Here is a 54244-nt window from a genome sequence, read left to right on the forward strand (position 1 = left end):
ATGCAGCAGATGATGGCCCGGGTGGAAACGGGGCTCCTGGGCCGGGTGGGCTACGAGCAATGGGCCAGCTACTGGCCCGGCGCGGCCGCTGACGCCGACTTCGGCGCGTTCATCAATCCGCTGCAGAAGTTCGTAGCCTCCCGGACGCTTTCGGGCGAGCTCGAGTGGCAGAATTCCCGGCTGATGGACGCCCCGCTGGAGGAGTTCGTCGCTGGCCTCAGGGAAGGCGACGGCGGCGAGATTGCCGTGTTCGCCAGCATCTCGCTGACCCGGCAGCTCCTGTTCGCCGGCCTCCTCGAATCGTTGATGCTCATGGTGCACCCGGTCATTGCCGGAAGCGGACGGAAGCTGTTCGAGGAGGGCGATCCGGTGACACGGCTGGAACTGCAGGATTCCGAACGCACCAGCAAGGGCAACATGATCCTCAGCTACGGTGTCCGGCCGGGCGCCTAGCTCGGATCCCGAGGCCCGCTGTTCTGCCGTCGGGCCGAGATTCGAACCAGCTGGTATACGCAGATGGCGGCGATGGATCCACCACCAATGACCCCCGGCACCGAGTCCGCGGCGGCGATCAGCGGGTAGGACGTGCACTCACCCGGGCGATCAACGTAGTCAATGCAGACCCCCACAGTGGTTGTCAGCAAAGGGAAGCTGAGGAACACCACCACAGCCAGGATGACAGCCCACGGCCAGCGCTTCGACCGCGGCCGTGAGTACCCGGAGTGGCTCACCGTCTCCCCTGCCATGACCTGACCATACTCCGGGACAAAACTTCGTCACAGCCACAGCCACTAAACTGTATGGGTGCAACCCTCCCTTTGGCTGGCCCTGGCCGGCGCCGGCGTCCTGATCAGCTTCACGCCCGGAGCGGGTGCCATCAACACCATGAGCAACTCGCTGAACTCGGGTTTCCGGCGATCCATCTGGGGAATCCTGGGCCAGCAGGCCGCGCTGGTGGTGCACGTACTGATCGTGGCCCTGGGCGTGGGCGTCCTGGTTGCCAGTTCACCCGTGGCGTTCAACGTGATCCGTTACGCCGGCGCCGCGTATCTGGTCTACCTCGGCATCCGCCAGTTCCTGCACAAGCCGGACCTGGATCAGGAGAAAGCGGCCGAACTGCGCAATGAGCCGGCCGCTTCCATGTTCCGCCGCGGCCTGTGGGTCAACTTGCTGAACCCCAAGGCCGTGGTCTTCTTCCTGGCGTTTATGCCCCAGTTCATCAGGCCGGAGCAGCCGTTGCTGCCCCAGTACCTGGTGCTGACTGCCACGGTGGTGGTCATCGACATCCTGGTCATGTGGTTCTTCTTTGCCGCCGCGGCCAAGTCCTTCCAGCGGTTCACGCACAACGCCCACGGGCAGAAGATCCTGAACCGGACGTTCGGGGTGCTCTTCGTGGCCGTGGGCGTCATGCTGGCGCTGATCCACTAGCGGGCGGCCGGCGAAACCCGGAGCCGCAACTGCCCGTTCGCGCTCAACTTAGGGCCGCAACTGCCCGTTCGCGCTCAGTAGCTGCCCGACCGCACCGAAAAGGCCTTGGCGGAGCCCGCAAGCTCCGGCGCTTCCCTGGCGACAGTCTCCTCCACGAAGCCCAGGGCGGCCTGCGCCAGCCCGTCATACAGGCGGACCATCAGGTCACGCGCTTCGGTCCGCGGCCAGGTCTCAGGCAAGAGTTCGGCGGGAAGGTCGGGATCGCTCCACGGGAACGCCCGCCAGGCATCCATGACCTCGGTTCTGACCCGCAGGGCGTCAGCAGGCGTCACGGTTCCGGCGTCGAGTCGTTCCAGCCACGGCCCGAACCTGTCTATGAACGGCTGGTACTGCTCCCTGAACTCCTGCTGCGACCAGGCGTCGATGAGCCGCTTGCCGCGGAGGCTGGAATCGGCTGTTCGAAAAACGACGTAGTCATCAACTCCGAAAGCGCTGCAGGTGCTTTCAAGCTCGGCGGCATGGTCCCGGGGCGAGACCCAGACGGCACCGAAAAGCGGCGCAAAACCCCGCCACCGCAGCCGCGACCGAAACAGCTCGCGCACGTCGCGGGATGTTTCCGGGATTGAAAAGGCGATGACGGTCCAGTTGCCGTCCCAGTGCCGGGACTGTTCCCCGAACGCCGAGACCTGCTCGAGGCCTCCGCGCAGGCGTTTACGCGCACCCTCCGTGATCCGGTAGCGGGAAGTCCTCCCCGCACTCGACTGCTCCAGCACTCCCCGGGTAGCCAGGCGGCTGAGTGCCGTGGCCGACGCCGACGCCGTAATGCCGAGGTCGGCGGCCAGTGCGGCAATGAACCGTGAAGGCAGCCAGACGTCGCAGTCGAACCAGTAGTCAACCAGCAAGGTCACTAGCTGGTGCTGGCTGGAGGGGCCTTTCAGCGGCCGGGGAAAATCGATGGCCATCACCGGATCCATGCCAGGTCCAGAGGCCAAGGGCTTGCTCATCACGCCTCCATCATGCCAGCAGGACCCGTCAATTAAGATTTGCACTTTTCTTGACGGGCGCTGAACTAAGTGCATACTATTTACCCGGGGCGTGACGGAGGCCACAGCCGACCCCGCCGCCCAGCTCAGCATGCGAGCCCCCAGAACTTTCCTCCCCTGTCCTCTTAGGAGATCCGCAATGACCGCTGGTCCCATTGTTCCGCCGACGCCGTTGACGCCGTCCGCGGAACAGGCCCGCCCCGATTCCCACCAGGGAACAAAGCACGCCCGCCGCGCCGCCACCGCAAGCTTCATTGGCAGCACCCTGGAGTACTACGACTTCTTCATCTATGGGTCGGCCTCCGCGCTGATCTTCAACAAGATCTTCTTTCCCGGGATCGACCCCGCCCTCGGAACCATCCTGTCCATGGCCACGATCGGTATCGGCTACGTTGTCCGCCCGCTGGCCGCAAGCGTGATCGGACATTACGGCGACCGGATCGGACGCCGCCAGATGCTGGTGCTGACGCTAGTGGTGATGGGCATAGCAACCTTCCTCATCGGCTGCCTGCCGCCGACAGCCGCCATCGGTGCGGCCGCCCCCATCCTCCTGGTTGTCCTCCGGGCACTCCAAGGAGCCTCCGCCGCGGGCGAATCGGTCGGTGCAGTGACCATGACCATGGAACACGCCCCCAGCAACAAGCGCGCCTTCTACAGCAGCTGGGTCAACACCGGCGCGGCTGCCGGCATCATGCTGGCGTCCCTGGCCTTCCTCGCCGTTTCCATGCTCCCCCAGGAGGACCTGCTCAGCTGGGGCTGGCGCCTGCCGTTCCTGGCCAGCATCCTGGTGGTCGGCGTCGGCCTTTACATCCGGGTCCGGCTGCCCGAATCCGAGGTGTTCGAAGCCGCGAAGGAAGCGGAAACCGAGAAGGAACTGCCCATCAAGGTGGTCCTACGCGATCATTGGCGGACCATCATCAAGGTCATCTTCTTCGGGCTCTGGAGTGTGGTTTCGTCCGTCTTCGCCGCCTTCGGCCTCGCCTACGCGACCAGCAAGTTCGGCGTCCCGGCACCGGCAATGCTGGGGGTCACCATCCTCACGGCGGGGCTAGCACTCGTCGCCCAGCCCTCCGCCGGCATCCTCGCCGACAGGATCGGCCGCAAGCCGGTCTTCATCGCGGGCAACCTCATCTGCGCCATAGCCGCCTTCGTCTTCTTCTGGTCCATCAGCACCACGTCGGTGCCACTGATCTACGCGAGCGGCATCCTGTTCATGACTGTGGGCTACGGGATGGTCAACCCGCTCGGCCCGGCCATGACCGCGGAAATGTTCCCGACGAAGATCCGCTACTCCGGCGCAGCCACGGCGTCGCAGCTGGGCCTCGTTGTCACCGGCTTCGCGCCAGCCATCGCCGCCGCCATCGTCCAGCCCGGCCCCACCGGATGGATTCCCGTGGCCGCCTTCACCGCCGCATGCTGCGTTGCCTCTGCAGCCGTCACCGCCATCTGGGTCAAGGAAACCTACAACGTCCCCACCGAGGCGCTGGGTACCAAAGATTCCGGTACCGAGGAATCCATCAACGCATAAATCCTGATCCCGGACCGGGAGGGGAGTAGCCGGGCACCTGCCCGGCCGCTCCCCTCCGCGCTGTCCTGAACAACCCAGTCTTGAACAAACTACCGCCGCTGAACAACCCAATGAGGAAACTCCCATGACACCGCGAACCGCGCTAAAACCCCTGCTCATTGAACAAGACGTTGAAACCCCGATGCCGGACGGCATCATCCTGAGGTCCACGGTGTACAGGCCTGCGGACGGGGAACCGTGCCCGGTCCTGCTGACCAGGACGCCCTATGGACGCGACCTCTCCGTCAACTCCGCCTACTTCAACCCCGTAACGGTCGCAGCCGCGGGCTATGTGGTGATCATGCAGGACTGCCGGGGTCGCTTCGGCTCGGACGGGGCCTTCGATCCGTCCGCCAATGAAGCGTCCGACGGCGCCGCAACCGTCGAGTGGGCGGCGCGGCTGCCGTACTCCAACGGTGCCGTAGGGATGTGGGGCCGCTCCTACTTCGCGGAGACGCAGTGGCGGGCAGCGTCCCTGGCCCCTGACGGGCTCGCTGCCCTTTCGCCCGGCATCTCGGCCGGTGGCAATGCGAACAACGGCTCGCTCTACCGCGGCGGAGCCTACGAGCTCGGCAGCCGGTTCAGCTGGGGCCATGCCTCCATCTCTGCCAACGAGCTCCTGCGCGAATATGCGGACGATCCCGAACTGCAAGGCAAGGAATTCCAGACGTGGCTGGACCTGGATCGCTCGTTTTCCGACGGTAGCGCGTTCGGCACGCTGCCCTTGCGGGAACTCTCCGCACGGCTTGGCACCTTCATGAACCGCCATGTCCTTCCTTCGGCCGGAGAATCGCCAGGGAACAGCTTCACCCGATTGTGGGACGAGGCGTCCATCAAGCCGGTGTCGTTGCCCACGCTGCACATCGGCGGGTGGTTCGATATCTTCTGTCCCAGCACCCTCTCGCAGTACGCGATGCAGCTGGAGCACAGCCGGACCGGCGCTGCCCCTGCGCCGCGGCTTATCGTAGGCCCCTGGGCCCACACGAACTTCTCCGGCAGCTACCCGGATGTGAGCTTCGGACTGAACGCGGCCGGAGGGATGATGAACGGCCTCGGTGACCTCTCCGGGCTCCACACCGCCTGGTTCGACGCTGTGCTCAAGGAGGAACCCGGGCGGCTCCGCGACGTCCCGGCCGTGCTGCTCTACTTCATGGGGGAGAACCAGTGGCGCGGTTTTGATGAGCTCCCGTTGCCGCACAGCCACCGCACCTGGTTCCTCGGCGCGGGCGGATCGCTGCGGGACACTCCGGGGTCCGGCGGCTCCGTGGAATACGAATACGACCCCCTTGATCCCGTCCCCACCGCGGGCGGCGCAACCATGATCCACGGGGTGTTTCCCGCGGGGCCAGCCATGCAGCAAGCTGTAGAGGCCCGCGGCGACGTCCTCACCTTTACGACTGAGGCCTTCGAGGAGCCAGTGACACTCTTCGGCGAGCTCAGCGCTACGTTCCATGCCGCCTCCACCGCCGTCGATACAGACTTCGTGGTGCGCCTGTGCCGGGTCGCTCCGGACGGAACGTCCCTGGGCATTGCCGACGGAATTGTCCGCGCCTCCTGGCGGGAAAGCCACGCCGCGACGGGGCTGTACCAGGAGGGCCACGCTCCCTCGCTGATCGAGCCCGGCAAGCCGTACGAATACACGGTGAGCCTTTGGCAGACCGCCTACACTTTCGCCGCTGGCGACAGGCTCCGCGTCCAGGTCACGTCAAGCTGCCACCCGCGCTGGGACCGGAACCTCAACACGGGCAAGCTGGCCTATGACTCGGCCGAAACCCTCGTGGCCCGGCAGACCATCCTTTTCGGCCCGGACTACCCCAGCCGGCTGAGGGCCGGAATTCTGTGACCGCGCCACCAGCCCCCGGAGCCCCCGAAGCTCCGGGGCTGACCTTCCTCACGGAACTCTCGGTCACTGTCGGCGAGCCGATCGACGTCGGGCCAACACCCGAGGGCCACCGGCGCGTCATCCCCATCACCGGCGGAACGGTCACCGGCCCGGTCCTGAACGGGCGCATCATCCCCGGAGGCGCCGATTACCAGCTCCTCCGGACCGCCACGCTAACTGAACTAGATGCCCGCTACGTCCTGGAGACCCCGGACGGCCACCGCATCTACGTCCACAACTCTGCACTGCGCCACGGGAAAGTTCAGGACATCGCCCGGCTCAACCGCGGCGAACGGGTCGATGCCAACAGCATCTATTTCCGCTGCTGGCCCCGGCTCACCACGGCATCGCCGGAATGGGACTGGCTCAACGGACGCCTTGCCGTGGGAACCGGTGAAAGGCATCCGGACCGGGTGCTGATCCGGATCTTCCTCATCGACTGAGCTGGCGGCGAAGCGGAGCGGCGGGGGCCGCAACTGCCCGTTCGCGCTCAACGACCCGACTGCCCGGGCCCGGATCCACCCTGGGATCCGGGCCCGGGCAGCTTTTGGCGGGGGCCTCAACTGTCCGTTCGCGCTACTGCAGCTGTCCGTTAGCCGGGGTGAGTTTCCGCAGGTCCGTCTTCCGGATCTTCCCGCTGGCAGTCCGGGGCATCTCGTCCACGAACACCACTGATTTGGGGATCTTGTAGCGGGCAAGCCTGCCGTCCAGGTGCGCGCGAAGCTGCTCTTCACTCAGCTGGGCACCCTCTCGAAGGGTTACCACCGCCCGGGGAACCTCGCCCCATTTCTCGTCCGGGACTCCGATCACCGCCACGCTGGCCACAGCGTCCAGTTCGGAGATGGCTGCCTCCACTTCCGCCGGATAGATGTTTTCGCCGCCGGAAATGATCATGTCCTTGATGCGGTCCGAGACAAACAGGAAGCCTTCCCCGTCCTGGAAACCCAGGTCGCCGGAGCGGAACCAGCTGGAATCCGCATAGCTTTCCGCGGTGGCATCGGGGCGGTTCCAATACTCCCTGATGACGTTGGGCCCGGAGATCTGGATCTCCCCCACTTCCCCCACCCCTGCCAATCCGCCCAGGGGATCGGCGATGCGGACGTCCGTAAAGAAGTGCGGCAGGCCCGCGGAGCCCGCCTTTTCCCTGGACCGCGCCACAGGCAGCATGGTGGCCCCGGGCGCGGTTTCGGTCATGCCGTAGCAGCTGGTGAAGCCGATGCCGCGGTCCTCGTAGGCGTCCAGCACCCGGCGTGGAATGGCCGACCCGCCGCAGGTGAGCTTGTCCAGTGAGCCGAGGTCCGCCGTCGGCCAATCCGGATGGTCGCAGAGCATCTGGAACGTGGTGGGAACGCCGTTCAGGGTGGTGACCCTGTGCTGACTGATCAGCCCAAGCACCCGGCCGGCATCGAACCGGGTTTCGAGCACCACCGTGGCACCCTTGAGAAGCATCGGCAACAGGCCCATATCCAGTGACGCCACATGGAACAGCGGCGAGATCATCAGCGCCACATCATTCCGGTTCAGGTCCATGTCAACCACGGTGTTGAAGCAGTTCCAGGTGATGTTGCCGTGCGTCAGCAGCGCACCTTTCGGCCTGCCGGTGGTGCCCGAGGTGTAGAGGATCATGGCGGCGTCGTCCAAGGTCACGGCCTCATCCCGCGGCGTCGCGGCTGCCGCGTGAAGCACCGCTTCATAGCGTTCGACGCCGGACGGCAGCTCCGCAACGGAACCTTCAGTGCCGCCGTCGGGCACCACAACAAAGCGATGCGTCACCGCGGTGCCGGCGGCGGACGCTGCCGCCAGGGGTTCGAGCGCGCCGGCGTTGACCAGCAGCCGCGCTCCGGAGTCCTGCAGCTGGAACTGCAGCTCGGGAGCTGCCAGCCGGGTGTTCAGCGGGACGAAGACGACGCCGAGCAGCCCGCACGCGAAGAAGGTTTCCACGAAGGACGGATCGTTCTCGCCGAGATAGGCCACCCGGTCGCCCTTGGCCACTCCCCTGCTGCCCAGGGCGTTGGCCAGCCGGTCCGTGCGCTCGGCGAGCTCCTCGTAGCTGACGGCACGGCCCGCCGAGACGAGGGCTGTCTTGGGTCCGGACTTCCGGCGGCGGCGGTGCAGCCAGGATCCAACTCCGTTGTTGTCCATGTTTGTGCTCCTAATCGACCGCAGTGAGGTCGTTGTTCTTAGACTCCCGCGTCAGCAGGATGAAGACAATGGAAACCGTTGCCATGACGGACAGGAAGATCACCACCGGGACGATGCTCTGCCCGGAATCCTTGTACAGGCCGGCAACGATGCCCGGTGTGAAGCCCGCGCCGATCAGGGTGGCCAGCTGGTAGCCCACCGCCGCGCCGGTGTAGCGGGAGGTGGTGCCGAACTGCTCCGACACAAACGCCGCCAGCGGTCCGTACAGGCTCGAATGCAGCACCAGGGCCACGGTAAAGGCCAGGAAGACCAGGCCGACGTTCCCGGAGCCCAGCATTCCGAACATCGGGAACAGGTAGACGGTGAACAGTGCCAGTCCGGCCACCATCACGGGCCGGCGTCCAAAGCGGTCGGACAGCCGTCCGCCGAGCAGGACGAACAGGATGGAGATGGCCGAGGCTCCGGCGAACGCGTACAGCACGCCCTGCTGCGGGGCCCCCTTGGACACCGCGTAGGTGATGGAGAACGTGGGCAGCACCACCTGCAGGCCGAAGCCCGCAGCACCGGCAAACATGATCATGATCAGCGCTTTGGGACGGCGGAGCACTTCGATCAGCGGGATCTTGCGTTTGGTGCCCTGCATGCTTTCCTTAGCCACTGCCTCGGCGAAGATGGGGCTCTCGGAAACCCGCAGCCGGACGAACATGCCCACGATCAGGAGCACGAAGGACAGCAGGAACGGCACGCGCCAGCCCCAGGCCAGGAAGGCCTCCTGCGGCAAGGCGGAGAAGAGCCCCATCACCACCGTGCCGAGCACGGCTCCGGTGGGGGCGCCGGCGTTGACGAAGGAGGCTGCAAAGCCGCGCCGTTTGGGATCAGAGTGTTCCAGGGCCATCAGCGCGGCACCGCCCCACTCGCCGCCAACGGCGATTCCCTGGCAGACCCGCAGGAACACGAGGATGACGGCGCCCCAGGGCCCGATCAAGCTGGCGCCGGGGATCAGGCCGATGAGCGTGGACGCAATTCCCATCACGGCCATGGAGACGATGAGCATGCCCTTGCGGCCCACGCGGTCACCGAAGTGGCCGAAGATGATGCCGCCGAGGGGCGGGCGACGTAGCCGGCGGCGAACGTGGCGTAGGCGGCGACGACGCCCACCCAGTCGTCCATGCCGGAGAAAAAGACCTTGGGGAAGGCCACGGCAGCGGCCGTGGCATACAGCAGGAAGTCGTAGAACTCGATGGTGCTGCCCAGATAGCTGGACATGATGACCGTGCGCGCTTCCTTGCGCTTCGCGGCCGTACCCGCTGGCGCGAGCGTGGTGTGTCCTGACATGGCTGTTCCTTGGGAAGGAGGGACGGGGGGTGGTGGTGTTGCTGGTAGTAGCGGCTTACTTGTAGAAGCGGGCCAGGAATTCGGCCACGACGGCGGGGCGTTCCTGGCCTTCGATCTCGATGGTGTTGGACACCTTGATCTGGGCGCCGCCCTTGACTTCGGTGACCTCGGCGATGGTGGCCTGCATGCGGATCCGCGAGCCCACCTTCACCGGTGAGGTGAAGCGGACCTTGTCCAGGCCGTAGTTCACCTTGGTGGTGACGCCGTCGACGTCGAACAGCTCGCCCCAGAACGGGATGATGAGCGAGAGCGTGAGGAAGCCGTGGGCGATCGGGGCGCCGAACGGGCCGTCCTTGGCGCGTTCCGGGTCCACGTGGATCCACTGGTCATCGCCGGTGGCGTCGGCGAATTTGTTGATCTGTTCCTGGGTGATTTCGCGGTATTCGGTCACGCCGAGGTCGGTTCCGGCGAGGGTGAGCAGTTTGTCGAAGTCGACGACGAGATTGGGCATGTGTGCCTCCTGGTGTGGTTCTTGGAGTTGCGGAAGTACGACGGCGGTGCGGTGCTTCCGCCGTCGGGTTTCAGTTGCTGTTTGGGTTTAGCGGGTGAAGGCGCTTTCGCCGGTGAGGGCGCGGCCCACGATGAGCGCGTTGATTTCGTGGGTTCCTTCGTAGGAGTAGACAGCTTCGGCGTCGGCGTGGAACCGGGCGACGTCGGTTTCGAGCGTGATGCCGTTGCCGCCCACCACTTCGCGGGCCAGGGCCACGGTTTCGCGCATCAGCAGGGACGTCTGCATCTTGGCCAGCGCGGAGTCCTGGTCCCGGTAGATGCCCCGGGACTGCTGTTCGGTCAGCCGGACCACCAGGGACAGGGACGATGTGACGTTGCCGAGCATCCTGGCCAGCTTTTCCTGGACCAGCTGGAAGGATCCCAGCTGGCGGCCGAACTGCCGGCGTTCGGTCACGTAGCGCAGGGCGGCTTCGAACGCACCGGCCTGGATGCCGGTGGCAATCCAGGCAACATCCGAACGCATGGCCCGGAGCATCGCGGCCACATCCTTGAAGGAGTCCACGTTGTGCAGCCGCATGGATTCCGGCACGCGGACGCCGTGGAGGCTGATGTGGGCGTTCTGCATCATCCGCAGCGCCGTCTTGCCGTGGATCTTCTCCAGCGTCACGCCGGCCGCCTCGCGGTCCACCAGGAAGGCCTTGACCTGGCCGTCGGCCGTGTCGCGGGCGAACACTGCCAGCACGTCAGCGCTGACCGCACCCCCGATCCAGCGTTTGGCACCGTCCAGGATCCAGGAGTCCCCTTCCCGGCGGGCTGTCGTGGACAGGCCGCCGGCGATGTCCGAACCGGAGTCGGGTTCGGTGAGCGAGAAGACGCCCTTGAGCGAGAAGTCGACCACCTTCGGCATCCACTCGGCCTGCTGTTCCGGCGAGGCACCCACCCGGATGGCCGTGCGGAAGAGTCCGGCCTGGGAGGTGTACCAGGTGGCCAGCGAGGCGTCGGTGCGGGCCAGTTCGAAGATCCGGAAACCCTGGTAGATGCCGCGGGCGGGATTGCTTATTGCGTCCGGGGCGCCCGTGAGTTCCGCGGGTTCCATCAGGTCCAGGTCGATCAGGGGCTGCGCGAGCTGGGCGGGGAACTCGCCCCGTTCCCAGTAATCGGCCAGCAGGGGCTGCGCTTCGCGGTCGAGGAAGCTGCGAAGCCTGCCCAGGACACGCCGCTCGGCCTCCGTGAGGAGGGACTCGGCGTCGTAGTAATCGCAGACGCCGTAAAGCCGGGCCTGGTCGGCAGGAGGGGCCTTTTCGGCTGCGGTGGCCTGCTCAGCGGTGGAGGCGCTCATCTCAGCCGTCCAGTCCGAGCAGGCGCACGGCGTTGTGCTTGAGGATCTTGGGCCGGACCTCGTCCTTGAGCGGGAGGTCCGCGAACGCGCCCAGCCACTTCTGCGGCGTGATGAGCGGGAAGTCGGTGCCGAACAGGACCTTGTCCTGCAGCACCGAGTTGGACATCCGCACCAGGGACTCCGGGAAGTACTTGGGCGACCAGCCGGAGAGGTCGATGAACACGTTGGCCTTGTGCGTGGCGATGGAGTTGGCCTCGTCCTGCCAGGGCACGGAGGGGTGGGCCATGATGATCTGCAGTTCCGGGAAGTCCGCGGCCACGGCATCCAGCAGCAGCGGGTTGGAGTAGGCCAGCTTGATGCCGTAGCCGCCGGGAAGGCCGGCGCCCATGCCGTTCTGGCCGGTGTGGAAGATGGCCGGCAGGCCCAGTTCCTGGAGGGTGCCCCAGAGGGGATAGAACTGCTCGTTGGAGGGGTCGAAGCCCTGCAGGCTGGGATGGAACTTGAAGCCGCGGGCGCCCAGGTCGATGGCCTGGCGCTTGGCGCCCTGGATGGCCTCGGCCCCGGTGCGCGGATCCACGCTGCCGAAGGGGATCAGCACGTCGTTGTTCCTGGCCGCTCCGGCGATCAGGTCCTCGATGCTGTTCGGTTCGTGCTTGAGCTGGGTGCGGGCGTCCACGGTGAACACGACGGCGGCCATGTTCAGTTCCCGGTACACCTCGGCTATGCGGTCCAGCGACGGCGTGCGGTCCTCGGACTTGAAGTATTTGGCCGAAGCCTCCGTCAGCTCGTGCGGGAGTGATTCGTGGCCGTGGCCGTCCACTTCGAGGTGGACGTGCATGTCGATCGCGTCGAGCCTCTCGGCGTCGATGCCGAGCTCGTAGCGGGTGGCAGCCATCGCTAGCCCACCTTCACGGGAGCTGCGGCGGGCTGTGCTTCCGGTTTCAGGTCCTCGGGCAGCGGCAGGAATTCCTCGCCCACGCTCTGCAGCTTGCCGCCGAAGAGCGGGCCGAAGTTCGCCACGAGGTCCTCGTAGCGCCAGCCGCCCTCGCGGTATTCGGTGGCCGCGGCCTCGGGGTGGGTCCAGAGCTGCAGCCGGTCGCCGCCGGCACCGATGGCCTGGCCGGTAATGCCGGCCGCCTCATCGGAGGCGAGGAACGCGACCAGTCCGGAGACGTCGTCGGCCGTTCCAAAACCGAGTTCGTGGCGGAAGAAGGCCGGCATGGCCTCGCCGCGCTCGTCCGCTTCGACTGCCTTCTGGAAGTAGGGGACGGTCTTGGTCATGGCCGTCGCCGCCACGGGGATGACGGCGTTGGCGGTGACGCCTGCCTTCTTCATTTCCAGGGCCCAGGTGCGGACCATGCCCACGATGCCGGCCTTGGCCGCGGCGTAGTTGGTCTGGCCGAAATTGCCGCGCTGCCCGGTGGGCGAGCCGATGGTGATGATCCGGCCGGCGATGCCGTTCTCCTTGAAGTAGGCGAACGCTTCCCGGGCGCAGGTGAAGGTACCGCGGAGGTGGACGTTGATGACGGCGTCGAAATCGTCGTCGGTCATCTTCAGCAGTGACTTGTCCCGCAGGATCCCGGCGTTGGTGACCAGGATGTCGAGCCGGCCGAAGTTTTCCACGGCTGCCTGCACCAGTTGCCGGGCCACGTCCGTGCTGCCGACGGGCGCGACGACGGCGGCGGCCTTCCCGCCGTCGGCCTCGATGAGCGCCACTGCCTCCCCGGCAACCGTTGCGTCGACGTCATTGATGACGACGGCGGCGCCCTGCCGTGCGAGTTCCCGGGCGTAGGACAGACCCAGGCCGCGGCCGCTTCCGGTGACGATTGCTACTTTGCCTGACAGGCTCATGGCTGCTCCTTTGCTAGCTGACCTTGTGCATCCCGGCTCTCGACGTGGGATGCTGTTCTGGTATCCATGAAATTATGGATAGTTGAAAATGTCAACGATTTATTTTGAGGATTATTGGAGTCGGCCATGACGATCGAGACACAGGGCGGTCAGCGGACCGAACAGGCCCACAAACTTGTGGCCGCTTCCATCAGCCAGGACCTGGGATTTCTCCTGGCCAAGCTGCACGCCGCGGGGTCCGTCCTGAACAACAGGGCACTGGCCGAATTCGACCTCAAGGAGCGTTCGTACTCGGTCCTGATTCTGGCAAACAGCGGGCTGGAACCGACGCAGCGCGAAATGGCGGACTTCCTCAGCCTGGATCCCAGCCAGATTGTGGCCCTGGTGGATGAGCTGGAGAAGCGGGGCCTCGTGGCGAGGGCTCCGGGAAAGCTGGACCGCCGGGCAAAGACCGTGACGGCCACCGCCAAGGGTGGAAAGCTGCTGCAGCGGGCCGGCGACGCTGCGCGGCGGGCTGAGGCGGAAGTGCTGGAAGGACTGCCGGCGGAAGAGTCGGCGCAGCTCAAGGCGCTGCTGCGCAAAGCGCTGTGGGGTGCCGGATTGCCTTAGTGGCCCGGATCGTCAGGGCGGGAGTGCCTCCGGTGTTCGGCACCGTTTCGGCGCGCCAGCTCGGCCAGGACCACCGGCCACACCAGCCCGGCATGGTTCGGGCCCGGCGTGTTGTCGCCGTTCCTCAGCAGGCAGGCCAGTGCCTCGAGCTCTCCGGTGGGAACTGACGACAAGGAGGCGTAGGACTTGAAGATGCGCCGCTCGGCAATGCCGGCGAGGCGGCCGCTGTTCGTGCTCATGCGGCGCCCGCAGGGGGATCCGTGGCAGCGGGTGCGAAGACGGCGCGGAGTTTTGGGCCCATGGGAAATCCTCAGCAAAGAATCCGGAGGCTGCCTGCATAACCCGAGGCCAGAATACCGCAGTCCGGCCCCCGGGAACACGGTCCATCAGCCCCAAAATTGCCCGCTGTCGCCGCGGCCGATCGCGGGTCAGCCTGGAGGGTTTAGTCCTGGAGGGGTTAGTCGTGGAGGGGTTCGCCCGTGGTCCGGTGGTCCGCGTGGTTAATGGTCTCCCGGATCAGCCGGACGAGGTGTCCGTCGTGCAGCGAGTAGATGACATGCCGGCCGTCCTTCCGCGCGTTCACCATCCCGCTGAGCCTCAGCTTGGCCAGGTGCTGGCTGACCACCGTCCGCGGAACAGCGGCCGCATCCGTGAGTTCGGTGACGCTCCGGGGGCCTTGCGCAAGCTGCCACAGCAGATGCAGGCGCGTGGGTTCGGCCAGCATCCGCAGCGTGGCGGCGGCATTTTCCAGCAGCTCCGTGCCGGGTGTCACGGGGTGGACGAGCGAGGGCCCATCAGTGCCGGCGCTGAACGGACTGCTCGGCTGGCTGCTCAATGGCCTGCTCCTCGGTAACGGCGTCGCCCGGCCCGGAAGCGGTCTTCCGGGGCCAGGACAGGAAGGCTCCTGCACTGCCAAGTATCGCAAGGATTGTCAGCGCCGCGGCAGCCCAGCCCAACCCGGCGGCAGCGCCGATCCAGCCCGCCACCGGATAGCTGAGGAGGTAGCAGGCATGGGAGAGCGAGAACTGGGCCGTGAAAACGTACGGGAGCGTGTTCTCCGTGGCAGCTTCCCGTAGCAAGCGGGAGGACGGCGTGGTGACGGCGGACGTGGCGGCTCCGAGCACAACCCACAGCCCCAGCAGCGGCCACCAGGCCGCGCCCTCCGATGCCAGGAACATCACCGCGGCGGCGCCGGCCAGCGCCGGCGGAATCAGGGCGGCGCCGGTCAGCATGACGGCACGATCGCCGAAGCGGTCCAGGATCCTCGGGACGGTCAGGGCGACAGCCATGGACCCGGCACCGAAGCAGGCAAGGGCGACGGCGAGATCGGATCCGGGACGGTGCAGGACGTCCCGCACGTAGACCACGGTATTGACCAGCACGAGGGCCGTCGGCGCGGCCACCGCCAGGTTCAGTGCCAGCAGGGACCTCAGCCTCCGATGGCGCCAAAAGATCCGCGTTCCCAGGGTGGTCCGGTGCCACAAGGACGGCCAGGCTTCACCGGGCGCGCCGGGCCGGGGTACGGCCGTAACGGCAACCAGGGTCGCGGAGATCAGGAACCCGGCCACAGTGCCGATGAACAGCTCGTGGTAACTCATCACGGTCAGCAGCATCGCGGCCGCGGCCGGGCTGACCAGGGCTTCCAAGTCGTAGGCGAGCCGGGACAGCGAAAGGGCGTAGGTGTAGTCCCGGGGATCCTTCAGGATGAGCGGGATCAACGACTGGAACGCCGGGGTGAATGTTGCGGACGCGGACTGAAGCAGGAAGATCACCGCATAGATCTGCCACGTTTCCGTGATGAACGGCAGGCACAGGGCCATGGCCGCCCGGACCAGGTCAGCCCCGATCAGCACCGGCTTCTTCGGCAGGCGGGCCACGAGGGCGGTGATCACCGGGGCGAGGCCAACATAGGCCAGCATTTTGATGGTGAGGGCAGTTCCCAGGACGGCCCCGGCGTGGCTTCCGGCAAGATCATAGGCGAGTAGCCCCAGGGCGATGGTCAGCAGGCCCGTCCCCGCCAGGGCTACGATCTGGGCGCCGAACATTCGCGCAAAGACTCTGTTCCGAAGGGCCGTCAGCATTTCACATTCCTCAAGTGCACACGTGCACCAGTGTGCACACTTGAAGTCTAGCCCTGCGGCCGCGGGAACACCCGCCTCAAGAACCGGCCTAGCGAGACACGGGCTTGTGATCGCCGCCGCGCATCCGGACAGCGACCACAATCCCGGACACCCCGGTCAGGACGGCGACGACGGCGACCGCCGCGGGAATGCCAAAGGCATCGGCGATGATGCCGGACAACAGGGCACCGACGGCGAAGCCGCCGTCGCGCCACAGCCGGTAGATCCCCACCGACCTGGCCCGCCATTCGGGGTGGGCAACGTCGCCGATTGCGGCCAGCAATGTTGGGTAGACCATGGCAGTGCCTGCGCCAAGCAACACTGCCGCGGCCAGCCAGGTTTCGAAGCCTGCACCGAAGGCCACCATGCCGAGGGCGATTGCCTGCACCAGCATGCCGCCGACGATCAGGGGCTTGCGTCCGATCCGGTCCGACAGCGCGCCAGTCACCAGCTGGCCGGCACCCCATACGGCCGGGTACACGGCCGCGAGGATGCCGATGCGTTCAATCGTCAATCCGGCGGCCGCAAAGAGGACGGGGAACAGGCCCCAGGCCAGGCCGTCATTGAGGTTGTTGACCATGCCCGCCTGGCTCACGGACGATAGCGACCTGTCGCGGAAGCTTGTCAGCGTGAACACTTCACGGTTGCCCAGCTGCGCGTGCGCCCCCTCATGGACTGCCACGTGGCCGACGGCCTCGGCCCTGGCGTGGTGATGGGTCTCCCGCACGGAGAACACGGAAAGGCCCAGGCCGACGGCGATGAACGCAGCGCCCAGCAGGAAGGGGCCCGGACGCAGCCCGTAGGTGGAGGCGATGTAGCCGGTGGCCAGTGCGGTCCCGGCGACGCCGAGGTAGCCGGCCGCCTCGTTGAGGCCCATCGCCAGGCCGCGGCGAGAGGGGCCCACGAGGTCCATCTTCATCATCACCGTGGTGGACCAGGTCAGTCCCTGGCTGATGCCGAGGACGACGTTGGCCGCCACGATCCACCCCCACGACGGCCCGAAGATCAGCATCAGCGGCACGGGCAGCGCGATCAGCCAGCCTGCCACGAGGACCGGCTTGCGGCCGTAACGGTCTGACAAGGTGCCGGCGAAGTAGTTGGTGGCGGCTTTGGCCACGCCGAACGCCAGGATGTAAGTCAAGGCACTGGTGTACAGGTCCTGCTTGAAGACTTCTCCTGCAAGCAGGGGCAGCACGGTCCTCTCCTGCCCCAGCGTTCCGCCAACCAGGGCATTGACTGCCACCAGCATCATGAACTGGGCAAGGTTCTGCCGCAGGCCCAGGGTTATCGCATCACTGGCGCGGGGGCGCCGCTGCGGGAAGGGACTTCCGGATGTCATGGTTTGGTTCCTGGGGATGGGGCAGCCCACTGACTGGGCGCGCAGCGGAGGTGGGCAGCGAAGGAGAATTGGCGCCGCGCGACCGCCGGGCATCCCGCCCCACAGCGTAATCACGCCGTTCGAAAGGGCCGACGGCGACTGGGGACAGCCCGGGTCTCAGCGGGCTTTTCGCCGCCGGCCCCATAACAATTTTAGGAGATTACACCCCGCCGCGTGCGAGTGGACGCTACCCGTTTTCCCTCGGTTCCGTCAGGCAGACTTGGTCCCGGCCACGCGGCCGGCTGCACGGGCGGAGCGGTTCCGCCACCAGCGGCGGACGAGGTCAACCATGGCCAGGAGTCCCGCGAGCGGCGACAGGACGGCGGCGGCGTAGACGAAGAGCAGCCACGTGAGTGTTGCAATGGGCGGCTGGTTCGTGCTGAGAAGTGACAGGCCGCCGAAGAAGGCGACCGTCCAGAAAAGCACTACACCAAAGAGCACCGCCGCAGCAGGGAAATACTCGTTTGTCACTACGGTCATCACAGTGTTCAATGCTCTTCCTCCTGACTCGTTTGGCGCCGGACATCACCGCGTCAATCTCAGTATGAAGGCAGCGAATGCAGGATCCCGGCAGGACGCAGAAAGCGTGACGAAAATAACCTCGGCCCACGCCCTGGCCCGCCTTGCCAGAGCCTTTTCGCCGCCGCCTACACTGCCCTTTGCGCCTCCAGGGCGGCCAGCGCGGCGCGCAGCCGGGCGTCGGCGTCGTTTGCCACGTCCTGCACCTCCGGACTGCCGCTGAGTTGCACCATGGTCTGCGGATCTATGGCCTGGATGGTGGTCACCTCGGCATCCTTGCCGCGGCGCACCACCACATTGCACGGCAGCAGCGCGCCAAGGTCCGGCTCGGCGGCAAGCGCACGGCTGGCCAGGGCAGGGTTGCAGGCACCCAGGATGACGTAGTCGCCAAGCGCGTCGGCGGCTTCGGCGCCGAGCTTGGCCTCGAAGGTCGCACGGACATTGATCTCGGACAGAATGCCGAAACCTTGTCCGGCGAGCGCTTCTCGCGTCCGTTCGACGGCGTCGCTCCAGGACAGCGGGACGGTGACAGTGTGGGTGTAGGTCATGGGGTCTCCTATTTTTTTGACGAATGGCTTTGCATCGGCGGTTGGCGGCTTGAATGCGGGTCAGGCCAGGGACAGGAAGAGCTTTTCCAGGTCCCTGGTGTTCATGCTTGCGTCCTTGCGGACGATGCATTGCTCAAGGCCGCTGGCAATGATGGCAAATCCCGCACGGTCCAGCGCCTTCGAGACGGCAGCGAGTTGAGTGACGATGTCCTTGCAGTCGCGCCCTTCTTCCAGCATTCGGGTCACCGCGGACAGCTGCCCCTGGGCTCGCTTGAGCCGGTTGATGACCGGGATGAGGTCGGTTGAATCGAGTTCCATGATGCCTCCGATAAGGGGTTGGTTGAGTCCAAGACTATACCCCCGGGGGTGTTTTTGACTACCCCTGGGGGTATCTGTAATACTCGGTGGGGTATCCAGCTTTCGGCTGATTCGCTTTGAAAGGACATCCATGACACGCCCCTCCGCCTCCGCTTCACCAGCCGCCCCCTCAGTCACCGCCCTGGACCCGCAAACGCTGCAGAGCTGGTTTCAGGAACACAAGGACCTCGTGGTGATCGACGTACGCTCGGCCGCAGAATTCGAGTCCCTGCACATCCGCGGTTCGTACAACGTTCCGCTTCCGTTGCTTTCCGAGCACACCGACGAACTTGCCGCCCGTCTCGGAAGCCGCGTTGTTCTCGTCTGCCAGTCCGGCGCACGGGCAGAGCAGGCACGGCAGCGACTCGGCGGAGCAGGCATCGCCACCGCCTATGTCCTGACCGGCGGCGTGCCGGGCTTCGCGGCCGCCGGCGGCGACGTTGTCCGCGGCAAGGCCCGCTGGGACCTGGAGCGCCAGGTCCGCCTCGCTGCCGGGTCCCTAGTGGTGCTGGGACTGGCCGGCGGGAAATTCGTCTCGCCCAAGATCCGACTGCTCGCGGGCGCCATCGGCACGGGCCTGACCTTCTCGGCCGCGACCAATACCTGCGCCATGGGCCAGGCGATCTCGGCTATGCCATGGAACAGGGCGGCGAAGGAGCCCACCCGCGAATCCGCCATCCTGCAGCTGCCCGCCGCGGTGGAGCAGACCGATCAGGGCCGGACACAGGCGGCATGATTCCAGCCTTGGCACTGGGGCTGCTCGTCGGGATTGTGCTCGGGGTGGTCGGGGGCGGCGGGTCCATCATCGCCGTCCCTGCCCTGGTCTACGGAGTGGGCCTGAGCCCCGCGGAGGCCATCCCTGCCTCCCTGCTGGTAGTCGGCCTCTCTTCGCTGGCGGCACTCCTGCCCCGGTTCCGCGAAGGCATCAACTGGCCCGTTGTCCTACTGGTCGGCGCCGCCGGCATTCCGGCGGCGTGGGGAGGCGCGGCCGTGGGTCGCCTCCTGGATCCGAACGTATTGATGCTCGCATTCGCGGGCATCATGGTGGTTGCCGGCATCCGCATGCTGATGCGCACCAGCGAAGTAGAGGGAACTTGCAGCACCGGACCCGCCCGGGCCTTCCGCTCCTGCGCCCCCAAGGCGGTCGGAGTCGGACTGCTGGTCGGCTTCCTCACCGGATTGTTGGGAGTCGGCGGCGGATTTCTCATCACGCCGGCCCTCACCCTCTTCCTGGGGCTGCGCATGAAGCAGGCCGTCGCATCGTCCCTGGCCATCATTGTCATCAACTCCGCGGCAGGCTTCGGGGCCCACGCCGCCGGCTTCACCATCGAGTGGTCAACGGTCCTGGCCTTCACGGTCCCCGCAATCCTGGGCTCACTCGCCGCAGCGCGTCTGGCCCGTTTCCTCAAGGACAGGCACGTCCGCGTCTCGTTTGCTGTTCTGATTTTCGCCGTCGCCGCCTGGGTTACGGCAAGCACCGTCACAGCCTGACCGGCATCCGCCGATCCGGCCCCCGTCCCGCAAAAGGAGTACCCGAATGGGCTTCATCAACTCGCTGAAGAAGGCTTTCAGCAAACCCTATAAAACCGTCTCAGTGGCCGAAGCCAAGGAGCTCCTCGCATCCCGGGCGGTACTGATTGACGTCCGTTCCGCGCAGGAATGGCGGAGCGGACACGCACTTCAGGCCAAGCACCTGCCCCTGGACAGACTGCAGACCGGCGCAGCCGGCTTGCAGAAGGGCCGGCCAGTCGTCGCGATGTGCCAGTCGGGAGTCCGTTCGGCGTCAGCCGCGCGGCTGCTCGCCAGCCAGGGCTACGAAGCGTATTCGCTCCGCGGCGGCATCGGGGCCTGGCGCCAGGCCGGCGAACCGGTCCGCTGAACACTCAACCCACACTCCGGAAAGGAACCCCGCCGTGGCAGAAATTACCGTCACCGAAACCGAGCTGCAGCGCGCCAGCGCCCAAATCCTCGACGTCCGCGAAGACTTCGAAGTCATCGAAGGCATGATCCCTGGCGCCCTGCACATCCCCATGGGGCAGCTGCAGGCCCGCCTGTCCGAGCTGGACCCCAATGTTCAGGTCATTGTGGTCTGCCGCAGCGGCAACCGCAGCGCCCGGGTGGCAGATGCCCTCAATGCCGCCGGATTCAGCGCGGACACGATGACCGGCGGCATGATCGCATGGAGCCGCGCAGGACTCCCCACCCGCTCCACCAGCCACAAGTAAGGAATTCAGCCATGGCAACCATCGACATCACGGAAGAATCGCTTGCCCGGACGCTTGAGGACAACGACATTGTCTTCATTGATTTCTGGGCCGCCTGGTGCGGCCCCTGCCGCATGTTCGCCCCCACCTACGATGCCGCCTCCCGGAAGCACCCGGACGTCACCTTTGCCAAGGTGGACACGGAAGCGCAGCAAGGCCTCGCGGCCGCTGCCGGCATCACGCCCATCCCCACGCTGATGGCTTTCCGGGACAGGACGCTGGTTTTCTCCCAGCCGGGCGCCCTCAACGCGGCAGGGCTGGAACAGGTGATCCAAGGCATCAAGAACCTGGACATGGCCGCAGTCCGTGCGCAGGCGGCGCAGCAGCAGTCCTGACGAATAGCCGTCAGCCGATGCGCAGTATTTCACGTACCCGCGCAACCCGCTGAGGGTCAAGGAACCACGGCGGCAGACCGTTTGCATATACCCCCAGGGGTATTATGATTTTGAGTAGACCAACGGGGAACCAGCCAGGAACCCCTCAAACTTTCACGAAGGAGAGCCCCATGCTTCTCGAGCGCATCTACGATGAAGACCTCGCCCAGGCCAGCTACCTCATCGGTTGCCAGCGGAAGGGTGAGGCAGTTGTTGTCGACGCCCGCCGCGACATCGACACCTACCGCTCCCTCGCCGCGGCCAACGGCATGAAGATTGTGGCTGTCACGGAAACCCACATCCACGCCGACTACCTCTCAGGCACCCGCGAACTGGCTGCCGCAACGGGCGCCAAAATTTACGTCTCCGGCGAAGGCGGCCCGGACTGGCAGTACGGATTCGACGGCGAGCGCCTGTTCGACGGGAGCAAGATCACCATCGGCAACATCACCGTCCAGGCGCTGCACACCCCGGGGCACACGCCGGAACACCTGTCTTTCCTGATCACGGACGGCGCGTTCAGCTCCGAACCCGGCTACCTGCTTTCCGGGGACTTCGTATTCTCCGGTGACCTTGGCCGTCCCGATCTCCTGGACGAGGCCGCAGGTGGCGTGGACACCCGCTTCGAAGGCGCCAGGCAGCTGTTTACCAGCCTGCGTGACAAGTTCCTCACGCTGCCGGACTTCGTCCAGGTCTACCCGGGGCACGGCGCCGGCAGCGCCTGCGGCAAGGCCCTCGGCGCCATCCCGTCGTCGACAGTCGGCTACGAGCGGCTGTACGCGTGGTGGGGCCCTTACCTGGCCGCCAACGACGAGCAGGGCTTCATCGACGAACTGCTCGACGGACAGCCCGACGCGCACGCCTACTTCGGCCGCATGAAGCGCCAAAACCGCCAGGGCCCTGCCGTCATGGGCGAACGCGCCCCGCTCACGGAACTGGACACGGCCGCCGTCGTCCGCGACCTGGCGGCGAACAAGGTGACCTTCGTGGACACCCGCCCCAACACCGAGGTGCACCAGGGCACCGTAGCGGGCGCCCTGAACATCCCCGCCGGCAAGTCCGTTGCGAGCTTCGGAGCATGGGCCTTTGACCCTGAACGGGACAGCCGCCCGCTGGTGCTGCTGGCGTCGGGACAAGAGCAGGCGCAGGCGATGTGGGACCACCTGGTCCGCGTCGGTATCGACAACGTGGGCGGCTACGTGACCAGCATCGACGGCCTGCCCGCAGCCACACCGCGCCTGATCCAGCCCGAGGAACTCGAAGGCTTCGACGCCGCGGTTGTCCTCGACGTCCGCAACCGCACCGAACACACGGCCGGGCACATCCCCGGATCCAAACAGCTCAGCGGGGGCCGGGTCCTGTGGAACCTGGACCAGCTCCCCACCGGCGGCACCGTCGTGACCTACTGCCAGAGCGGCGTCCGCAGCTCCGTGGCGGCCAGCACGCTGCGCCACGCCGGGTACGACGTCGTGGAGCTCGACGGCAGCTACGCCGCCTGGGCCGCCCGGGAAGCGTCGCTGCAGTCGGCTTCGGCCCGCTAAACCCGGCGCCCGGCCGGAACCGCCGAAGGCCCCCGCACGGATATTTTCCGTGCGGGGGCCTTTTCCGCGGGGACACCATCGCGTCTAGTGGAACCCGCCAGTAGCATGGGCGAATGAGCCAAGTCACATGCGATCTGACCATCTCCCTTGACGGCTTCCTCGCCGGACCGAACCAAAGCCTGGCGGAACCGCTCGGCGAGGGCGGAGAGGTCCTGCACAGGTGGCAGTTCGAAGAGGCCGAGTCCAACGCAGCGGCGCGCGAAGGCATCCTCGCCGCGGGCGCCTTCATCATGGGACGGAACATGTTCGCAGGCCCCGGGCCCGGGGCCTGGAGTGAGGACTGGCGCGGATGGTGGGGCGAGGAGCCGCCCTATCACGCACCGGTATTCGTACTCACGCATCATCCACGCGAACCCCTGGAAATGCAGGGCGGCACCACGTTCAACTTCGTGACCGACGGGATCGAATCGGCCCTGGACCAGGCGCGGCTTGCCGCCGGCGGCAAGGACATCGCCATTGCCGGCGGAGCACAGACCGCCCGCCAGTACCTTTCAGCGGGACTGATCGACGAGCTGCGGCTCCACATCGCGCCGATCATCCTGGGAGCAGGCGAGCGGCTGCTGGACGGCGTCGGGAACCTCAAGCTGGAGCCGACCGAAGTGGGCGGGACCAGCCTCGTCACCCACGTGCGTTACCGGGTAAGCCACTGAAGCGCTGGCCCGTAATCTCCGGACGCCAGTTAGCGGATGTTGCAATGCCCTTCGAATACGGTCTTGTGATGCCTCTCCTTATCGCTCCGGACGTCAGTTACCAATCCTCCTGGCTGGAAGGATCCGCAGACTTCGGCGGCGCCCGCCGGGACGGCGGCGGCGCGGAGGGCTGGCCCCTGGAAGAACTCAGGGAGGCCGGGGTGTTCCGCCGCTTTGTCGACGCGCTCGTCAAGGATGCATTGCCGGAGACTCCGCGGAAGACCGGGCACGTGCCCTGCACATACTTGTGGATCGTAGAGGGCGGCACATTCCTTGGCTCGCTCGCCATCAGGCACGAACTGAACGATTTCCTCCTCAACGAGGGCGGGCACATCGGCTACAGCGTACGGCCCTCCGCCAGGCGTCGCGGCCACGCAGCCAGTGCGCTGGCCGACGCCCTGCCGATCGCCCGGGAATTGGGAATCCCCCGGGTTCTCCTCACCTGCGATGTCAGTAACGCAGGTTCCCGGGCGACCATCGAAAAGAACGGCGGCGCCTACGAAGACACGCGTAACGGTAAGCGTCGCTACTGGATCGACACCGCCTAACCGGACGCACCTGGAGTGAACTGGAGGGGCCTGTGATCCAAGCAGGCTTCAGCTTCAACGTGTGGAACCACGTCGGAGGAACGGCACTTGGCGCAGAGTGCGGAAATATCCAATGTCAGGGCCAGGGTCTACACTGAATCTATCGAACATATATTCGAATAAAGGTGTGTTGTGGGCATAGTTATCGGTCCCCGTGTGATAGATGCGGGCACGTCCCTGCTGTCAGTGCTGATCTCTCCAGTGCCGGTCGCAGCGGGCTATCCCTCGCCGGCGCAGGACTACTTTGACGGCAGGATCGACCTCAATGAACACCTCATCAAGGACATCACCAGCACCTATATCGTTCGGGTGTCCGGGGATTCGATGGAAGGGGCCGGGATCAGCGACGGCGACGAACTGATCGTCAACCGCGCCCTCCGCCCCAAGGACGGTTCAGTGGTCATCGCCGTCCTGGACGGCGAGCTGACCATCAAACGGCTCAGGATCACAGCCTCCGGAGTGCTGCTTCAGGCGGACAACCCCCGCTATCCGGACCTCCGCGTTCCAGCGCTGTCTGACCTGGTCATCTGGGGCGTGGCCACGCGGTGCCTGCACCATGTCTAGTGCGCGGGACATTCCGGCAACGGACGCGATCAGGCAGATCGCCTTGGTGGACGTCAACTGCTTCTACGCATCGGCGGAACGGGCATTCGACCCGTCGTTGGAAGGCCGCCCGCTGGTTGTCCTGTCCAACAACGACGGCTGCGCGGTCACCCGGTCCCCGGAAGCCAAGGCACTTGGAATCAGCGTGGGGGAACCATGGTTCAAGATCGCTCCGCGTGCCAAGGAATGGGGGCTGGTGGCAAAATCCAGTAATTATGAGCTCTACGGGGACATCAGCGCCCGGGTCATGGAGCTTCTGGGCCGCTATTCGGCCTGGCTTGAGGTCTACAGCATCGATGAAGCCTTCCTGGGCGTCAAAGGCACTCCGGACGAACTCCTGCGGCTCGGCCAGACCATCAAGGCCGTTGTCCGGCGCAACGTGGGGGTCCCGGTCTGCGTGGGGATTGCCGGCACCAAAACCATCGCTAAGCTGGCCAACAAATGGGCCAAGAACAACCCCGGCCTCAGCGGCGTATGCCATTGGGACGCCATGCCGGCACCTGCCCGCGAAGCGCTGATGGCCCGGCTGTCCGTCATTGAGCTCTGGGGCGTGGCCGGCCGGCTCACCAAACGCCTGAACGGCATGGGCATCCATTCCATCCTGGACCTCGCCCGCGCCGATCCCGTAAAGATCCGGGACCGCTTCTCAGTGGTGCTGATGCGCACTGTCCTGGAACTGCAGGGCACCGCGTGCATCCCCTTGGAGGAAGAGCGGATCGGACGTGACCAGCTCATCTTCAGCCGGTCGTTCTCCACGCCCCTCACCACCGCGGCGGACCTTCGGCAGGTCATGAGCGTCTATGCCCAGCAGGCCAGCGCCCGCCTGGCCAAGCACGGCCTGCAGGCCAAGGTCCTCACGGCCTTCGCCGGCACGTCGCACTACAACCCCCAGGACACGTCCTACCCCACCGTCTGCGTTACGCTGCCCATGCCCACCGCGGATCCCGTGCTGCTGACCCGTGCCTCGCACACCCTGCTGCCCCGGATCCAGGAAGGCACCAAGTACGTCCGTGCGGGCATCATGGTCACCGACCTGAGGCCCACGGGTCGGCAGGCGCCGCTGCCGGCATTTGCGAACCCCCACGAGGAGCGCGGCATCGGAACGCTGCTGGAAGAGGTCAGCCGCCGGTACGGCAGGGGTTCCGTGGGGCTGGGCCACGCCGGCATCCGCGGAGGTCCGGACTGGTCCATGCAGCGCACCATGCTCTCACCCAGATACACGACTCACTGGGACGAACTTCCCGTCGTCAAAGCAGCCTGAGTACCCGCTGTTACACTCTGCTCATGATCGGGCTTCCCTTCGCGGGAGATGGGCTTGTGCACGGCGTCCTGACAGGGCTGGGAATTGTCGCAGCCCTGTTGTTTTACGCCTATGAGAAGCGCCGCCGCGGACTTACCGATCCGCGCCTCTGGCCCATCGCGGGCTTCGCCGTCGCCTTCGGAGCCATCGGCTCCCGCGTCCTCACGTGGGATGTTTCCACGCAGGTTTCCCTGGCGGACTGGTGGGGCAACGGCGACCGCAGCATCCTGGCAGGCCTGGTGGGTGCATGGTTTGGCGTCCATCTGGGCAAACGGCTCACAGGCTACCGCGAGTCCACCGGTGACCTGCTCGCACCCGCCGTCGCACTGGCGATGGTCCTCGGACGGGTCGGCTGCCTCCTCACGGAGCTGCCGGGTACTCCGACCGGGGGCGCCTGGGGAATCGCACTCACCCCGGCGCAGGCTGCGCTGCTCGGCGGACCCTCCGGGGCCGGGCTCCATCCGTCCTTTGCCTACGAAATCGTCTTCCATGCTGTCGCGTTCGCCGTCATGTGGCGCTTTCGCGATCGCCTCGCACACCGCGGTGACCTCTTCATCTGTTACGTGACCGCTTACGCGCTCTTCAGGTTCGGCGTGGAGTTTGTCCGCGGCAACGAGGTGCTCTGGCTGGGAATGAGCCGCCCGCAATGGTTCCTGCTGGCGGTCCTGCCCCTGTTGATCTGGCGCATGCGGCGGGTGTTCGGGAAACCGGTCCGTCCTGAGTTGAAAGGAAGAGTGGCATGAGCGAGGACAACCCTGACGTTCCCCCGAACCCGCCCCCGCACCAATCTCCGCCTCCGCCTCCGCCGCCTAAGCATGGGACGCCCCAGGAGCCGGCGGGAGGATCCATGGCGCTCGGCGTCGTCCTTGGCGCCTTGGTGCTCTATGTGGTCTATGTCGGATCCCTCATGGCCGTCGGACCCTACGCTTTGGGCTCTTTCGGCCTCGGAGGCCTGGGCGCGTTCATTCCGATCGTCCTCTATTTGCTGGTCGCTATCCTGCTGGCCATCCGGCGCCGCACGTCGCGTTTCGGCGCGGGGCTTCTGATTGGCCTCGGAATTTTTGTCCTGTTGGGCGGCGGGCTCTGCGTCGGCGCCCTAACCCAGATGGGAGGCCTGAGATGAATCCGTCACCTTTTGCTTCGGGACGGGCGCTGCCCGGCCCCGGCCAGCCGCTGCGCGGTGACCGCATCCACCGGTATGTCACGGCGTTCTGCCCCCGCTGCCACGAGACCAACCCGCCGCTCGCCCAGGTGCGGCGCCTGTCCGGGGTGCTGCTTGTCCGTGACGACCGCGTGTGGCTCGAACGCGGCTGCCCCGACCACGGCCTGGTGCGCACCCTGTACGACGAATCCCCCGAAATCCTCAGGTATCTGGAGAAGTGGCAGGCACCCACCAAACAGCACATCCCCGACCAGGCGGACAACTACCGGCCGGTACCGGAGGCGTACGCCTATGGCCTTCCGGCCATGCAGACACAGCACACCTGCATCCTGCTGCAGGACATCATCGAGCACTGCAATCTGCGCTGCCCCACCTGCTTCACCTCCTCCGGCCCGCAGTTGCAGGGGGTGGCTCCCCTCACCGAGGTACTCGCGAACGTCGACGCACGCCTTGCCCGGGAGAACGGCCGCCTTGACGTGCTGATGCTCTCGGGCGGCGAGCCCACGCTCTACCCCCATCTCGCCGAGCTGTTGGAGGAACTCGTCGCGCGGCCGATCGTCCGGATCATGGTGAACAGCAACGGCATGTTGATCGCGACCGACGACGAGCTGCTCGCCTTGCTGACCAAGCATCGCGACCGGGTGGAGGTGTACCTCCAGTACGACGGCCCCTCCAAGGAGGCGTCGATCCACCACCGCGGCGGTGATCTGACCCGCTACAAGGATGCGGCAATCTCGCGCCTGTCCGAGGCGGGCATCTTCACCACCCTGACCATGACGGCAACCCTCGGCGTCAACGACGGCGAGGTGGGTGACGTCGTCATGCGCGCCCTGGAAACCCCGTTCGTGGGTGGAGTCGCCCTGCAGCCCGTGTTCGGTTCCGGACGCGGCCACGGCATCGACCCCCTGGACCGGCTCACCCACACGGGCGTCCTTGCCCGGCTGGCCGGGCAAACCAACGGCGTGGTCTCGTGGCATGACCTGACGGCCCTTCCGTGCTCGCATCCGCACTGCGCGTCCGTGGGCTACATGCTGAAGGACGACTCCGGGGTCTGGCGCTCCCTGACCGCCCTCATCGGGCACGACCAGCTGCTCGCCTGGCTGGAGCTCAACCCGGACAGCATCGCCAACCGCATTGCCGACAGCGCGATCCCGCTTGAACTGCGCAACCTCATGAAATCATCTCTGCTCGACCTGCTGAGCGAACAGTCGTCGCTGTCCCACCCGCGGACAGCGGACCTCTGGAAGAATATCTGCACGCAGTGCGACCTCGGCATCGGCACGCTCACCACCTTGGCGGCCGGCAAGCTCCCGGGCCAGCAGCAGCGGCTGCGCCGGCTCCTCGCCGAACGCGTCACCCGCATCATGGTGAAGCCGTTCATGGATATTTCCACCATGATCGAGGAACGGCTCACGCAGTGCTGTGTCCACGTGGGAACCAAGAGCGACGCCGGTGGTCACCAGTGCGCCCCCTTCTGCGCAGTGCAGGCGTGGCCGGCCCTGTCCAGGCAGCGGATGAGCACTGCCACGGGTCAGCAGCTGCTCCCGGTGCGCCAGCTCTAGGACGAATTAGGGAGGATGACGATGAGTTCCGATTCGGACGCCCGGCGCATCGCAGCCGGGCCGCTGCCATCGCAACTGGTGCCGCACCGGGACGGCGCCCCGCCGGATGCCGCCCCGTTCGATCCGCTCCGCCTCTGCATCTTCGCCACGATCGCGTTGCTGGGCTGGCTGACCGGCCCCGTGGCCCTGGCCGTGTTCGCGGCCATCGGGTTCGCGGGCTACTGGAAAGCACGCCGGAGGGGCCTGAAGAAGTCGAACTGCTACCTCCGCGACACCAGGCTTGTGCTCGGCTATCTGGGCCTTCTCCTGGCCGCCGGGCTGTGGGGGATCTATGCGCTGGCGGCACAGCTGTTTGGCATCTGAACAGGCGTCCGGCCTAGGCAGCCAGCGGTGACCCGAACATTTCGGCAGCGCGCCGCAGGAGGTGCTCCGGAACGTCCGCTTCGCCGCCGCGCTCCGTCCGCCCCAGGAACACGGCCGTGCCACGGGCGGCATCGGACAGGTCGAGCCCCGCCTCGCGGATGAGTTCGGCCGCCCGGATGTTCGGCGGCAGGTTCATCAGGTGGCCTTCAGCGTTGAGGTAGACGTGCCAGTCGCCGCGGCTGACGGATTCAAGGTGTCCCCCCACCAGCTGCTGAAGGGTGTCGGTCGTCGCATCAATGGTCACGGTTCTCAGTGCGTCACCCAACCGGACCGGAATGACCAGTGCAGTACATGTAGTGCTCATTTTTCTTTCCTCATACTGATAACTGAGATGCCGCTCAATCTGTTCCCACCCGCGGCTGGATCCCGACAAATATGACAGGATCCGAAACGATAATGACTTGCCCGTAATGCGGACAGCCTGTGACTAGCCAAGAGGGGCCACCATCCCCCATGCTTGCTCCATGTCCTCAATGTCGAGCCCGTACCGGATCATCGCGGTCTGCACCGGAAATATCTGCAGGTCCCCGATGGCCGAGCTGATGCTGGCCGAGGCCTTTGCAGCAGCGGGGCTCGCCGGTGCCGTCGTCGTGGATTCCGCCGGAACCACGGCCTATGAGGCCGGCCGCCCCATCGATCCCCGGGCCGCCCGCAAACTGGCAGCCCATCAACTCGCCTCGGACCGCCACATTGCGCGGGAGTGGCGCCCCGAGTGGTTCCGCGACCGCCAGCTGATCCTCGCCCTTGACGTGGACCACTACGGCTGGCTGCGCGCGACGGCACCCGACGGGGAGGCGCTGGCCCGGATCCGGATGCTGCGCAGCTTCGATCCGGCAGTGGCCGGCCGCGACCTCCTGGACCAGGGCATCGAAGACCCCTGGTACGGCGGCCATGCCGACTTTGACGTCACGTGGGACCTCATCAAGGCCGCCGTCCCCGGAATCGTGGGCCATGCCCGGCAGGAACTCCAGCAACAGAACTGGTCCGGGCAGCAGGTACGCTCTATTTCATGACCCCCGCACCCGTGATCATTGCCGTCGATGGCCGGTCCGGCGCAGGAAAGACCACCCTCGCGATCGAACTTGCCGCCCGGCTGCGGGAGCACCACAAAGTCTCGCTGTTCCATCTGGAGGACGTCTATCCCGGCTGGAACGGGCTGGCGGCGGGCATCGAGCGCTATGTCACCACTGTCCTGGCGCCCCTGAGCCGCGGCGGTGCTGCCGACTGGGTCAGCTGGGACTGGGAGAAGCACTACGACGGCCCGGCGCGAACCACACTGCCGGCAGAGATCGTAATCGTGGAGGGCGTAGGTGCCGCCGCGGCCTCCGCCCGTCCGATGCTGGACGCCGTGATCTGGTCGGAGTCTTCCGACGACGACCGCCGTACCCGGGCGCTGGCGCGCGACGGCAGCACCTACGAACCCTTCTGGGACTTGTGGGCAGCGCAGGAGGATGAGTGGCTGGCAACGGATCCGGTGCCGGACCACGCCCAGATCCGGGTGCTGAACCGGGCCGACGGCACCGCCCCGGACGACGTCCTCCAGGCGCTGCTGCACCTGCCGGCCCTCGCTGCCGTGTTGTTGCCGGAGCTCTCGGCACGCCTCGGCCTTCAACTGCATGCCGAGCGGCTGGACTGCGTGCCTGATGCCGCGCGGCTCTTCCACACCCTCTACGGCCGCTCGCCGCACGCCGTGTGGCTGGACTCCTCGCTTCGGACGGAGGGACTGCCCGCCGAACGCAGCCGCTTCAGCATTCTGGCCGACGACGGCGGGAGGTTCGGCCAGGACGTCCGGCACCGTTCCGGCGTGACCCGGCTGACCATCGGCACCGCCACGGTGGCCACCGCCGGGCCGTTCTTCCGCTGGCTCGACGGCGTCTGGGGCCGCCGCGCGCTCCGGCCGCCGGAGGGCTACGCCTGCGAATTCACCCTCGGCTGGCTGGGCTATCTGGGCTACGAACTCAAGCGCGAAACCGGCGGCAGCGACGTTTCGTCGGAAACCCCCGACGCCGCCATGATCTTCGCCGGCCGCGCCGTGGTCCTGGACCACCGCGAAGGCAGCGTGTGGCTCCTCGCCCTGGAGGCCCCCGACGCCGCGGAGTGGCTGGCACTCGCCCGCTCGGCGGTGGCGGCGGCAGCGGCTGCCGGGCCCACCGGAGACACCGTCGGCACTGCAGGCACGGGCCCCGTCGTCGCGGGCGGCGCCATGGGCACCGGAAGCAAGCCTGCTCCCGCGTTCACGGGCCGCGACACCGAAAGCGCCTACAAGGTCAAGATCGCCGACGCGCAGCATGAAATTGCCGAGGGGAACACCTACGAGGTCTGCCTCACCACCGCCGTCAGCGCCGTCGTTCCGGCCAATCCGGCCGACCCCGCCGGACCGGACGCGCTGGACGCCTGGGCGACGTACCTGGCCCTGCGCCGGAAAAACCCGGCGCCGTTCGCCAGCTACCTGCGCTTCGGCGAGCTGACGGTCGCCAGCACCTCACCGGAGCGTTTCCTGCGGATAGCGGCCGACGGCGGCATGCGCGCCGAGCCGATCAAGGGCACCCGTCCCAGGGGCTCGGAACCGGCCCGGGACGAGGAGCTGCGGCGCCAGCTGGAGTCCTCGCCCAAGGACCGGGCCGAGAACATCATGATCGTGGACCTCCTCCGCAACGACCTGAGCCACTTCGCCATAGCCGGATCAGTCACCGTGAGCAGGCTCTGCGCCATCGAAAGCTACGCCACGGTCCACCAGATGGTCAGCACCATCGATGCGAAGCTGAAGCCGGGGCTGCCGCGTGCCGAAGCGGTGGCCGCATGCTTCCCCGCAGGGTCCATGACGGGGGCGCCGAAGATCAGCACCATGGCCATCCTGGACCGTCTGGAAGAGGTGCCGCGCGGGGTTTATTCGGGCGCCATCGGCTATTTTTCGCTGAGCGGGGCGATGGATACGGCAGTGGCCATCCGGACCCTGGTGATTAGCGCCGACGGCGCGGGCGGCGCAGAGCTGAGTCTCGGCGTCGGCGGTGCCATCACCGCGGATTCATCCCCGCAGGAGGAATATGACGAAATCCGCACCAAGGCGTACGGAGTCCTCTCTGCGCTGGGCTCGGAGTTTCCGCCAGACTGACCTGCGCCAGGCTGGCCCTATTGCAGCGTGGCCGTGAGCCGGGCGACGTTGTCCACGTATTTGACGGCCATGGGCCGCTGCATCCAGTCCTCGAGCGTCAGCTCACGGGAGATGCCCCGGTACGTGTCCTCCACGGCGCGCATCTTGGCCACGATGTCGGCGCCCAGGAGCATCACCGAAACCTCAAGGTTCAGCGAGAACGACCTCATGTCCATGTTGCTGGACCCCAGGACGGCCACTTCGTCATCGATGGTGAAGTGCTTGGCATGCAGCACAAACGGCGCCTTGTACAGGTAGATCCGCACGCCGGCTTCCAGCAGCGCCTCGTAGTACGACTGCTGGGCGTGGTGGACCAGGAACTGGTCCCCCTTTTCCGAGACGAAAAGTTCGACGTCGACGCCCCGCTGCGCCGCCGTCGTCACCGCATAAAGCAGCGAATCATCCGGGACGAAGTACGGGCTGCAGATGGAGATCTTGTGCTGGGCGGAGTAGATGAGGGTGTTGAAAAGCCGCAGGTTGTTCTCGGTGATGAAGCCGGGGCCGCTGGGCACGGCCTGCGCGGTCACGGCACCCGGCGCCAGCTCCGGCTGGTGAGCCAACTGGTCCTCCAGGGACTCGTCCGTTTCGCTGAGCCAGTCGGTCGCGAACACCACGTTGAGCGTGGTGACAATCGGTCCGCGCAGGCAGGCCATGAGCTCCACCCACTCGCGCCCCACTTTGCGGTGCCGGGGGTTGTTGTAGGAGGGCTCGATCAGGTTCTGCGAGCCCGTGAAGGCAATTTCGCCGTCGATCACCATGATCTTGCGGTGGTTGCGCAGGTCCGGACGGCGCCACTGGCCGTGCACCGGACGCAGCGGCAGCATGGGCCGCCACTGGATCTTGCTTGCCTCGAGGCGCCTGATGAGCTTCCGGTAGCCCTTGATCCGCAGGGTCCCGAGGTGGTCGAACAGCACCCGGACCTGGACGCCGCGCTCCGCAGCCTCTTCCAAGGCGGTGAAGAGGTCGTCCGTAATGTGGTCCGTGCTCATGATGTAGAACTCGGCGTTGACGAACTCCTTGGCCCCGCGGACGGCGGCGGCCATGGCCTTGATGGAGTCGGGGTATCCGGGCAGCAGCTCCACGCTGTTGCCGTCCACCATGGGCAGTGAACCGAGGGTCTTGTTCAGTTCGGCTGCCGAGGCCACCCATTCCGGGCCGTCGTAGTCGCTTTCGACGGCGGCCAGCTGGGACGTCCCGGCGCGGACCCGCTTGTTCACGGCATCCTGCTGGGCCCGGCGCTTGCGGGAGAGTTTGAAGTTTCCGAACAGCAGGAACAGGATCAGGCCGAGAGCGGGCACAAAGAAGATTCCCAGCAGCCAGGCCATGGCCGTGGTGGGGCGGCGGTTGCCGGGGATGATGCCCAGCGCCAGCACCCGGATGATCAGGTCAACAATGCTCAACGCCAGCACGAGCCAGTAAGGCGCGGTGCCCACCAGCGGAAACGGCCACAACACAGACAGACTCCCACGGTTACTTCCCCCGCCGGACCGGTTCCGGAAGGCATCCAGCACAGCCTATCCCGCGGCTGGCGTCCGGGGCCGAGGATAAGCTGGAGACATGACTCATGCTGCCCCGGCCACCGTGCTCGTATTCCTTGATCCCAGCTTCGACGACGGCCGGATTGCCGATGCTTCGCAGCCGCAGCTGATGGCCACGGACCAGGGCGCCACCCGGGGCGACGGCGTCTTTGAGTCCATGCTGGCCGTGGGCGGAAACCCGCGGAAACTGGACGCCCACCTGCGGCGGCTGCAGGGTTCGGCCACCGCCCTGGAGATTGACATCCCGGCTGAGGACGCCTGGCGCCGGGCCATTGCGACGGCGGTCGGCGAGTACCGCTCCCAGCACCCCGCCGCCACTCCGTCAGAGGACGAGACGGTGGTGAAGCTGATCTGCACCCGCGGCGCCGAGGGCGGAGCAGCCCCCACGTGCTGGGTCCAGGCTTCGCCGGTCCCTGCGGCGGGCCGGAGGCAGCGCGAAACCGGGATCGACGTCATCCTGCTGGACCGCGGCTACGACAGCGAAGTGGGCGAGCGCGCGCCATGGCTGCTGCTCGGCGCCAAGACGCTCTCCTACGCGGTGAACATGGCGGCCCTGCGGTACGCCCACCACCAGGGGGCGGACGACGTCATCTTCACGTCGGCCGACGGCCGTGTCCTCGAAGGCCCCACGTCCACGGTCCTGCTCGCTCACCTTGACACGTCCGACGACGGCGCCGGCGGCACCCGCACGGTGCGCCGCCTCATCACGCCGCAACTGGACAGCGGCATCCTGCCGGGCACGTCACAGGGCGCGCTTTTTGCCGCCGCCAAGGCCGCGGGCTGGGAGCTCGGCTACGGCCCGCTGGAACCTCGGGACCTCTTCGACGCCGACGCCGTCTGGCTGATTTCCAGCATCCGGCTGCTGGCCCCCGTGAACCACATCGACGGCAAGGAAATCGGCACGCCCGCCCTGCGGAAACAGCTGACCGACGAACTCAACGAGCTGTTCGCCACCATCGGGTAGATCCCCCGCCCCCGTCCTCCCAACGCTCTCTCACTTCTCGGCGCCTTCCCCCGAACGCTTTCTCACGTGGTCTGCGGCTGCTCGGGCCGCCGCGTCGATGCGGGTGCAGTGCGCTGCCCATTCCTCCGGAGTACGCGTCGTCAGGTTGGGGTCCCCGGGCCGCTGGCCTGCTGAACCATCGATGAGCTCACGGAGGATGTCCGCGTGGCCCAGGTGGTGCGCCGTTTCCACGCACATGTGCACCAGGATCTGGTGGAGGGACACGCGCCTCCGCTCCTCCGGCCACCACGGCACTTCCCCTGGCGCGTCCAGCGGCAGCGCGTCGATGGTGGCGTCACTGTGCGCTGCGGAGAACTGGTGGAGCTCAATGATTTGTTCCCGGGTCTCATCCGCGGCTGCCCACAGGTCGGCGTCGGGCTCGGCATTCTCGTCAAGCCACGGGAGGTCCATAGGGGCGGGCCGCCCGAAGACCTCGCCGAGATAGCCGAGTTCCACGCTGGCCACGTGCTTGACCAGGCCGATCAGGTTGGTACCTGTGGGCGTCAGCGGCCTCCGCACGTCGTACTCGTCCAGTCCGTCGAGTTTGGCCAGGAGGTTCGCCCGCCGGGTGCGCAGGTAGCTGTGCAGAATTGCCTTGTCATCCATAGCGGGCACTATACCGACGCTCGCTCATTTCCCGCGGTCATCACGCACGCTCGAGCGTCCCGGCCACCAGGAAGTGCGAGAGGGTTTAGTTTGCCGGGCCGCCGGATCCCGAGGTGAAGGCTTCCTCGTCGGCGGAGGTCCGCCAGGCTGCCCAGTCCAGGGGCTGCACCGAGGGCCGTCCCAGGAGGTACCCCTGCCCGAAGGCCATCCCAAGGTCCATGACCGCGGTCAGCTCGGCCTGGGTTTCGATCCCTTCCGCAACAAGGTCCGCGCCGATCTGCCGGGAAAACTCCACCATGGCCGCACCCAGGGTTCTCTGGCCGGCCGCATGGTCGATTCCCGCGATGAGGTTGCGGTCGAGCTTGATGATGTCCGGGCTGAGGTGCTTGACCTGGCTCATCGAGCCGAAACCCGCCCCTGCGCCGTCAACAGCCACCCGGAGCCCGCGCAGCCGGAGCGGCGCAAGTGCCTTCACCACAGGCTCGTATTCGTCCTCGGCAAGCCGCTCTGTCAGCTCCACAACGATCCGGTCCACTGCCAGCTGCGAGTGCTCCACGAACGCCCGGAGCCGCGGGTCAAGGCAGGTGGCCGGGGACAGGTTGAGCGCCACATAGACGTTCCCCGGCAGTTGCTCTGCGGCCACCAGGGCCGCCTGCAGCGCTGCAAATTCAAGGTCGGGGCCGAGGCCCACGGCCGCGGCCTCGTTGAACCAGTGGTCGGCGCTGGCGCCGTCGTCGCTAACAAATCGGGTCAGTGCTTCAACACCGATGACGTCACGCGTGGACAGTTCGTGGATGGGCTGGAACGCGGTGAGGAGCATCCTGTCACCGAGAATGGCCTCTATGCGGCGCCTGCTCCGGCGGGTGAACAGCGTTGTAGCGCCGTAGTCCTCATCGGGCACGGGCAGGTCGGGGCTGGGCAGGTTCTCCTCGGAGTCGTCCGACTCCTGGTCCGTGATGCTGCGCGTAGCCATCAGGTGTTCCAGGAGGGCGCGTTCGGGATTACCCGGGTGCGATTCCATCCGGCTGCGCAGCTGCTCGCGCGCCCACTCGCTCTGCGGAGTGGCGTCATCCAGTACAGACTCGATGATGTTCCACGCCTGGCCACGGATCGTCGGATCACTCACGTCCGAAGGCGGGATCGACTGGGGTCCCCGGTACGCAGTCGATTCACCATCGGTCAATGCTGGAAAAGAAGTCTCATCCATTGACATGGTCTATTCCTTTATAAGTGCTGGTCCCGGCTGAGCCCGGGACCCATCCGTGAATACACCGCATGCTGATTCGAGGATGCGGGAACCGCGAACGTTTCAAAAGCGTACAACGAGACCGGTCTGTCTGTCTGTAGTTGTAGCCGAGTCGTAATGCTAAGCACGCGGCCTATTCCTCCACGAATTCCGAGGCCAGATGGATGTGATTATCGGCCAGCCACACGGGGTTGAAAGCCTTGCTCAGGTAGTTGCTGCCGGCGTCGGGCGCAATGGCCACCACCACCGAGCCATGCGGTGCGGCACGCGCCACCCTCAGGGCCGCCGCCACGGCCAGCCCGGAGGAGGGCCCGAGGGACAAGCCCTCCTCGTTCAACAGCCGGTGCTCCGTGGTGTACACCTCGTTGTTCGGAACGCGGAGGAAGCGGTCCACGACGCCGCGATCGAAGATTTTGGGCCATTCTGCTTCCGGCCAGGAGTTCCCCACGCCGTCCACCAGGATTTCCCCGGGATGGCCTCCGCTGTACACCGAACCAACCGGATCCGCGGCGATCACCTCCACATGGCCGCCGGATTTCTCCTTCAGGTACCGGCCGTTGCCGCTGATGGTTCCGCCGGTGCCGATTCCGGCCACGAAATGCGTCACTTTCCCGGCCGTCTGCTGCCAGATCTCCGGCGCCGTTCCTTCGTAGTGGGCCAGCGGGTTGGCCGGGTTGTCGAACTGCTGCGGCCGCCAGGCGCCCGGGTTCTCGGCCGTGATCCGCGCTGCAACGGCCCGCGCGTTCTCCGGCGACTCCGACGGCGCGGTCCAGTCCGTCACCACCACCCTGGCGCCGTAACGGTGCAGCGCGGCGAGTTTCTCGGATGAGATGGTGTCCCCGGTAACCACCACCACAGGGTGCCCGGTCAGGGCACCGATCAGGGCAAGCCCGATCCCGGTGTTCCCCGAGGTGCTCTCCACGATGGTTGCACCCGGCCGGAGCTCACCGCTGCGCTCAGCCGCCCGGACCATGCTCAGCGCTGTCCGGTCCTTGATGGAGCCACCCGGATTATCCGATTCGAGCTTGACGTACACCGTGCTGCCGAGCCCTTTGGAGAGGACATCCAGCGGCACCAGCGGCGTGTTGCCCACCTGCGCCAGGACAGCCGCGGCGTCCGCCGCAACATCTGCAGCCTGAACCGCGTGCCTGCCTGTCATGGTGCTCATCGTTGCCTTTCCGTGCTGCCGGCGGGGCCGCCGTCGAATGCGGGGCCGTCGAATGCGGGGCCGAAGAAGCCGGCACCCAGGAAGCCGTCCAGTTCAGCGGAAGCTTGTTCCACCAGCGCCGCCGCCGGCAGGTGCCGGGCCAGGAGGCCGGACAGACGGTGGACGACGGCGGCAGTCCCCTTTCCGAGCGGCCCCGCACGCGCTTCCGCCCCGCCCAGCAGGTACGCGGCGGTCAGCGCTTCGATGGCGAGCAACTTCCCGGCAGCGTCCACGGATCGCTCCAGCAACTGGAGGGCAAGCGGCGCCAGGGTGGAGTGGTCCTCGATGTCGGCGGACAGCGTGGGAGCCCCCAGCGTGGCCGGCGCTGCGAGGACTTTGAGTTCGGACAGCAGGCCGGCGGCCGAGTACCAGAGGAGCCCGGGCAGCTCTTCCGGCTCCAGCGGGGCTCCGTTCCTGGCAGCCTCGAGGTGCCGCTGGCGGATCCGGCGCTGCGGCGGGTAGAGCTTGGCGATCCGGCGTTCGCTGCTGATCCCCAGATGGGCAAGCCCCAGGCGCAGCGCCTCGAATGCCAGGGCCAGCTGCATCGGCTGGAAGTTCCCGCCGGACACCATCCGCCCGGAGCCGACGTCGGTGAGCGGGTTGTCGCCCCGGCCGTTGAGCTCCACCTCCAGGGCATCTTCCAAAGCGGTGACCTGCCACCGGACAGCGCCGTGGGTCTGGGGCGCCGCCCGGAAGGACAGCGCGTCCTGCACGGAAACCTCCCGGGTGTGGTCCTCCAGCCAGCCGCCCTCAAGGAGCCGCAGCACATGGGCCGCCGTGACCGCTTGCCCGTGCACGGCTTTGGCGGCCTGGACCGCCGGCGAAAACGGGCTGAGGTTGCCGCCGCCGTCGTGCCTTGCCGTCGCCTCAAGCGACAGTGCGAGCGCCGTGTCCGCAAGGTCGGCGAGCCGCAGGATGCGGTGCAGCACCAGCGCGCCGACACCGATGGAATAGGAGTTTGAGCTGACCAGGGCCAGGGCTTCGCCTGGCGCCAGTTCCAGCGGGGCCAGCCCGGCGTCGGCCAGGGCCTGCCCGCCGGGCACCAGCTGCCCGTCCGCCCCCACGGCCTGTCCCTCCCCGATGGCGACGGCGGCCACCGCGGCCAGGTGCGTGAGGTCGGCGGAACCTACGGATCCTTCGCGCGGGATGGCGGGGACCACGCCCCGGTTGAGCATGTCAGCGTAGAAACGGGCTGTTTCCGGCCGGACTCCGGAGCCGCCCCGGCTGAAGCCCACCAGCCGCGCCAGGATGACGGCCCGGACCTCGTCGGCGCCCAGCAGGTCCCCCACTCCGCTGTTGTGGTACCGCACCACCTGCACCTGGTAAGCGAGGATCGACTTCTCCTCCACGGCGGTGTCACGTCCGGAACCCAGCAGCGTATTGAGGCCGTAGACGCGGTGGCCGGAGTCGATGGCCTGCTGCACCACCTCCCGCGAGCGCCCGACCAGCTCCAGCGCGTCCGTGCTCAGGAGGAACTTTACGGCCGGGTCAGCCGCGGCCTCGGCGATGTCCCTGGCGCGCAGGTGCGCCGTGCCGATCAGGAAGTTTCCGCTGCCGTTGCCCATGGGACTAAAAGTCCAGCAGGTTCCGGCGGAAGCCGCCGTCGCCATAACTTGTCCGGAGCAGCCCGCGGCGCCGCAGCACGGGCGCCAGGCGGTCCAGCACCCCGTGGACGGTGGCCGGGTCCACGAAGCCGGAGAACAGGAACCCGTCCCCGCCCACCTGGACCCCGGTCTCCTCGAGGTAGTCGGCAATGTCCTCGGCTGTGCCGATGATGCTGTCCCCGGCGCCGCCGCTGCGGGCCTGCAGGAGCTGGCGCAGCGTGGAGCCCGGCGGACCGGCTTTGGCGAAGTGGTCCAGGGTGCCCTGGTTGCTGTTGGTGGTCAGTTCAGGGAGCGGGGCGTCAAGGTCGAACTTTTTGAAGTCGATGACGGAGAGGTACGAGATGGAGTTCAGCTGGCTGTCGATGTCGCGCTGCGTGAGTTGGCGCCGCTGCTCCCGGAGCTCGTCCGCTTCTGCCCGGGAGCCGACCACGGTGGGCTTGAGGACGAACAGCACCTTGACGTCGTCGGGGTTCCGCCCTGCCGCGGCTGCCTCGGCCCGGACCGAGTCCCGGTAAGCCTTCATGCCGTCCGCACCCCTGGCCAGGGCGATGGCGACGTCCGTGTTGGCACCCGCGAACGCCTTGCCCCGCGGGGATGCCCCGGCCTGCACCAGGACCGGCTCCTCGGGCAGCGGCGCCGTGTTCAGCGGCCCCCGGACTTTGAAGAACTCGCCGTCGTGGTTGATCGGGTGGACCTTCGTGTGGTCCGCGAAGATGCCGGCCTCCGCGTCCTCCACGATCGCGTCCGGCTCCCAGCTGCGCCAGAGCTTGCGCACCACGTCCACGAATTCCTCCGCCTTCTCGTAGCGGAGATCGTGCTCAATCTGCTGGTCCAGGCCGTAGTTCTGCGCGGCAAGGTCGCTGCCGGAGGTCACCACATTCCAGCCCACCTGGCCGTTGGAGAAGTGCTGAAGGGTAGCCAGCAGCCGTGCCGCGGTGAACGGCGGGTAGAAGGACGCACTCACCGTGGGAACAATGCCCAGGTGCTCGGTGGCGGAGAGCAGGTACGGAACCAGGGCCAGCGGATCGTGTTTGGGAGCGAAGGACGCCTGGGCCAAGGACACTTCGGCGCTGCCGCCGTAGGTGTCCGGCACGGTGAGGGAGTCCTCGATGATGAACAGGTCCAGCCCGGCCCGCTCAAATTCGCGCACGGCGTGCTGGTACAGGGCGGGTTTTTTCCAGTCGTACCCGATGCCGTAGCCGGGCGTGCCCCAGCCCTGGACGCCGAAGCCGTGACCCACAAACCAACCGAAGTGCAGCATGGGACTGACTGTATTCCCGTTCGATCCATTCACGGCTGCCTGATTTCATCCGGCGTTACAGCGGTTCATCTCCCGTCATTATCCTCCCGGCAGGTTCTTTTGTAACGGCAATATGGGGTCACGTACGGGTCACCGGAAACGCGGGGGCAGTGCCGCGTTCTGCCATGTCCCGTTACGGAAGATGACGACGACGGCGGTGCGGGCCGCCGTCGTAAGTGTTACGTTTTTGGGGAGTAATGAGAACCGGTGCCAAGCCCTGACTGGCCGGTCGGCAACCCTCCTTCCACGGCGGGGTGCCTCAGGTGAATACTCGGCATATCGACCCATTCGAGCTGCAAGCGTGAGAGAAGGAGATCCGTCGTGTCTGACGCACCCGCCCCACTGGCTACCGAACCGGCCGCCGCCGGCCAGGACCAACCGGCCCAGGACCTGCCCCAGGAAAAGCTGGCCTACAGGCTGATTACCGGCCCCGACGACCGCTCGTTCTGCGAGCGCATCTCCGCGGCCCTGGCCGATGGCTATGTTTTGCACGGGAGCCCGGCGGCCACGTTCAACGGCACCAGCGTGATCGTGGCGCAGGCCGTGGTGCTGCCCGCAGCCATCGCCAGCTCGGACGCCGCGGTGGCCACGGCGGTGGACGAACTTGAGTTCGACCTCGACTTCCCCGGCGAAGGTTTCGAGGGCCACGCATGAGCTACGCCGGAGACCTGACCCCGCAGGACGCCTGGGCCAAACTGGAACAGGGCGCGGTACTGGTGGATGTCCGCACCGAAGGCGAATGGGCCCACATCGGCATCCCGGACACAAAAGCCACCGAAAACGATCCCCTCTTCATCCAGTGGACGTTCCCCGGCGGCATCCCCAACCCGGAATTCATTCAGCAGCTGAAGCAGCAGGCACCGGAGGACACCGGCGTCGAACTGGTGTTCCTCTGCCGATCAGGCGTCCGCTCGATCGCCGCGGCAATCGCCGCCACGCAGGCCGGCTTCACCGCCTACAACGTCCTCGAAGGCTTTGAAGGCGAACCGGACCGTTACGGCGAGCGCACCGTCAACGGCTGGAAAAACCGCGGACTGCCCACCAACCTCGGAAAGAACTAAGTGACTTTCAATCCCGACGCCGCCGGCTGGAGCCCCGACACCCAGGCTGTCCGCGGCGGCCTTGACCGCACCAACTTCCAGGAGACGGCCGAGCCGATCTTCCTCAACTCCGGCTTCGTGTATGAATCCGCAGCCGCCGCCGAACGCGCCTTCACCGGCGAAGACGAACGGTTCGTGTACTCGCGCTACGGCAACCCGTCCGTGGCCACGTTCCAGGAGCGGCTCCGGCTGCTCGAGGGCACCGAGGCGTGCTTTGCGACGGCGTCCGGCATGTCCGCCGTCTTCACGGCCCTCGGTGCGCTGCTGGCCGCGGGCGACCGCGTGGTGGCTGCCCGGTCGCTGTTCGGCTCCTGCTTTGTGATCCTGAACGAAATCCTGCCGCGCTGGGGCGTGGAAACGGTGTTCGTGGACGGTCCGGACCTGGAGCAGTGGCGGGCCGCCTTGGCCGAACCGACGACGGCGGTCTTCTTCGAGTCGCCGTCGAACCCCATGCAGGAGATCGTGGACATCGCCGCGGTCAGCGAACTGGCCCACGCGGCCGGGGCAACGGTCGTCGTCGACAACGTCTTTGCCACTCCCCTGCTGCAGCGCTGCGGCGAGCTCGGCGCGGACGTGATTGTGTACTCCGGCACCAAGCACATTGACGGCCAGGGACGGGTGCTGGGCGGCGCCATCCTGGGCACCAAGGAGTTCATCGACGGCCCGGTCAAACAGCTCATGCGCCACACCGGGCCTGCGCTGTCCGCCTTCAACGCCTGGGTACTGACCAAGGGCCTGGAGACCATGGCGCTGCGCGTCAACCATTCCTCCGCCTCGGCGCTCCGCCTGGCCGAATGGCTCGAGGAGCAGCCGGCTGTCAGCTGGGTCAAGTACCCGCTGCTGAAGTCGCACCCGCAGTACGAGCTCGCCGCCAAGCAGATGAAGGCCGGCGGCACCGTACTCACGCTGGAGCTCTCGCCGTCGGCGGGCCGCACGGCGAAAGAGGCAGCTTTTGCACTGCTGGACGCGCTGCGGATCATCGACATCTCCAACAACCTTGGCGATGCCAAATCGCTCATCACCCACCCGGCCACCACGACGCACCGCGCCATGGGTCCGGAAGGGCGCGCAGCCATCGGGCTGAGCGACGGCGTGGTCCGGCTGTCGGTTGGGCTCGAGGATGTCGACGACCTCATCCGCGACCTGGAGCAGGCGCTCAAGCAGATCTGACCGGCAGAGGTACAACCAGCGCGAACGGACAGATACGGCCCTGCATTGTGGGGCGTTATCTGTCCGTTCGCGCTCTGTCCGTTTGCCCTACACGGCCGTGTCCGTTGGCCCGCCGCGCCGCCGTCAGCCGTGGGCGAGGATGGTGTCGATCAGCTGGGCGAGCTCCGCCGCGGCATTCGGGGTTACATCGGGTCCCGCCTTCACCGCGGTGGCGGCCAGGTTTCCCTTGATGCCGGTCATCGTCAGGGCCGCCTGCTTTTCCCCGGTGGAGAGGCTCTGCTTGGCCAGGGCAGCGAACGACTGGTCACCCTTGGTCTCGGCGTTAACCTCCTGGACCTCGGTGGTGATCTTCTGCCCTGCCAGCTCCACGGTGAAGTTACGGCACGCGGCCGAAGCTTTCTTGGATGCGTCCAGATGATCCCGCAGTTCCTGGGCATCCTTGAGGGCAATGACGGTGACCACGATGGCGGTCTTGTCCGCCGCCGACACACTGGTTCCGGCCGCATACGTGCTGTCTTCGGGGACCTGGGAGTTGCTGTCGGCGAAGACATTGCACTCCGGCGGCGTGAAGGTCGCACTCTTCAGCACCTCTTTGGCCTTGATGATGCCCTGGTCGATCTGCGCCGCGGGGACCACCGTGAGCGGCCGCCCCTCAGCATCCTTCAGGGTGGACACCAGGCTGCTGAGGTCCGCATCCGTGTATGTCTTGGCCGGGCTTGGCGTGGCACTGGAGGGAGGCGGCGAGGACGTTTGCGTTCCGGTGCCGGTGTTTGTTCCGCACCCGGCGAGAGCCAGGAACGCTGTCAGGAGGAGGGCTGCTGGAGTGGTGCGCCTTTGCATGGACTGATCCCCGTTCGATGGTCCGGTCCGCCCCGGGGGTTTCGGGGCGCATTCCGGAGCCGGATCCGCCGGGCGGTCAGTCGATCGCTGCCAGGCTGATGCGGCGTGCTGCTGCGCGGCAAGTGGCGCGGGGATCGTGCCTGGCGGACGGCCGGGTTCCGGCCGGTCCCGCCGGTGCTTTCGATCCCCCTCGAGCACCGCTGGCTGACGCGATAGCGCCAAGCTACGGCAGAACGCCCGCGGCTAACAGAGTGTCCACTACCTGTTTCGCCCGCTGGCTGCGTCTGCCCTTTTTGTCCACCTTGACGGCCTTGACCGCAGTGCCATGATGAAGGCATGTCGTTCCGTGGTGAAAGTGCCGGTGGTGACAGTGCCCGTCGTGACAGTGCCGAGCCGTCCGGGGACCGAGCCCGGGTCCGGGCAGCCGCGGTGGTTGTAGTGCTGGCAGCTGCGGCCATCGCAGTGCCGGGCTGCGGTTCGGCCGGAACCTCAGCTCCGGGCAGTACAAGTGCGCCCGCGTCCCAAAGCACCTCCGGGACGTCGTCGGCCTCGCATCGCTCTTCGCCGATTGCCACGTACGTATCCCACGGGAGCGGAAGCGATACTGCTGCGCTGCAAGGGAAACTCGTCCTCGACGCGGGGTGCCTGTACATACAGGCACCGGACGGGACTGACTGGATCGCCGCGTTTCCCGTCGACGAAGTCGAGTGGGAGGACGACAGACTCCACTACCAGGGGTCCAGTTACGGTCACGGAGATGAGATCCTCCTGGGCGGCGGCACCGGCAATTCACTGCAGGGTGTGACCAAACCGGACTCATGCCGACATGCCGAGGTCTGGCAGGTAGGCCAGACCGACTGAACAGCGCCGGTCGGTTTCAGCGCGAACGGGTCACCCTTCGTGCGTTTCGCAGCAGGTTCGGCTAAGCCCAGAATGCGTCGCCTTTCGCGGTGTCCTGGAAGAACTCCCGCGCCTCGGTAATCTTGCCGCCAGCGACCCGGAAGGCGATGACGCCGTCCTGGTCCAGGGCCCTGCCGCCGCTCTCTGCCCGGTTGTGCTGGACCGCAACGGTGTTGGTTTCCCCGCCGATGATCTCCTCGACGGTCACTGTCAGGTTGCCCCCGGACCGCGTCCCGAGTTCCCCGAAATAGGCCAGGATAGCGTCGCGTCCCTCCTTCTTTCCGGACAGCACGCCATCTCCGGCGACGTGCCAGACTGCGTCCTCCGCGAACAGTCCGCCAAGGGTTGCCATGTCGCCTGCGCTGAAGGCCTCGTATCCGCGCCGGACCAGCTCAACATTCTCCCGGGTTCCCATTTCTGGCACCTTCCCGTCTTCGTCGTCGGGTAATTCTCGGACGTTTCAAGGCTATTCCCGCGGAATTTGATTGTCGATGAGTCAGGTGTCGAGCTCCCAGTGCAGGCGGATCGCTTCGGCGATGGGACCGGCCGCCACGTCCACGGTGAAGGCCACCGGCGCGGTTCCGGTCTCTTCAATGACGGTGTCGTGGTAGACCCGGCCGCAGGCAGGGCACAGCGTGTAAAGGTCCTCGTCCCCGGGCCACGCCGCGAGTCCCTCCGGCACGGGAGTGCCCTCGCCAAGGTGGACGGGCATGCCTTCGGAATTGGCCTGGATCAGCCCCTCGTCGCTGACGGTGTTTCCGCAGACACAGGTGATGGTGGTGACATCATGGCCGGCGACTGTGGCGAATTCGGTTTCCATGGCGCGCTCCGGGGTAGTAGGAACCTGATCAGGACTGGCGGACGCGCAACAGCACCGGCGCCTGCTCGCGCACGGTGATGGCTTCAGCCTGGCGCATGCTGACGTCAACGGCATGGGCCACCACCGCGGCCAGACCGGCGGCGACGTCCGAGCTGGCCGCCAGGCCCTCCTGCATGGCACGGCGCTGCTGTTCCGAGCCGGTGCCCCGGTCGATGATCCTGCGGGCGCCTTCCCGGGCCAATTCCAGCTCGCCCTGTTCGGCCAGGACCGGCGCCACGTAGTCCACCAGCGCCTCCACCACTTCCTCGGCGGGAGCGGGACGGAAGGTGCCAAAATCGAGCAGGTCTCCCCGGAGCCCGCAATTGCTGGCCTGCCACGCCGCCATCTTCAGGAGCACTGTGGGCACGGGGGCCGGGTCCACACCGGCCCGCCATTCCCTGCTGGCCGATTCCACCAGGCCGCGCACCAGGACGGCGATCAGGGCTGCGTCTTCGGCATGCAGGCAGACGTCCGCCACCCGGACTTCCACGGTGGGGTGGTTCCGGGAGAGCCTCGCGTCGAAATAGATCATGCCTTCATCCAGCAGCACGCCGCTGTCCAGCAGCCGGGTGACCACGCGGCGGTACATGGAGTGGGTCCCGAAGATCTGGGACGGGCCCGACGTCGGCCAGCGGTTCCAGGCCTGGGTGCGGTAGCTTTCGAAACCGGTCTCCACACCGTTCCAATACGGCGAATTCGCGCTGAGTGCCGTGAGAACCGCCAGCTTGTCCCGGATCCGGTCGATGACGGCGACGCCTTCCTCCGGCGATTCGACGAATGTGTGGACGTGGAAACCGCAGGTCAGCTGCTCATGGACGGTGAGTCCGAAGCGCTCCTGCATGGTGGCGTAGCGGGGATTCGGCGTGGTGTGCGTCGTGGAGGCAATCGGCGATGTTGCCAGAGCGGCCACGCGCGCATGGTGTTTCTTCGCGGCCCTGTCCGCCAGGGCACGCCCCTGGCGGATCTGCAGCAGCAGCTCCTCATAGTCCAGGCACGGGCGCGTCTGTGTCTCGATCTGCTCAAGTTTCAGCTCGGCAGTCAGCCCGGTGTCGCCGTCGTTACGGGCTGGATCGTGCGGATCCGGAATCCGCGGTTTGTCCGGAGCGTCGTCGGCAGCGAGCTTCCGCCCTGTCAGGAGGGCGTCCGCCAGCGCCAGCGGCTCCCCGGTCACGGGGTCCACAATCAGCAGCTCTTCCTCAACCCCGAAAGTTCGCATGCATACATTGTGCCCCCGTGACGCGCGGTTAGACAGGCACCGTCAGAGAGCCCTTATTGGGCATGGAACCGCTCAGTCCTGGAAGTACTCGATCTTGGCGCCGATGGTGTTGAGCCGCTCGGCCAGGTCCTCGTACCCGCGCTCAATCACGTAGATGTTTCGCAGCTCCGAAACCCCGCGGGCGGCCAGCATGGCCAGCAGGATGCACGCGGCCGGGCGGAGGGCCGGCGGGCAGCCCACTTCGGCTGCGCGCCACCGTGTGGGTCCGTTGACGTAGATCCGGTGCGGATCCAGCAGCTGGACGCGGGCTCCGAGCTTGTTCAGCTCGGTCAGGTAGATGGCGCGGTTCTCGTAGACCCAGTCGTGGATCATGGTCTGGCCTTCCGCGTTGCCGGCAATGACGGCGAAGAAGGGAAGGTTGTCGATGTTCAGGCCGGGGAACGGCATGGGGTGGATCTTGTCCGTGGGTGCATGCAGCGCGGAAGGTTTCGTGGTGACGTCCACCAGGCGGGTGCGGCCGTTGCGGGCAAAGTATTCCCCGGAGATCTCCAGTTCCTGGCCCATCTGCTCCAGGGTGGCGAGTTCGATCTCCATGAATTCGATGGGAACCCGGCGGATGGTTACCTCGGAGTTGGTCACGATGCCGGCGGTAATCAGGCTCATCGCCTCGATGGGGTCCTCGGAGGGGAAGTATTCGATGTCGACGTCGATGGACGGCTGCCCCGTGATCTTGAGGGTGGTGGTCCCAACGCCGTCGATCTCCACTCCCAGGCCCTGCAGGTAGAAGCAGAGGTCCTGGACCATGTAGTTGGGGCTGGCATTGCGGATCACCGTGGTGCCGCGGCGGTGAGCGGCCGCCATGATGGCGTTTTCGGTAACCGTGTCACCGCGTTCGCTCAGCACAAAGGTGCGGTTGTCGCCGTCGGCCGGGGGTGCCTGCACGGAATAGAAGCCGGACGTGGCTTCCACCGACAGGCCGAACTGGCGCAGGGCCTGCATGTGGGGCTCCACGGTGCGGGTGCCCAGGTCGCAGCCGCCCGCATACGGGAGCCGGTACTCGGCGGATTCGTCCAGGAGCGGCCCCAGCAGCATGATCACGCTGCGGGTGCGGCGGGCCGCCTCCACGTCCATGGAGTCGAGGTCCAAAACGGCGGGGCGGCGGATCTGCAGATCGTTGGCATTGAGCCAGGTGCATTCGACGCCGATGCTGGTGAGGACCTCCACGATCCGGTTCACTTCCTCGATCCGGGCCAGCCGGCGCAGCGTGGTGGTGCCGCGGTTGATGAGGCTCGCGCAGAGGAGGGCCACGCCGGCGTTCTTGCTGCTGTTGACGTCCACCGAACCGGACAACGTGCGGCCGCCTTCCACCCGGAGGTGCGTCATCTGCGGCCGGCCCACCTTGACGATGCTGCGTCCCACAATCGCCTCGAGCCGCTGGATCATCTTGAGGCTGAGGTTCTGCTTGCCCTGCTCCATCCGGGCGATGGCGCTCTGGCTGGTGCCCAGCTCGCCGGCAAGCTGCCCCTGGGTCCAGCCCTTCTCGGTGCGGGCATCGCGGAGCAGCAGGCCTACGTGTTCAGCAGTCTCTTGAGTCATAGGACGAAAATATCACCCATGAGCTATTAGTCGACGCGAAACGCCGGAAACTGCAGTTGAAGTCACAGATTATCCACTTCGTGCGATATATCGGTGACGTGCGGCCTATTTCTGCTCGAGGAACACCATGTTCCACGTCCCGGCGCTGACCGCCGCCCATACAGCCGCGACCGCAATCAACAGCCCGCCGAGGACCACCCAGACGTCCAGGATGCTGTACGTGGACTCCCGTGCCCACGTCCGCTGCGCACCGCCAAAGCCCCGCGCCTCCATGGTGACCGCCAGCCGTGAAGCCCTGCGGATGGCCTGCACCAGGAGCCCGAAGCTCTGTCCAAGCGTTGCCCGGAGTCGCTGTGCAGGCGTTCCGTGCGAACCGACGCCGCGGGCACGCCGGGCCATGCCGATGGTCTGCCACTCCTCCGCCATCAGCCCCACGAGCCGCATGGCGGCCAGCGTGCCGAGGACAAAGCGGTGCGGCAGCTTCGCCTTCTGGGCCAGTGCGTCCGCCAGGTCCGTGGGATCCGTGCAGCTCATCAGCAGCACCGCAGGGAGGGCGATCGCCAGTCCCCGCAGCAGGAATCCCAGCCCCAGCTCCAGCGAGCCTTCGCTGATGGACCAGATGCCGACGTCGAGCAGGACCGTTCCGGTGTCCGGCGCCAGGATCGAGGTGCTCCAGCCGCCCAGTGCCGCCGCCAGGATCAGCGGCCAGCCACGCTGCCAGAGCAACGCGACGGTCAGTCCGGCCAGCGGAAAGAGCAGCAGTTCGAAGGCCAGGGCCACCGAGGCGGACACCCAGTCGATGGACAGCGCCAGCACCACGGTCATCAGCATCACGACCGCAAACTTGGCCAGCGGATTGGCCCGGGTGAGCAGGGCGTGGTTCGCGTTCAGGGTCAAGGCTTCCCTCATGGTGCTGCCACCTCCGGGTTGCGCAGGCCGGGTTCCTGCCCGGCGAGTTTGAGTTCGGGCGCACCAAGTTTCAGCTCGGTGCCGCCCAGGACGTCGCTGAATTCCTGGTCGTGGGTCACGGACACCACGGCGGTGCCGGCGTCGAGTAGTTCCGACAGGAAGGAGGCCAGCTCCGCCCAGGTGTTTGCGTCCTGGCCGAACGTGGGCTCGTCCAGGATCAGCACCCGGGGGTGGGCGGCCAGCACGGTGGCGACGGACAGCCGGCGCTTCTCCCCGCCCGAGAGAGTGTAGGGGTTGGCGTCCACGAGTTTAGTCAGCCGGAGGCGCTCCAGGAGCTCGTCCACGCGTTCCTCACCATGGCCAAGATGCCGCGGACCGAACATCAGCTCATCCAGCACCCGGCCGGTGACGAACTGGTGCTCCGGCTCCTGGAACACGGTGCCGATCCTCGCGATCAGCTGCTCCGCTTTCCACTTGTACGGGTCAATGCCGGCGCCTTCGCTGAGGTCCACCGTGGCGGAAACCGTGCCGGCCACCGGGCGCAGCAACCCGGCGAGGGTCAGGGCAAACGTGGACTTGCCGGAACCGTTGGGGCCCGTGATGGTCAGCGCCTGCCCGGCCCGGACCTGCGCCGTAATGTCCGACTGCACCGGGACCGGCGGAATGGATTTGAAACGGCGCCGGCGGGGACGGTCGCGGGAAACGGCGAGGTGCTCCGCAGCCAGCAGGAGGTTCCCGTTACCGGGCCCGCCCGCACCGGACAGCCCCGCACCGGGCAGCCCCGCGGCACCGGGCAGCCCTGCGGCACCCGGCAGCGCAGCACCGGAACGTGCGCGGGTGGCGGGCACATACCCGGGCACCCAGACGCCGGCGGCCACGAGCATGTCCCGGGCCTGGTCTAGGACCTGGTCCGGCGGCCCGTCCAGGAGCACTGCGGAATCCGTGGCCGATCCAGGCTGCAGCACCACGATCCGGTCCACCAGGTCTTTCCACACGCCCACGCGGTGTTCCACCACCACCAGCGTTGCCCCGGTTTTATCCAGGCACCGGCCCACGGCGTCCCTGACCTCCAGGACCCCCAGGGGGTCAAGGTTGGCCGTGGGCTCGTCGAGGAGCAGCAGTCCCGGGCGCATGGCAAGGATGCCGGCAAGCGCAAGGCGCTGCTTCTGCCCGCCGGAGAGGGCCGACGTCGGGTGGTCCAGCGGCAGGTGGGCCAGCCCGACGTCGTCGAGCGCTTCTCCCACGCGCGTCCAGATGTCCGCACGGGGCACGGCCAGATTCTCGGCGCCGAAGGCGACGTCGTCCCCCACGCGGGACAGGACCACCTGCGTCTCGGGGTCCTGCTGCATCAGGCCGGCGCGGCCGCGCTGTGCCCGCGGCGGGGCGCCGTCGATCAGGAGGGTGCCCGTCTCGTCCGAGTCGTCGGCGTCCGGCGTGCCTTCATGGTGGGCGCCGGCGTCGCTGTCGCCGAGTACCCCGGCCAGGGCGTGCAGCAGTGTTGATTTGCCCGCGCCGGAGGGGCCCAGCAGCAGCACGCGTTCGCCAGGCTGGATGTCCAGGTCCAGGCCGTGGACGGCGGGCTGGGACCGGCCGGCGTGCCGCCAGCCCCAGCCGCGTGCCGTGACCGCAGCCGGGCGGACGTTGTCCGAAGATGTCATGAGCGGGGTGCGTTCGTCAGGAAAAGACGGGCTCCGTTGCTGCCTTGCGGGAGGCAAAGGAGCTGAGCACACCGGTCCGGGCCAGGCCGCGGGTGGCGATCCAGGACAGCGCACCGGCAATAATGGCGCCGGAAATGGCGGTGAAAATGATGTAGGCCAGCTTGTCACCGGCCGCGTAGGCGACGTTCCAGCCCCACGGAGCGAACGAGTCGTTCAGGCCGCAGAAGAGGCCTGCACCGGCACCGGCCAGCAGCGAAACGGGCAGGTTGAACTTCTTGTACACGAACACCGCGAAGATGATTTCGGCGCCGAGCCCCTGCACGAAGCCGGAGAACAGCACGGAGGCACCGTACTGCGAGCCCATGATCAGCTCACCGGTGGCAGCCACTGTTTCGCAGAACAGTGCGGCTCCGGGCTTGCGGATGATTAGCATGCCCAGGACGGCGGGAATCATCCAGCCGCCGGCAATGAGGCCGGTCAGGGGCGGGTAAACGGCGTTCATGGCCGGGGTAACGGCGGCGGCGCCCTGGGACCAGGCCCAGAAAATGACGCCGCCGGCCACTGCGATCAACGCGGCAACCACAATGTCCACCACGCGCCAGCTGTACTTGCTGTGCGGCAACGCCTGCTTTGCAGAAATATCAGTCATGTCTTCCTCCTGAGGTACAGGAGGGGAGAGTGTTTCCCGGCAAGGGCCGCGGCTTCCGCCGCCTGCTGCCGGACACTCTGAGAACTCGACTCCCTTGCGCCGGTACTAACCGGATCAGGTTCGAGGGTCTGCGGCTGTCCGCACTCTCAGCGCCCGCCTCCGGTTCCCTGGACTGTTCCAGTGATGCCCGACGGCGACGCTCCCCTGTCGTATCAATTCGCCCTTGTGGGCGTGGACCAGTTTACACCCGCAGGCCCGCGAAATCCCGGGGCGGCTGTCACAATGCGCGGTGATGGGGGCGGCCTGATGCGGCTAGGCTAGGGGAAGCCCTGTTTCCGCCGTCTCCCACCTGTTAGGGGTACTGGAATGAGTTTTTTCATCAAGCTGCTTGGAACCGGAGTGAGCCTGCTGGCCGGATTTGCCGGCACGAAGGCCGTTGACGTCGTCTGGGAAAAGGTCACCGGACGCAAGCCCCCCAAGGGCGACAAGAACGACGTCCCCACCACCCTGCGCAGCGCCCTGACCTTTGCGCTGGTCTCGGCCGCTGTCAGCGCCATCATCCAGGTCCTGGCCAACCGCGGCACGCAGCGTGCCATCACCCGCTTCGCCAAGACCCAGGACATCGTCTAGGCCCATCCGTCCTGCGGGCCCCCCGCTAGGCTGACGCGCCGTCGTCGGCGGGACCGTCGTGCGCTGCGCGCTCGTCTGGTTCCTGGCCGCCGGCGGCCCGCCCGTCGGCGGTCTTCTTGTCCGCCGCCTTCTGGACCACGGCCTCCAGTTCGTCCGTCGTCAGCAGCTCCCTGTGCAGGTGCTTGGTGCGGTAGCCGGCCCGGCCCACCATGTGCGCGGATACGGGAACGGTGAGGACCTGGAAGATCCACGCCACGAACAGTGCGGGCCACACCCACCAGGTCCGCAGCTGCAGGCCCACCGAGGCCAGCAGCAGGAAAAGGCCCAGCACCTGCGGCTTGGTGGCAGCGTGCATCCTGCTCATCAGGTCGGGGAAGCGCAACAGGCCGATGGCCGCGCCGAGGGACATCACGGCGCCCACCACCATAAAAACGGCAGACACGGCGTCGATGACGGTGTCCACGGCGGATGGTTCAGGATTCATTGGGGTGCTCCCGCCGGTCGGCCACGAAGCGCGCCACAGTCACGGACCCGATGAACCCGATGATGGACAGCGCCACCAGCAGCATCAGGTTGTTCAGGTGCCGGTTCACGGCCATGTCGATGCAGAGCGTGGCCCCGATGATGGCCAGGAGCACGTCCGAGGCCAGCACCCGGTCCAGCAGCGACGGGCCGATGGCGATCCGGACAATGGCCCCGGCTGCCGCGAGCGACAGGATCACGGCCGTTACGGTCAGGACGACTTCCATCATGCGCCCACCTCCTGTTTCAGTGCGGCCAGTTCTTCACGCGTGCCCATGATCCGGATCAGTGCCGCCTCGGCATCCCGGACTTCCTTGCGCAGGTTCACGATGTCCTCCCCGCTCCGCACGTTCAGCCCGTGGATGTAGAGCGTGGACGTGGAGCGGTCCACCTCTACCACCAGTGAGCCTGGAATCAGCGAGATGACGTGGCCGGTGGCAGTGACCATCAGGTCCGAATGGCTGCGGAGCTGGACGGCGACGACGGCGTTGGTCACCTTGGGCCCGCGGGCCACCGCCAGGTACAGCACCTGGAAGCTGGCGGCCACCACTTTGCCCAGGAAAACGATGGCGAACGGGACGGCCCGCACGATGCTGAACCGGCCGCCCAGTTCCACCGGCGGCAGGTAGAACAAGCGCGCCACCACCACGGCGATGAGGGCTCCGAACAGGAGGTTCCCGGCGCTGAAGTCCTGCCAGAGCGCACCCCAGACAAACACCAGCCAGACGAGGAGGGGCAGTTCCTGCCGGATTGAGATCCGTCGGCGGTTCACTTCTGGACCTCCGGCTGCTGGCCCTCAGGCTGCGGGCTTTCCGGCTGCGGTTCCGCAGGTTCAGGCTGCGCGACCGGGGGCACCGGAGCGTTTTCGCCCAGCACCGCCTGGATGTAGGAACTCCTGTCCAGCATCTCCACGGCCGACTGGTCCGCCACCCGGAAGAGCGGCCCGGCGAAGACGGTGAGCGCCACGCCGAAGGCGACAAGCCCCAGGGTGGATCCCACCATGGTCCGCGGCAGCAGCGTGACGTTGCGCTTGCCCGCGCGGTCGCCGGTGTCGGAGTCCTCGGGGGCGGCCAGCAGCACGGGGTCGGGGTTCTCTGCGTCCTCGGGCTTGCGCCAGAACGCGCGGTTCCACACCCGGGCGATGGCCAGGAGCGTCAGCAGGCTGGTCAGGACACCGCCGATCACCAGGGCGTAGGCCAGCGGGGTGCCGAGCTGCACACCGGCCTGCAGCAGCCCGAGCTTGCCCAGGAAGCCGGAGAACGGCGGGATTCCGGCCAGGTTCATGGCGGGAATGAAGAACAGCAGTGCCAGGATCGGGGACAGCTTGGCCAGGCCGGCCACACGGTC

The 54244-nt window shown here is 66.8% G+C and carries 61 protein-coding genes, 1 pseudogene and 2 riboswitches (2 of these 64 cut by a window edge); of the genes and pseudogenes, 29 read left to right on the top strand and 33 right to left on the bottom strand.

All coding sequences use genetic code 11. The annotated features are described in order from the left end of the window. The 3 genes from BS38_RS0111340 to BS38_RS0111350 form a co-directional block, all read left to right on the top strand. Positions 1-453, top strand: the 3' portion of a protein-coding gene (locus BS38_RS0111340; RefSeq protein WP_028270907.1) for a dihydrofolate reductase family protein. 102 nt of this gene lie to the left of the window's left edge; only the last 453 of its 555 coding nucleotides appear in the window; its start codon lies beyond the left edge, outside the window; its stop codon occupies positions 451-453. A 162-nt stretch (positions 454-615) separates the two neighbouring features. Next, complete coding sequence (locus tag BS38_RS27085; RefSeq protein ID WP_156037114.1) at positions 616-753, top strand: hypothetical protein; 138 nt, start codon at positions 616-618, stop codon at positions 751-753. A 51-nt stretch (positions 754-804) separates the two neighbouring features. Further along, entirely contained in the window at positions 805-1428 is a 624-nt protein-coding gene (locus BS38_RS0111350) for a LysE family transporter (RefSeq protein WP_028270908.1), read from the top strand. A 74-nt stretch (positions 1429-1502) separates the two neighbouring features. On the opposite strand, the gene BS38_RS0111355 is transcribed toward BS38_RS0111350, so the two are convergent. Then, entirely contained in the window at positions 1503-2432 is a 930-nt protein-coding gene (locus BS38_RS0111355; protein WP_028270909.1) for a PaaX family transcriptional regulator, read from the bottom strand. 178 nt (positions 2433-2610) lie between these two features. Between BS38_RS0111355 and BS38_RS0111360 the strand changes: the two genes are divergently transcribed. The 3 genes from BS38_RS0111360 to BS38_RS0111370 all read left to right on the top strand — a co-directional run bounded on the left by BS38_RS0111360 (position 2611) and on the right by BS38_RS0111370 (position 6363). Further along, the gene (locus tag BS38_RS0111360) at positions 2611-3999 is read left to right on the top strand and encodes an MFS transporter (RefSeq protein WP_028270910.1); all 1389 of its coding nucleotides are present in this window, start codon (positions 2611-2613) and stop codon (positions 3997-3999) included. Between the two features lie 124 nt (positions 4000-4123). Then, positions 4124-5881, top strand: coding sequence for a CocE/NonD family hydrolase (locus BS38_RS0111365; RefSeq protein ID WP_028270911.1), 1758 nt, complete (start codon positions 4124-4126; stop codon positions 5879-5881). Next, positions 5878-6363: a DUF3237 domain-containing protein gene (locus tag BS38_RS0111370; RefSeq protein ID WP_051628858.1), complete on the top strand. Its 486-nt coding sequence runs from the start codon at positions 5878-5880 to the stop codon at positions 6361-6363. Before BS38_RS0111365 ends, BS38_RS0111370 begins: the two co-directional genes overlap by 4 nt. Positions 6364-6496: 133 nt before the next feature. Here BS38_RS0111370 and BS38_RS0111375 read toward each other — a convergent pair whose 3' ends face one another. From BS38_RS0111375 to BS38_RS0111400, 6 genes and pseudogenes are all read right to left on the bottom strand, one after another. Further along, a complete protein-coding gene (locus tag BS38_RS0111375; RefSeq protein WP_028270913.1) occupies positions 6497-8062 on the bottom strand; it encodes an acyl-CoA synthetase in 1566 nt (521 codons plus the stop codon). Between the two features lie 10 nt (positions 8063-8072). Then, positions 8073-9397: pseudogene (locus BS38_RS24985) on the bottom strand (MFS transporter). A 55-nt stretch (positions 9398-9452) separates the two neighbouring features. Further along, positions 9453-9908, bottom strand: a complete 456-nt coding sequence (locus BS38_RS0111385) for a MaoC family dehydratase (protein WP_028270914.1) — start codon at positions 9906-9908, stop codon at positions 9453-9455. A gap of 87 nt (positions 9909-9995) precedes the next feature. Beyond that, on the bottom strand, positions 9996-11246 hold the full coding sequence (locus BS38_RS24990) for an acyl-CoA dehydrogenase family protein (protein ID WP_051628859.1): 1251 nt from the start codon (positions 11244-11246) through the stop codon (positions 9996-9998). Position 11247: 1 nt separating this feature from the next. Beyond that, a complete protein-coding gene (locus BS38_RS0111395) occupies positions 11248-12141 on the bottom strand; it encodes an amidohydrolase family protein (protein WP_028270915.1) in 894 nt (297 codons plus the stop codon). 2 nt (positions 12142-12143) lie between these two features. Beyond that, positions 12144-13097, bottom strand: coding sequence for an SDR family NAD(P)-dependent oxidoreductase (locus tag BS38_RS0111400; protein ID WP_028270916.1), 954 nt, complete (start codon positions 13095-13097; stop codon positions 12144-12146). A gap of 126 nt (positions 13098-13223) precedes the next feature. Here BS38_RS0111400 and BS38_RS0111405 point away from each other — a divergent pair, with 126 nt between their 5' ends. Then, the gene (locus tag BS38_RS0111405) at positions 13224-13706 is read left to right on the top strand and encodes a MarR family winged helix-turn-helix transcriptional regulator (protein ID WP_028270917.1); all 483 of its coding nucleotides are present in this window, start codon (positions 13224-13226) and stop codon (positions 13704-13706) included. Here BS38_RS0111405 and BS38_RS0111410 read toward each other — a convergent pair. The 7 genes from BS38_RS0111410 to BS38_RS0111440 all read right to left on the bottom strand — a co-directional run bounded on the left by BS38_RS0111410 (position 13703) and on the right by BS38_RS0111440 (position 18589). Further along, positions 13703-13945 carry a hypothetical protein gene (locus tag BS38_RS0111410; protein WP_028270918.1) on the bottom strand — a complete coding sequence of 81 codons (243 nt, stop codon included), beginning with the start codon at positions 13943-13945 and terminating at the stop codon, positions 13703-13705. The two genes, BS38_RS0111405 and BS38_RS0111410, sit on opposite strands and share 4 nt — an antisense overlap. A 218-nt stretch (positions 13946-14163) precedes the next feature. After that, positions 14164-14541 (bottom strand): ArsR/SmtB family transcription factor, encoded by a 378-nt coding sequence (locus tag BS38_RS0111415; protein WP_028270919.1) that lies wholly within the window; start codon positions 14539-14541, stop codon positions 14164-14166. Further along, the gene (locus BS38_RS0111420) at positions 14501-15787 is read right to left on the bottom strand and encodes an MFS transporter (protein ID WP_028270920.1); all 1287 of its coding nucleotides are present in this window, start codon (positions 15785-15787) and stop codon (positions 14501-14503) included. Before BS38_RS0111420 ends, BS38_RS0111415 begins: the two co-directional genes overlap by 41 nt. Before the next feature lie 88 nt (positions 15788-15875). Beyond that, on the bottom strand, positions 15876-17165 hold the full coding sequence (locus tag BS38_RS0111425; RefSeq protein WP_043438420.1) for an MFS transporter: 1290 nt from the start codon (positions 17163-17165) through the stop codon (positions 15876-15878). 249 nt (positions 17166-17414) lie between these two features. After that, entirely contained in the window at positions 17415-17684 is a 270-nt protein-coding gene (locus BS38_RS0111430; RefSeq protein ID WP_231511214.1) for a hypothetical protein, read from the bottom strand. 167 nt (positions 17685-17851) lie between these two features. Next, positions 17852-18271 carry a DUF302 domain-containing protein gene (locus tag BS38_RS0111435; protein ID WP_028270923.1) on the bottom strand — a complete coding sequence of 140 codons (420 nt, stop codon included), beginning with the start codon at positions 18269-18271 and terminating at the stop codon, positions 17852-17854. A gap of 60 nt (positions 18272-18331) precedes the next feature. After that, positions 18332-18589: a metal-sensitive transcriptional regulator gene (locus BS38_RS0111440; protein ID WP_028270924.1), complete on the bottom strand. Its 258-nt coding sequence runs from the start codon at positions 18587-18589 to the stop codon at positions 18332-18334. Between the two features lie 130 nt (positions 18590-18719). On the opposite strand from BS38_RS0111440, the gene BS38_RS0111445 reads away from it, so the two are divergent. The 14 genes from BS38_RS0111445 to BS38_RS0111510 all read left to right on the top strand — a co-directional run bounded on the left by BS38_RS0111445 (position 18720) and on the right by BS38_RS0111510 (position 29133). After that, the gene (locus BS38_RS0111445) at positions 18720-19364 is read left to right on the top strand and encodes a rhodanese-like domain-containing protein (protein ID WP_028270925.1); all 645 of its coding nucleotides are present in this window, start codon (positions 18720-18722) and stop codon (positions 19362-19364) included. Next, positions 19361-20119 carry a sulfite exporter TauE/SafE family protein gene (locus tag BS38_RS0111450; RefSeq protein ID WP_028270926.1) on the top strand — a complete coding sequence of 253 codons (759 nt, stop codon included), beginning with the start codon at positions 19361-19363 and terminating at the stop codon, positions 20117-20119. The genes BS38_RS0111445 and BS38_RS0111450 overlap by 4 nt, the downstream gene beginning before the upstream one ends. Positions 20120-20165: 46 nt before the next feature. Continuing rightward, positions 20166-20507 (top strand): rhodanese-like domain-containing protein, encoded by a 342-nt coding sequence (locus tag BS38_RS0111455; RefSeq protein ID WP_028270927.1) that lies wholly within the window; start codon positions 20166-20168, stop codon positions 20505-20507. A gap of 34 nt (positions 20508-20541) precedes the next feature. Next, on the top strand, positions 20542-20853 hold the full coding sequence (locus BS38_RS0111460) for a rhodanese-like domain-containing protein (RefSeq protein WP_028270928.1): 312 nt from the start codon (positions 20542-20544) through the stop codon (positions 20851-20853). A gap of 11 nt (positions 20854-20864) precedes the next feature. After that, positions 20865-21227 carry a thioredoxin family protein gene (locus tag BS38_RS0111465; RefSeq protein ID WP_028270929.1) on the top strand — a complete coding sequence of 121 codons (363 nt, stop codon included), beginning with the start codon at positions 20865-20867 and terminating at the stop codon, positions 21225-21227. Positions 21228-21397: 170 nt separating this feature from the next. Continuing rightward, positions 21398-22807: an MBL fold metallo-hydrolase gene (locus tag BS38_RS0111470; RefSeq protein WP_028270930.1), complete on the top strand. Its 1410-nt coding sequence runs from the start codon at positions 21398-21400 to the stop codon at positions 22805-22807. 113 nt (positions 22808-22920) lie between these two features. Further along, entirely contained in the window at positions 22921-23517 is a 597-nt protein-coding gene (locus BS38_RS0111475; protein WP_028270931.1) for a dihydrofolate reductase family protein, read from the top strand. A 68-nt stretch (positions 23518-23585) separates the two neighbouring features. Then, on the top strand, positions 23586-24104 hold the full coding sequence (locus tag BS38_RS0111480; protein WP_028270932.1) for a GNAT family N-acetyltransferase: 519 nt from the start codon (positions 23586-23588) through the stop codon (positions 24102-24104). Positions 24105-24275: 171 nt separating this feature from the next. Further along, a complete protein-coding gene (locus BS38_RS0111485; protein WP_028270933.1) occupies positions 24276-24707 on the top strand; it encodes a LexA family protein in 432 nt (143 codons plus the stop codon). Further along, complete coding sequence (locus tag BS38_RS0111490) at positions 24700-26007, top strand: Y-family DNA polymerase (RefSeq protein WP_197024935.1); 1308 nt, start codon at positions 24700-24702, stop codon at positions 26005-26007. The genes BS38_RS0111485 and BS38_RS0111490 overlap by 8 nt, the downstream gene beginning before the upstream one ends. Positions 26008-26030: 23 nt before the next feature. Then, a complete protein-coding gene (locus tag BS38_RS0111495; RefSeq protein WP_028270935.1) occupies positions 26031-26789 on the top strand; it encodes a prolipoprotein diacylglyceryl transferase in 759 nt (252 codons plus the stop codon). A 104-nt stretch (positions 26790-26893) separates the two neighbouring features. Continuing rightward, positions 26894-27169 (top strand): hypothetical protein, encoded by a 276-nt coding sequence (locus tag BS38_RS0111500; RefSeq protein WP_231511215.1) that lies wholly within the window; start codon positions 26894-26896, stop codon positions 27167-27169. After that, positions 27166-28770 carry a radical SAM protein gene (locus tag BS38_RS0111505; RefSeq protein WP_051628860.1) on the top strand — a complete coding sequence of 535 codons (1605 nt, stop codon included), beginning with the start codon at positions 27166-27168 and terminating at the stop codon, positions 28768-28770. The genes BS38_RS0111500 and BS38_RS0111505 overlap by 4 nt, the downstream gene beginning before the upstream one ends. Before the next feature lie 21 nt (positions 28771-28791). Continuing rightward, positions 28792-29133: a hypothetical protein gene (locus tag BS38_RS0111510; protein ID WP_028270938.1), complete on the top strand. Its 342-nt coding sequence runs from the start codon at positions 28792-28794 to the stop codon at positions 29131-29133. Between the two features lie 13 nt (positions 29134-29146). Here BS38_RS0111510 and BS38_RS0111515 read toward each other — a convergent pair whose 3' ends face one another. Continuing rightward, positions 29147-29497 (bottom strand): DUF3846 domain-containing protein, encoded by a 351-nt coding sequence (locus BS38_RS0111515; protein WP_028270939.1) that lies wholly within the window; start codon positions 29495-29497, stop codon positions 29147-29149. 160 nt (positions 29498-29657) lie between these two features. Here BS38_RS0111515 and BS38_RS0111520 point away from each other — a divergent pair, with 160 nt between their 5' ends. Beyond that, positions 29658-30206 (top strand): low molecular weight protein-tyrosine-phosphatase, encoded by a 549-nt coding sequence (locus BS38_RS0111520; protein ID WP_028270940.1) that lies wholly within the window; start codon positions 29658-29660, stop codon positions 30204-30206. Beyond that, positions 30203-32305: a chorismate-binding protein gene (locus BS38_RS0111525; RefSeq protein WP_028270941.1), complete on the top strand. Its 2103-nt coding sequence runs from the start codon at positions 30203-30205 to the stop codon at positions 32303-32305. Before BS38_RS0111520 ends, BS38_RS0111525 begins: the two co-directional genes overlap by 4 nt. Positions 32306-32322: 17 nt before the next feature. Here BS38_RS0111525 and cls read toward each other — a convergent pair whose 3' ends face one another. Beyond that, positions 32323-33798: a cardiolipin synthase gene (gene cls / locus BS38_RS0111530; protein ID WP_028270942.1), complete on the bottom strand. Its 1476-nt coding sequence runs from the start codon at positions 33796-33798 to the stop codon at positions 32323-32325. A gap of 103 nt (positions 33799-33901) precedes the next feature. On the opposite strand from cls, the gene BS38_RS0111535 reads away from it, so the two are divergent. Then, positions 33902-34846 carry an aminodeoxychorismate lyase gene (locus BS38_RS0111535; RefSeq protein WP_028270943.1) on the top strand — a complete coding sequence of 315 codons (945 nt, stop codon included), beginning with the start codon at positions 33902-33904 and terminating at the stop codon, positions 34844-34846. Positions 34847-34876: 30 nt separating this feature from the next. Here BS38_RS0111535 and BS38_RS0111540 read toward each other — a convergent pair whose 3' ends face one another. The 5 genes from BS38_RS0111540 to BS38_RS0111560 all read right to left on the bottom strand — a co-directional run bounded on the left by BS38_RS0111540 (position 34877) and on the right by BS38_RS0111560 (position 40809). Next, on the bottom strand, positions 34877-35491 hold the full coding sequence (locus BS38_RS0111540; protein WP_028270944.1) for a DinB family protein: 615 nt from the start codon (positions 35489-35491) through the stop codon (positions 34877-34879). An 85-nt stretch (positions 35492-35576) separates the two neighbouring features. Next, entirely contained in the window at positions 35577-36617 is a 1041-nt protein-coding gene (locus BS38_RS0111545) for an EAL domain-containing protein (protein ID WP_231511216.1), read from the bottom strand. Positions 36618-36870: 253 nt separating this feature from the next. Further along, positions 36871-37905: a PLP-dependent cysteine synthase family protein gene (locus tag BS38_RS0111550; protein ID WP_028270946.1), complete on the bottom strand. Its 1035-nt coding sequence runs from the start codon at positions 37903-37905 to the stop codon at positions 36871-36873. Continuing rightward, a complete protein-coding gene (locus BS38_RS0111555) occupies positions 37902-39509 on the bottom strand; it encodes an aromatic amino acid ammonia-lyase (protein WP_028270947.1) in 1608 nt (535 codons plus the stop codon). The genes BS38_RS0111550 and BS38_RS0111555 overlap by 4 nt, the downstream gene beginning before the upstream one ends. Before the next feature lie 4 nt (positions 39510-39513). Next, complete coding sequence (locus BS38_RS0111560; protein WP_028270948.1) at positions 39514-40809, bottom strand: NtaA/DmoA family FMN-dependent monooxygenase; 1296 nt, start codon at positions 40807-40809, stop codon at positions 39514-39516. A 232-nt stretch (positions 40810-41041) separates the two neighbouring features. Continuing rightward, positions 41042-41156: riboswitch (SAM riboswitch) on the top strand. 34 nt (positions 41157-41190) lie between these two features. Between BS38_RS0111560 and BS38_RS0111565 the strand changes: the two genes are divergently transcribed. The 3 genes from BS38_RS0111565 to BS38_RS0111575 are packed head-to-tail and all read left to right on the top strand — an operon-like array spanning position 41191 to position 43118. Next, positions 41191-41502 (top strand): DUF1737 domain-containing protein, encoded by a 312-nt coding sequence (locus BS38_RS0111565; protein ID WP_051628866.1) that lies wholly within the window; start codon positions 41191-41193, stop codon positions 41500-41502. Then, positions 41499-41909 (top strand): rhodanese-like domain-containing protein, encoded by a 411-nt coding sequence (locus BS38_RS0111570; protein WP_028270950.1) that lies wholly within the window; start codon positions 41499-41501, stop codon positions 41907-41909. The genes BS38_RS0111565 and BS38_RS0111570 overlap by 4 nt, the downstream gene beginning before the upstream one ends. After that, positions 41910-43118, top strand: coding sequence for an O-succinylhomoserine sulfhydrylase (locus tag BS38_RS0111575; protein ID WP_028270951.1), 1209 nt, complete (start codon positions 41910-41912; stop codon positions 43116-43118). It abuts the gene before it with no gap. A gap of 123 nt (positions 43119-43241) precedes the next feature. Here BS38_RS0111575 and BS38_RS0111580 read toward each other — a convergent pair whose 3' ends face one another. Beyond that, the gene (locus BS38_RS0111580) at positions 43242-43958 is read right to left on the bottom strand and encodes a hypothetical protein (protein WP_028270952.1); all 717 of its coding nucleotides are present in this window, start codon (positions 43956-43958) and stop codon (positions 43242-43244) included. A gap of 336 nt (positions 43959-44294) precedes the next feature. Between BS38_RS0111580 and BS38_RS0111585 the strand changes: the two genes are divergently transcribed. Beyond that, a complete protein-coding gene (locus BS38_RS0111585; RefSeq protein ID WP_028270953.1) occupies positions 44295-44819 on the top strand; it encodes a hypothetical protein in 525 nt (174 codons plus the stop codon). A 61-nt stretch (positions 44820-44880) separates the two neighbouring features. Here BS38_RS0111585 and BS38_RS0111590 read toward each other — a convergent pair whose 3' ends face one another. The 7 genes from BS38_RS0111590 to BS38_RS0111620 form a co-directional block, all read right to left on the bottom strand. Further along, positions 44881-45273, bottom strand: coding sequence for a nuclear transport factor 2 family protein (locus BS38_RS0111590; RefSeq protein ID WP_028270954.1), 393 nt, complete (start codon positions 45271-45273; stop codon positions 44881-44883). 81 nt (positions 45274-45354) lie between these two features. Then, the gene (locus BS38_RS0111595; RefSeq protein ID WP_028270955.1) at positions 45355-45678 is read right to left on the bottom strand and encodes a hypothetical protein; all 324 of its coding nucleotides are present in this window, start codon (positions 45676-45678) and stop codon (positions 45355-45357) included. Between the two features lie 28 nt (positions 45679-45706). Then, on the bottom strand, positions 45707-46933 hold the full coding sequence (locus BS38_RS0111600; RefSeq protein ID WP_028270956.1) for a glutamate--cysteine ligase 2: 1227 nt from the start codon (positions 46931-46933) through the stop codon (positions 45707-45709). Positions 46934-47005: 72 nt separating this feature from the next. Further along, positions 47006-48529, bottom strand: coding sequence for a UDP-N-acetylglucosamine 1-carboxyvinyltransferase (locus BS38_RS0111605; protein ID WP_028270957.1), 1524 nt, complete (start codon positions 48527-48529; stop codon positions 47006-47008). Positions 48530-48634: 105 nt separating this feature from the next. Beyond that, positions 48635-49438, bottom strand: a complete 804-nt coding sequence (locus BS38_RS0111610; protein WP_028270958.1) for an energy-coupling factor transporter transmembrane component T family protein — start codon at positions 49436-49438, stop codon at positions 48635-48637. Next, positions 49435-51096 carry an ABC transporter ATP-binding protein gene (locus BS38_RS0111615; RefSeq protein WP_028270959.1) on the bottom strand — a complete coding sequence of 554 codons (1662 nt, stop codon included), beginning with the start codon at positions 51094-51096 and terminating at the stop codon, positions 49435-49437. The genes BS38_RS0111610 and BS38_RS0111615 overlap by 4 nt, the downstream gene beginning before the upstream one ends. Positions 51097-51112: 16 nt before the next feature. Then, entirely contained in the window at positions 51113-51745 is a 633-nt protein-coding gene (locus tag BS38_RS0111620) for an ECF transporter S component (protein WP_028270960.1), read from the bottom strand. Between the two features lie 73 nt (positions 51746-51818). Next, a riboswitch (TPP riboswitch) is annotated at positions 51819-51961 on the bottom strand. Positions 51962-52111: 150 nt separating this feature from the next. Between BS38_RS0111620 and BS38_RS0111625 the strand changes: the two genes are divergently transcribed. Continuing rightward, positions 52112-52375: a DUF4235 domain-containing protein gene (locus tag BS38_RS0111625; RefSeq protein WP_028270961.1), complete on the top strand. Its 264-nt coding sequence runs from the start codon at positions 52112-52114 to the stop codon at positions 52373-52375. A 25-nt stretch (positions 52376-52400) separates the two neighbouring features. On the opposite strand, the gene mnhG is transcribed toward BS38_RS0111625, so the two are convergent. The 4 genes in view from mnhG to BS38_RS0111645 are tightly spaced (each overlapping or abutting the next) and all read right to left on the bottom strand, a layout consistent with a single transcriptional unit that may run on beyond the window. Next, positions 52401-52859: a monovalent cation/H(+) antiporter subunit G gene (gene mnhG, locus BS38_RS24995; protein ID WP_051628861.1), complete on the bottom strand. Its 459-nt coding sequence runs from the start codon at positions 52857-52859 to the stop codon at positions 52401-52403. Next, on the bottom strand, positions 52849-53127 hold the full coding sequence (locus BS38_RS0111635) for a monovalent cation/H+ antiporter complex subunit F (RefSeq protein ID WP_028270962.1): 279 nt from the start codon (positions 53125-53127) through the stop codon (positions 52849-52851). Before BS38_RS0111635 ends, mnhG begins: the two co-directional genes overlap by 11 nt. Continuing rightward, positions 53124-53669: a Na+/H+ antiporter subunit E gene (locus BS38_RS0111640; RefSeq protein WP_028270963.1), complete on the bottom strand. Its 546-nt coding sequence runs from the start codon at positions 53667-53669 to the stop codon at positions 53124-53126. The genes BS38_RS0111635 and BS38_RS0111640 overlap by 4 nt, the downstream gene beginning before the upstream one ends. After that, positions 53666-54244, bottom strand: the 3' end of a protein-coding gene (locus BS38_RS0111645; protein WP_028270964.1) for a Na+/H+ antiporter subunit D. 1077 nt of this gene lie beyond the right edge of the window; 579 of the gene's 1656 nt are visible here — the last part of the coding sequence; its start codon lies beyond the right edge, outside the window; the stop codon is at positions 53666-53668. The genes BS38_RS0111640 and BS38_RS0111645 overlap by 4 nt, the downstream gene beginning before the upstream one ends.

The organism is Arthrobacter sp. UNC362MFTsu5.1, assembly GCF_000685965.1.
Classification (GTDB): Bacteria; Actinomycetota; Actinomycetes; order Actinomycetales; family Micrococcaceae; genus Arthrobacter.

What these genes read in the sequence shown, in the direction of transcription:
- BS38_RS0111420 (WP_028270920.1), bottom strand. Translation starts at nt 15,787, where the DNA reads ATGCTGACGGCCCTTCGGAACAGAGTCTTTGCGCGAATGTTCGGCGCC.
- BS38_RS0111470 (WP_028270930.1), top strand. Translation starts at nt 21,398, where the DNA reads ATGCTTCTCGAGCGCATCTACGATGAAGACCTCGCCCAGGCCAGCTAC.
- BS38_RS0111480 (WP_028270932.1), top strand. Translation starts at nt 23,586, where the DNA reads ATGCCTCTCCTTATCGCTCCGGACGTCAGTTACCAATCCTCCTGGCTG.
- BS38_RS0111585 (WP_028270953.1), top strand. Translation starts at nt 44,295, where the DNA reads ATGTCGTTCCGTGGTGAAAGTGCCGGTGGTGACAGTGCCCGTCGTGAC.
- BS38_RS0111535 (WP_028270943.1), top strand. Translation starts at nt 33,902, where the DNA reads ATGACTCATGCTGCCCCGGCCACCGTGCTCGTATTCCTTGATCCCAGC.
- BS38_RS0111610 (WP_028270958.1), bottom strand. Translation starts at nt 49,438, where the DNA reads ATGAGGGAAGCCTTGACCCTGAACGCGAACCACGCCCTGCTCACCCGG.
- BS38_RS0111525 (WP_028270941.1), top strand. Translation starts at nt 30,203, where the DNA reads ATGACCCCCGCACCCGTGATCATTGCCGTCGATGGCCGGTCCGGCGCA.
- BS38_RS0111410 (WP_028270918.1), bottom strand. Translation starts at nt 13,945, where the DNA reads ATGAGCACGAACAGCGGCCGCCTCGCCGGCATTGCCGAGCGGCGCATC.
- BS38_RS0111520 (WP_028270940.1), top strand. Translation starts at nt 29,658, where the DNA reads ATGTCCTCAATGTCGAGCCCGTACCGGATCATCGCGGTCTGCACCGGA.
- BS38_RS0111400 (WP_028270916.1), bottom strand. Translation starts at nt 13,097, where the DNA reads ATGAGCCTGTCAGGCAAAGTAGCAATCGTCACCGGAAGCGGCCGCGGC.
- BS38_RS0111550 (WP_028270946.1), bottom strand. Translation starts at nt 37,905, where the DNA reads ATGAGCACCATGACAGGCAGGCACGCGGTTCAGGCTGCAGATGTTGCG.
- BS38_RS0111605 (WP_028270957.1), bottom strand. Translation starts at nt 48,529, where the DNA reads ATGACTCAAGAGACTGCTGAACACGTAGGCCTGCTGCTCCGCGATGCC.
- mnhG (WP_051628861.1), bottom strand. Translation starts at nt 52,859, where the DNA reads ATGAATCCTGAACCATCCGCCGTGGACACCGTCATCGACGCCGTGTCT.
- BS38_RS0111600 (WP_028270956.1), bottom strand. Translation starts at nt 46,933, where the DNA reads ATGCGAACTTTCGGGGTTGAGGAAGAGCTGCTGATTGTGGACCCCGTG.
- BS38_RS0111440 (WP_028270924.1), bottom strand. Translation starts at nt 18,589, where the DNA reads ATGGAACTCGATTCAACCGACCTCATCCCGGTCATCAACCGGCTCAAG.
- BS38_RS0111505 (WP_051628860.1), top strand. Translation starts at nt 27,166, where the DNA reads ATGAATCCGTCACCTTTTGCTTCGGGACGGGCGCTGCCCGGCCCCGGC.
- BS38_RS0111365 (WP_028270911.1), top strand. Translation starts at nt 4,124, where the DNA reads ATGACACCGCGAACCGCGCTAAAACCCCTGCTCATTGAACAAGACGTT.
- BS38_RS0111560 (WP_028270948.1), bottom strand. Translation starts at nt 40,809, where the DNA reads ATGCTGCACTTCGGTTGGTTTGTGGGTCACGGCTTCGGCGTCCAGGGC.
- BS38_RS0111510 (WP_028270938.1), top strand. Translation starts at nt 28,792, where the DNA reads ATGAGTTCCGATTCGGACGCCCGGCGCATCGCAGCCGGGCCGCTGCCA.
- BS38_RS0111455 (WP_028270927.1), top strand. Translation starts at nt 20,166, where the DNA reads ATGGGCTTCATCAACTCGCTGAAGAAGGCTTTCAGCAAACCCTATAAA.
- BS38_RS0111490 (WP_197024935.1), top strand. Translation starts at nt 24,700, where the DNA reads ATGTCTAGTGCGCGGGACATTCCGGCAACGGACGCGATCAGGCAGATC.
- BS38_RS0111405 (WP_028270917.1), top strand. Translation starts at nt 13,224, where the DNA reads ATGACGATCGAGACACAGGGCGGTCAGCGGACCGAACAGGCCCACAAA.
- BS38_RS27085 (WP_156037114.1), top strand. Translation starts at nt 616, where the DNA reads ATGCAGACCCCCACAGTGGTTGTCAGCAAAGGGAAGCTGAGGAACACC.
- BS38_RS0111355 (WP_028270909.1), bottom strand. Translation starts at nt 2,432, where the DNA reads ATGAGCAAGCCCTTGGCCTCTGGACCTGGCATGGATCCGGTGATGGCC.
- BS38_RS0111445 (WP_028270925.1), top strand. Translation starts at nt 18,720, where the DNA reads ATGACACGCCCCTCCGCCTCCGCTTCACCAGCCGCCCCCTCAGTCACC.
- BS38_RS24990 (WP_051628859.1), bottom strand. Translation starts at nt 11,246, where the DNA reads ATGAGCGCCTCCACCGCTGAGCAGGCCACCGCAGCCGAAAAGGCCCCT.
- BS38_RS0111540 (WP_028270944.1), bottom strand. Translation starts at nt 35,491, where the DNA reads ATGGATGACAAGGCAATTCTGCACAGCTACCTGCGCACCCGGCGGGCG.
- BS38_RS0111580 (WP_028270952.1), bottom strand. Translation starts at nt 43,958, where the DNA reads ATGCAAAGGCGCACCACTCCAGCAGCCCTCCTCCTGACAGCGTTCCTG.
- BS38_RS0111425 (WP_043438420.1), bottom strand. Translation starts at nt 17,165, where the DNA reads ATGACATCCGGAAGTCCCTTCCCGCAGCGGCGCCCCCGCGCCAGTGAT.
- BS38_RS0111475 (WP_028270931.1), top strand. Translation starts at nt 22,921, where the DNA reads ATGAGCCAAGTCACATGCGATCTGACCATCTCCCTTGACGGCTTCCTC.
- BS38_RS0111385 (WP_028270914.1), bottom strand. Translation starts at nt 9,908, where the DNA reads ATGCCCAATCTCGTCGTCGACTTCGACAAACTGCTCACCCTCGCCGGA.
- BS38_RS0111515 (WP_028270939.1), bottom strand. Translation starts at nt 29,497, where the DNA reads ATGAGCACTACATGTACTGCACTGGTCATTCCGGTCCGGTTGGGTGAC.
- BS38_RS0111360 (WP_028270910.1), top strand. Translation starts at nt 2,611, where the DNA reads ATGACCGCTGGTCCCATTGTTCCGCCGACGCCGTTGACGCCGTCCGCG.
- BS38_RS0111430 (WP_231511214.1), bottom strand. Translation starts at nt 17,684, where the DNA reads ATGACCGTAGTGACAAACGAGTATTTCCCTGCTGCGGCGGTGCTCTTT.
- BS38_RS0111435 (WP_028270923.1), bottom strand. Translation starts at nt 18,271, where the DNA reads ATGACCTACACCCACACTGTCACCGTCCCGCTGTCCTGGAGCGACGCC.
- BS38_RS0111450 (WP_028270926.1), top strand. Translation starts at nt 19,361, where the DNA reads ATGATTCCAGCCTTGGCACTGGGGCTGCTCGTCGGGATTGTGCTCGGG.
- BS38_RS0111615 (WP_028270959.1), bottom strand. Translation starts at nt 51,096, where the DNA reads ATGACATCTTCGGACAACGTCCGCCCGGCTGCGGTCACGGCACGCGGC.
- BS38_RS0111590 (WP_028270954.1), bottom strand. Translation starts at nt 45,273, where the DNA reads ATGGGAACCCGGGAGAATGTTGAGCTGGTCCGGCGCGGATACGAGGCC.
- BS38_RS0111625 (WP_028270961.1), top strand. Translation starts at nt 52,112, where the DNA reads ATGAGTTTTTTCATCAAGCTGCTTGGAACCGGAGTGAGCCTGCTGGCC.
- BS38_RS0111570 (WP_028270950.1), top strand. Translation starts at nt 41,499, where the DNA reads ATGAGCTACGCCGGAGACCTGACCCCGCAGGACGCCTGGGCCAAACTG.
- BS38_RS0111555 (WP_028270947.1), bottom strand. Translation starts at nt 39,509, where the DNA reads ATGGGCAACGGCAGCGGAAACTTCCTGATCGGCACGGCGCACCTGCGC.
- BS38_RS0111375 (WP_028270913.1), bottom strand. Translation starts at nt 8,062, where the DNA reads ATGGACAACAACGGAGTTGGATCCTGGCTGCACCGCCGCCGCCGGAAG.
- BS38_RS0111500 (WP_231511215.1), top strand. Translation starts at nt 26,894, where the DNA reads ATGGCGCTCGGCGTCGTCCTTGGCGCCTTGGTGCTCTATGTGGTCTAT.
- BS38_RS0111595 (WP_028270955.1), bottom strand. Translation starts at nt 45,678, where the DNA reads ATGGAAACCGAATTCGCCACAGTCGCCGGCCATGATGTCACCACCATC.
- BS38_RS0111495 (WP_028270935.1), top strand. Translation starts at nt 26,031, where the DNA reads ATGATCGGGCTTCCCTTCGCGGGAGATGGGCTTGTGCACGGCGTCCTG.
- BS38_RS0111620 (WP_028270960.1), bottom strand. Translation starts at nt 51,745, where the DNA reads ATGACTGATATTTCTGCAAAGCAGGCGTTGCCGCACAGCAAGTACAGC.
- BS38_RS0111395 (WP_028270915.1), bottom strand. Translation starts at nt 12,141, where the DNA reads ATGGCTGCCACCCGCTACGAGCTCGGCATCGACGCCGAGAGGCTCGAC.
- BS38_RS0111635 (WP_028270962.1), bottom strand. Translation starts at nt 53,127, where the DNA reads ATGATGGAAGTCGTCCTGACCGTAACGGCCGTGATCCTGTCGCTCGCG.
- BS38_RS0111465 (WP_028270929.1), top strand. Translation starts at nt 20,865, where the DNA reads ATGGCAACCATCGACATCACGGAAGAATCGCTTGCCCGGACGCTTGAG.